The organism is Pseudomonas fluorescens HK44 (assembly GCF_000217955.3).
Taxonomy (GTDB): Bacteria; Pseudomonadota; Gammaproteobacteria; order Pseudomonadales; family Pseudomonadaceae; genus Aquipseudomonas; species Aquipseudomonas fluorescens_AQ.
Genome location: NZ_AFOY02000015.1, coordinates 172,637 through 230,307, shown reverse-complemented (window position 1 = coordinate 230,307; position 57,671 = coordinate 172,637). Strand labels below are relative to the sequence as shown.

Genomic DNA, 57,671 nt, shown 5'->3' with positions numbered 1-57,671 from the left:
CCGAACCGGCCGGCGTTATCATGTTCTGCGTGTTCAACGCACTGAAGATGTCTCGTGCAGAAATGCCCAGTGTTGCCAGACGCTCGTAGGACAGCTCGACAAAAATGCGCTCGGCCTGTTCACCGATGATGTTGACCTTCTTCACACCCGCTACATGCAGCAAACGCTGGCGCAAGCTCTCGGCTTCGCGCACCACCAAACGCTGCGGCTCGCCCTTGGCCTTGAGCGCATAGAGCGCGAAGGTGACATCGGAATACTCATCATTGACCATCGGGCCGATCACCCCAGGCGGCAACCCCTTCTGCTCATCCAGGACTTTCTTGCGCGCCTGGTAAAACTCCTCCTGGACGGCTGAGGGTGGCGTGCTATCGAGCAGATAAACCGTGGTGAATGCCAAGCCGGGCCGGGTAAAGGTTTCGGTCCTATCGTACCAACGCAGTTCCTGCATGCGTTTTTCCAGCTTTTCTACCACCTGGTCTTGCATCTCCTGGGCCGTCGCCCCAGGCCAGGTAGTGACCACCGTCATTTGTTTAATGGTGAATGCGGGGTCTTCCGCACGCCCCAGTTTGAAGAAGGCGTACAACCCACCCACAGAAATCAGCAGGATCAAAAACAGGGTGATTGAGCGCTCGCGTACGGCCAGCGCCGAAAGATTGAAGCCGCTCATCGACTCACCTCAACCACCGTTTTTTGCGTGGCACCGGCAAGTTCAGTCCTGACTTTCTCTCCCTCATTCAATAGGTGCGCACCCAATGCGACGACACGATCACCCACCTGGAGATCACCCGTCACGCGCACGCTGGCCTCGTTATTCAAGCTGCGAACATTGACCGGGCGCCATACCACATGCTCCGGTTCTCCCCCAACCACCCAGACACCCGGGCCTTTACCCGCGTCGTAGAGGGCCCCCATGGGCACCTGTAGTTCCTTGGCATCAGCAACATCCGTGTCAGCGATAATCACTGAGATCGTCGAACCCAGGGTGGCGTTGGAGAGCGCCCCCTCCAGCACATAACGCGCTTCAAACGTTCGGGTCTGTCGGTCCGCAGAGTCGGACAGCTGACGTAAACGGGCGCTGCCTGCACGCTGGTTCTGCCCGTAGAGCTCAACCGTCGCCACCGAGCCCAGCGCAGGACGTAGCGTCTCGGGTAACTGGATCACGGCCTCACGCTGCCCTGAACGGGCAACGCGTACCACCACCTGCCCTGCGCCAACCACCTGCCCCGGCTCCGCCAAGGTATCCACTACCACCCCGTCAGCATCCGCCAGCAACGTCGAATAACCGGTCGCGTTTTTCGCCACATCAGCCTGAGCCTGGGCAGCGTTTAGCTGAGCTTTCGCCGAGTCGGCCGCCGCTTTGATCCCTGCGTAAGCTGAGGCCGATACCGCACCGACGGACACCAAATCACGATAGCGAAGCTCGTCATCAGAGGTCTGCCGGGCTCGCGCCATGGCGGCCAGCACCGCTTCCTGCTGCGCCCGCGCGGTCAGCGTCAGGTCGTTGGCATCGATGCGCATGAGTGGCTGCCCACGTTTGACACTCTGCCCGGAGTCCACCAAGCGCTCCAAGACTTTCCCTGGCACCCGAAAACCGAGATCGCTCTGAACTCGAGCCGCGACGATACCAGTGAATACCCGTTCCGCAGGCGCGGAGGGTTGAACCACGCCGATGCGCACCAAGGGCACTTGAAGGCGAGGATCGGCAGGCGTGGCCTCGTTGCAGGCCGCTAGGGCAAACGGCAACAAGACAATGAAAATGAGTGACATGCGGTGGCGGTGGATCATAAAGACCTCTCGGTAGCGGATACACCATGCTTATTCAAGTGACTATTTCTGTCAATAGTCACTAGCTAGACGAATGAACATCGCCCACTTGATCAGAGCAAAGCAGAGAGGCTTGATATCTGGTTTTTTCAGGCGCACACGCTGATACGGATGCGCAGCGCATCCGTCAGCAGAGGTTTAAGGCATCAGGCTGCGCAGAACAAGATTGGAGATGAGAGAAGGGGCTTCTTCAACAAAATCGAGGTTGTACTGCAATAGCAGAGGATTGATGAAGGGCCGCAGAGCGAGATGAATCGCCTCTACCGTCTCGTCCAGCGGTGTCTTGCGTTCAAACTCGCCGAGCTCTCGCCCCGCACGCACGATTTGCAACACGAAGCTCTTGATCTGAGCGTCATAGACTTGTGAGCTGGGCCAGCGCTCCGACGCGGCGAACGCTGCGATGTCGTAGAGTTTACGGTCGTTAAAGAACAGGCTCACACCTGTAGCGATTAAGGTTTTGACCAGGCGCCGAAAACGTTCAGTCGGCGAGATGCCCTCTACATTGATGGCCTGCTCCACAGCCGCAACGATTTCCGACAGGCAGTTGGTACAGATGGCTTCACCAATTGCCTGCTTGGAATCAAAGAACTTGTAGATGTAAGCCTTGGAAAAGCCGATGGCCTTGGCTAGGTCAGAAACCGTTGTTTTGCCATAACCGTACTGACTGAAATGTTCGTTGGCCGCCGCAACAATCTGGTCTCGAATGTCGTGATCGGCTGGGCCACGGGCGCTGGGCGAAGAAACTGATGGCTGATTCATGCGAGCAGCTTACTCATCCCAAAGGTGGTTGACAACTTGTGACCAAATTGTAATATCGTCACAAACCGACCCTTTCGCAGGTACCGCATGCACCCTCCTCCTCGTTTCGCCGTCTTACTGTGTTTGGGTATGGTTGCAGGTTGCGCAGTGGGCCCCGACTACTCAGAACCCAGTGTGGAATTGCCCGAGCATTTCTCGGCGCAAACGTCCAAGGCACGACAAGTGGGCGCCGCAAATGCCGATCTCGCCGCTTGGTGGAACGCATTTAATGACCCGATACTCAGTCAGCTGATAAATCGAGCACTTGAACAGAACCTCGATTTAGCCCAGGCAAGCGCAAGGATCGAGCAGGCTCGCGCCGGTTTGGGCGCAGCTAACGCAGCCCTCCTGCCGTCGGCTACCGTCAATGGTCAGGCGGCCCGAGCCCGTCAGTCATTGGAGACGCCGTTGGGCCAAGTGCTGAATTCAGACCCTTCCTATAATCGCTACGGCAGTGCCTATGAGGCGAACTTGAATGCCGGCTGGGAGCTGGATGTGTTTGGCGGGCTACGCCGCAGCAAAGAGGCGGCCTCCGCCGATTATCAGGCCTCACAAGCCGGGGCGATTGCCACACGCCTGGCAGTGGTCGCGCAGACAGCCGATCTTTACATCAGCATCCGTGGCCTTCAAGCACGTCTGGAAATTGCCCGGCATCAAGTAGACACGCGACAACAACTGCTCACCACCATCGAACACCTCTATGCAAAAGGACTGGCAGCTGAACTGCAGTTGAACCAGACCCAAGGCGCGCTGAATCAAGCGCAGGCTAACGTTCCGGTACTGCAAGCCGGCCTTGACGCGTCAATGAATGCGCTGGATGTCATGTTGGGCAAGGCGCCCGGCACTTACAGCGCGCAGTTGACTAAGCCGGCGCCCATCCCTGATGTGCCAGGCCTCTCGGACATGGGCGCTCCGGCCGACCTGCTGCGTCGGCGTCCAGACTTGATCGTCGCGGAGCGCCGGCTTGCGGCATCCAGCGCGCGCATCGGCGAAGCCATTTCCGAGTACTACCCCAAACTGTCTGTGGGAGCGCTGCTCGGCAGTGCTACCTCGGTATCCAGCGCAAACCTGTTCAGCAACGGCGCCAGTCAGGCTTCGGCGGCACTGGGATTACGCTGGAGGCTGTTCGATTTTGGCCGCATCAATGCCCAGATTGATTTGGCAAAGGGCCAGGAAGCCGAAGCCTTGGCCGCTTACCGCCAGTCCGTTCTGCGGGCCTGCGAAGATGTGGAAAACGCTGTTTCGGCACGGATCAACCGCGAGCAACAATCGACCCAGCTCGCCCAAGGCGAGTCGGCGTATGCGAAAGCCAGAGCGGCGTCGTTTTCCGCCTATGAAAAAGGCGTGGTCAGCTTGATCGAAGTGCTGGATGCTGATGAACATCTCCTAGCGGCATCTGATGGCAGAGCCCAGGCACAAACTGAATCGGCTCGCGCTGCAGTGGCCACGTTCAAAGCATTGGGCGGCGGTTGGCAGCGAGACGACGCAGGGGCGCATGTTGCCTCAAAGGCACTATAAGGCCTTGGTTCCGACCCGCTTTGCATCGTGCACGCGACGCAGTTCGGCCCAGTCGATAAGCGAGGTCATCGTAGGGGTCAGCGCATGACACAACTCTTGTGAGGGCGCATTCCACACGCGGATCAACTAGCCCGACGTCCCAGGGGCTAGAACCCCTTTTAGGCATTTGCACATGCAGATCAGGCACCAGCACGCGCTGTTTGGCGCGGCGGATGAACCCGTGCAACCCAGTTCGTCAGATGCGACGTGATCGAGGTCGTCCGACTCCCTCATGACGCCATGGAAGTGCAACTGCACCTGCCCAACGACTGATCACCGACCTGCCCCAACAGCTTAACGGGCCATGAACAGCGAAGGTAAGGCGCCCCCCTCTACATCTCAACCTGAGCGCCCTCGCTGTCAGCCGACTCGGCGGCCAATTGAAGCGGGAGATTCTGGGTCCGACCGGACTATCGAGTCCCACGACCAGAAACACGATGTTCAACTTTGCGTGCCACTTTCAATGTTGAACAACCGGTTCTTAGGCGTTTTCCGAGGCCAGGCGCCTAGCATTACGCTCCAACTGCCGATGGACACGCGGGGTGAGAGCCATCGTACACGCCACGAGAAAACCGATCTGTCGAGCACCGGATTGATGTACTGGAAAATGTGCTCATTGGGGCTGGATCTGAGTGTTTTCAGGGGGGCGGGCACGGCAAAAGCCAAAGAAAGACTTTTCTTTGGACGAAAAAAATGGACCTCTTTTCAGAGATCCATTTTTTAATGCTTGGAGCGGGAAACGAGACTCGAACTCGCGACCCCGACCTTGGCAAGGTCGTGCTCTACCAACTGAGCTATTCCCGCGTCTTGGTGTTGCGCATTTTATAGAATTTAGAAGTCTCGTCAACCCCTTGATTCAAAAAAGTTTTATTTTTTTCTACATCGGTTTTCAGATGCGGCCAGGCAGCACGCAGATACTGCACCATCGACCACAACGTCAGGCCTGCGGAGACCATCAGCAAGGTATAACCCACCAGAACCCAAAAGCTGAAGTCCGACGGATTGGCCAGCAGGATCACCAGCGCCAGCATCTGCGCAGCGGTTTTCCATTTGCCCAGGTTCGAGACGGCAACATGCGCACGCGCGCCCAGTTCGGCCATCCACTCCCGGAGAGCGGAAACAACGATTTCACGACCGATGATGACCGCTGCCGGCAATGTCAGCCACACGTTACCGTGCTCTTGCACCAGCAGCACCAGCGCCACTGCGACCATCAGCTTGTCGGCTACCGGATCGAGAAATGCCCCGAACGGTGTGCTTTGTTCCAGGCGGCGGGCCAAATAGCCATCCAGCCAGTCCGTAGCCGCAGCGAACGCGAAGACCGAGGCGGACGCCAGGTAACTCCATTGGTACGGCAGGTAAAACAGCAAAATGAAGATCGGGATAAGTAGAACGCGTAGAACGGTGATCAGATTAGGGATATTCATCGGCACAACTGGCTACGAGGTGAGTTGGGCATTCTACTCGCTGTGCAGGTTTGCATAAATCAACTCAGCGAGCTTTTTACTGATCCCCGGTGCTTTGGCGATCTCTTCGATGCTTGCACGAGACAGCTCCTGCAATCCACCAAAATGTTTCAACAGGTCACGCCGCCGCGTCGGCCCTACCCCGGCAACGCCTTCAAGCGTTGAAGTGCGGCGGGTTTTGCCACGTCGTGCGCGGTGACCGGTAATGGCAAAACGGTGGGCTTCATCGCGGATCTGCTGGATCAAATGCAGCGCCGGAGAATCCCCGCGCAAGGTGAACTCATGGGCGGCGTCATTGAGATACAGCGTTTCAAACCCGGCCTTGCGCGTTGCACCCTTGGCCACGCCCAGAAGAATCAGGTCAGGCACGGCCAACTCGTTAAGCACATCACGCGCCATGGACAACTGCCCCTTGCCACCGTCCACCAGCAAGATGTCCGGCAACTTGCCCTCGCCGTCCTTCAGCTTGCTGAAGCGTCGGGTCAGCGCCTGATGCATCGCCGCGTAGTCATCGCCCGGCGTGACACCTTCAATATTGTAGCGGCGGTAGTCGGACTTCAGCGGCCCTTCCGGGCCAAACACCACGCAAGACGCCACCGTCGCTTCGCCGCTCGAGTGACTGATGTCATAGCATTCCAGCCGTTGCGGCGGCTCATCCAGGTCAAGCACTTGCGCCAAGGCTTCAAACCGCGCTGCAACGTGCTGACGGTTAGCCAGACGCGCCCCGAGCGCCTGCTCGGCATTGGTCACGGCCAGTTGCTGCCAGCGTGCTCGCGTACCGCGTACCCGATGGCTGATGGTCAACTCGCGACCGCGTAGTTCTTCAATGGCCGCGATCAGGGTCGGAAAGTCTTCGTGGACCACATTGACGATCAACTCGCTCGGCAAGTCGCGTTCGGGACTGCTGATGAAGTACTGGCCAAGAAACGCTGCCATCACCTCGGCAACATCCTCTTCAATACCCACCTGCGGGAAAAAGTTCTTGCTGCCCAGCACCCGTCCGCCGCGCACACTGATCAAATGAACACAGGCACCACCCGGGTTGATGAACGCCGCGATGACATCGACATCCCCCGTTCCGCCTTCCATGCTCTGTTGATCCTGCACCCGACGCAGCAGGGAAATCTGATCCCGTAGCTCGGCCGCCCGCTCGAAATCGAGGGTGCTCGCCGCCTGCTCCATGCCTGCTGACAACTCGTCTGTCAGCGCATTGCTGCGACCTTCGAGGAACATCACCGAGTGACGCACATCCTCGGCGTACACCTGCGCTTCAACCAGGCCGACGCAGGGTGCCTTGCACCGTTTGATCTGGTACTGCAAGCAAGGTCGCGTGCGGTTCTTGTAGTAGCTGTCTTCGCACTGACGAACAAAAAAAGTCTTTTGCAGCAGGCTCAGGCTTTCACGAATCGCCCCGGCACTCGGGTAAGGACCGAAGTACTTGCCCTTCAGCTTTTTCGCACCGCGATGGATGCTCAGGCGTGGAAAATCGCCATCCGAAAGAAACACGTACGGATAGGACTTGTCGTCTCGCAGGAGGATATTGTAGGGCGGCCGCCATTCCTTGATCAGCGTCTGCTCAAGCAGCAGCGCTTCGGTTTCGTTGGCGGTGATGGTGGTTTCAATTTGAGCGATTCGGCCAACCAATGCAGCCGTTTTGGGTGCCAGGCCGGTCTTGCGGAAATAACTCGCCAGACGTTTCTTCAGGTTCTTGGCTTTGCCCACGTACAGTAGGCGCGCATCGCTGTCGAACATGCGATACACACCGGGGCGCCCACTGACGGTCGAAAGAAAGGCGCTTGGATCAAACGGGTCGGTCATTGTCAGAGACTGGCATCGACCATGCCGTGACGAACCGCCAACAGCGTCAACTCAACATCGCTGCTGATCGAAAGCTTCTCGAAAATGCGGTAACGGTAGGTGTTCACGGTTTTTGGCGACAGGCATAGTTTGTCGGAAATGATCTGGACCTTCTGGCAGCCGACAATCATCAGGGCAATCTGGATCTCTCGCTCGGACAGTGCGTCGAAAGGCGAATCATTGCTCGGCTGGAACGACTTTATCGCCAACTGCTGGGCAATTTGCGGACTGATATAACGCTGTCCGGCAAATACCTGGCGAATCGCCTGGACCATTTCATTAAGCCCTGCGCCCTTGGTCAGATAGCCCGCGGCACCTGCCTGCAACAGTCGGGTAGGAAACGGATCTTCCTCGCACACGGTTACAGCGACGACTTTGATGTCCGGGTGGCTGCGCAACAATTTGCGCGTGGCTTCAAGACCGCCGATCCCGGGCATCTTGACGTCCATCAGCACCACATCCGGTTTCAACTCACGCGCTTTAAGCAGGGACTCCTCCCCCGACTCAGCCTGGCCGACTACTTGCAGACCATCGATGTCAGCCAACATTCGTGTAATACCTGTACGAACGAGATCATGGTCATCGACTACTAGCACCCTAATCAAGCAGACACCTCGCGATAATGGTCTTATTGGTTGGCGAACACCTTAGCAAAAAGCATCCGGCAGACCTAGCAGCAAGCGCTATATAAAAAGTTTCAATTCGTCTTGAATGGCTTGAGTTACACGCGTTGCAGACGCTTCAGCGCAGACATTTACGCTCCATCCTCAGGAAACAGTCGTCCTGCCCGACAATCCGCAAGCCCATGCGCTGATAAAGCGCTTGCGCGGGATTGTCCTTGAACACCGTCAAACGCAACGCCGGACGTCGCTCTGCGCAGGCTATCGAAAACACCTGCTCAAGGGCCCAGGTGCCAACGCCCTGACCGCGAAAAGCCTCGACCACATGCAGCTCGCGAATGTACAGGGCCTTCGAATCGCGGCTCAGGCTGGTAAAACCCAGTACCGATGCATGTTGGCAAATCAGCCGGTTTTCCCGACCCGCCCAGGCAACATCGAAAGCCTCGTCGATCCACGGCAGGTCATGCCGAATGTAATAGCCCAGCATCGTCTGGCACGTCAGTGCTCGCGCAAATGACAGATGTTCCGCCGAGGCCGGCCGCAGTTCAAGATTCACTTGCCCTCCTTAAGCACTCACCACCGGCACGACCTCCCCGCCCCACTCGCCGGCATTTCGATGGGCGATAACCAGTAAATTCCCGGTTCCCGGGGCCGCAGCTATCAGCGAGCCGTCCGACGCCCAGATTGCGCTGCGCCCTGCCGACTCCCAGCCGCCCGTCGCACCGCCATGATTGGCCATCAGCACCACCATCGAGTGCTCGCCGGCATAACCCTGCAGCAATGCGGTGTCCGGAGCATAGCCACCTTCGGTAATCAGCACGCCTGCGGCGTAGAGGTTTGCCCCCTTGTCAGCGGCCGCGGCGGCATGACTGGCGTGTGAAAAATCAGCGCACACCGCCAACGCGATCGTATCGTCACCCAGTGTCAGCAGCGAACCGCCCGAACCCGGTGCAAACGCCACCTCCTCGCCCGAATGCAGATGCTGCTTGCTGTAGACCCCCAGCGAACCATCGGCAGCCAGTACCAGCGCGCCAATCAGTACCGGCGAATCGGCCGACAGACGAATCGGCATTCCGACGACGGTGGTGATACCCAGCTCTCGAGCCAGCTCTCGCAGTGGCTGCAAAACCGCTGCATCCGGCGCGATCGCCAATTGCGCCGCCAATCCACGCTCATACCCTGTGAGAGACAACTCGGGAAACACCAACAGTTGCACGCCGTGCTCGGCAGCGACCCGGATGAAGTGCTGGTGCCGGGCGATATTGGCGCGAAGATCCCCGGCAATCGAGATCGATTGTGCGGCGGCGATGGTCAGTGTCGTCATCTGCGTTGTCCTTGATCAGTGTCCGCAAGCAATCACGAAGTGTGGCACAAAGCTACGCCGTGCTTAAGTCATAGAAATTGACCTGCGAGCCGATAGCATTTACTGATTGAATCTGCACACCCGCCTCTAGTAAGCTCGGCGCATTCATCGGAGATAGACCATGTCGCATACCCCTTCACAGCTTCGCATCGCCAGCGCCCCGCGCTCGGTAGCGGCTGCACGGGTAAATGGCGTCTGCGCACCGGTAAACTTTTATTTTGGGTATTGGTTTAGCCACTGGCGCGCCTGATACCCACACGGCGCCCACTACTCAAGGGGTCGCCTACCAGAGAATTCTCAACCCCCGGTCGGCTTCCCGACCGGGGGTTTTGTTTTTTCAGCCCCAAACATTTTTAGCGACATCACGGACTTCAAGGAATCACGACATGAACTACGCCACTTATTACCGTTACGACAGTTTTTCCGCCTGGCGATTTACCAGCCTCCGCTCGGGACAGCCTGCCGCCTCCGATCGGTCACCCAAAGGTGGCATGCACACACTCGAAGCCAACCCGGCCAATTGTCGAACACCCCAGTAGGGCCGAGCGCGCGGGACTGAACCCGCCGCCAGCCCAGGAAGCCCGAATATGAACTCGTCCATCTCTGCTCTGCCGCTGTCCACCTTGAGCCCGGCCAATGAAACGCTGACCCGGCGTTTGCCCAGCTCGCTGCAACTCAAGCACCAATTGCCACTCACCCACACGCTGACCCAACAGGTCGCTGCCCACCGTGAAGCGGTCCGCGCGATTCTCAACGGTAAAGACTCCCGCCTGCTGGTCGTCGTCGGCCCTTGTTCGATACACGATCCGCAATCCGCCCTCGACTACGCTGGCAAGCTCGCCCGGCTTGCGGCCGACGTCAGCGATGAAATGCTGGTGGTGATGCGCGCCTACATCGAAAAACCTCGTACCACGGTGGGCTGGAAAGGCCTGGCCTACGACCCGCACCTGGATGGCAGCGACGACATGGTCGGTGGCTTGACCCTCTCCCGTGAATTGATGCGCGAAATGCTTCGCCTCGGTTTGCCGATCGCCACTGAACTGCTGCAACCCATGGCCGCCAGCTACTTCGATGACCTGTTGAGCTGGGTCGCCATCGGCGCGCGCACCACCGAATCGCAGATTCACCGTGAGATGGCCAGCGGCCTGAGCATGCCGGTCGGTTTCAAGAACGGCACCGATGGCGGTGTCGGCGTCGCCACTGATGCCATGCGCTCGGCAGCGCATCCGCATCGCCACTTCGGTGTCGACAGCCAGGGGCACCCGGCAATCATTCAGACTCAAGGCAACCCGGATACGCATCTGGTACTGCGCGGCGGGCATCGCGGGCCAAACTATGATGTCCAAAGCGTCGCGCACATACAGGCTGACTTGCAGAAACTGAAGATTGCCTCGCGGATCATGGTCGATTGCAGTCACGCTAACAGCGGTAAAGACCCGCTACGCCAGCCGGCCGTGTTCAACGAAGTGCTTGAGCAACGCCTGAGCGGCAATCGCTCGCTGATCGGCATGATGCTTGAAAGCCATCTGTTCGAAGGCTGCCAACCGTTAAGCACGTCGCTGCGCTATGGCGTTTCGGTGACTGACGGCTGCCTGGGGTGGGAGGCGACCGAGCAATTGTTGCGCAACGCCAGCCTGAAACTGCGCGGACCTGAAGCGGGCATCTGAACAAACCCGCATACACGTACTCAGCGATAAATTGCCCGGCACTGCCGTTCCAGTTGCACCTCTGGAACGGTAGTGCCAGACAATCACTGACGAAAAGATCTCAAAATGTTCCGAGCAACGCCTCGAAAAAATCTGATCTTTCCCGCTATTTCTATTCCGCTTTCAACAGTTTCTAGCGGTTTTTTCCCACACCGCTCGCCTGCCGCCCTGCATTAGAGTGAGGACGTGAACCCCACTCGAACTTACGGAATAAAGGTACGCACATGCAACGGAATGCAATCACGCAACACCCTATCCTGCTGGTCCACGGTCTCTTCGGATTCGAAAGCATCGGCAAACTGGAACTCTTCCACGGCGTGAAACAGGCACTGAGGAACACTGGCGCTCAAGTGTTCATACCCCACCTCTCGGCCGCTCACTGCAATGAGGTCCGTGGCGAGCAACTGCTGGCACAAATCGACCTGGTGCTGGCTGGCACCGGCGCGAGCAAAGTCAATCTAATCGGCCATAGCCAAGGTGCACTGACCGCTCGTTATGCCGCAGCGATGGCCCCCCAAAACATCGCTTCGGTGACCTCGGTCAGCGGACCGAACCATGGCTCCGAGCTCGCCGACTGCTTGCGCAAAGCGTTGACCCCCGGCCACCTGCCAGAACACGTCGCAGTGGCGGTCTCGACGTTGTTTGTCGAATTCCTGTCGTTTATCAGTGGCAACCCGAATATCCCGCAGAACGCCGTCGCCGCCCTCAACGCCTTAACCACCGACGGTGTCGCTGAGTTCAACGCCAAATACCCCCAAGGCCTGCCGAAGACCTGGGGTGGCAGCGGCGAAGAACTGGTCAACGGCGTTCGTTACTACTCCTGGAGTGGCACATTGCAGGGCAACCTGCTGGATGCAGGGCTGCATGCGCTCGATCCGCTGCACGCTTTTTGTCGAGGGTTTTCCAGGTTTTTCACTCGCGAGACCGAGCAAAACGACGGGATGGTCGGCCGCTACAGCTCGCACCTGGGCACCGTCCTGCGCTCCGATTACCCAATGGACCACCTGGATGCGATCAATCAAACGGCAGGTCTGATACGCAAAGGCATCGACCCCGTCGAATTGTACTTGCTGCATGCCGAACGCTTGAAAGGCGTCGGTCTCTAGGGTTTGTTGACGTTGGGTGACGGCGGCGACGGCAAGTCGTCGCGACAGCAGACAATGGTTTGACGGAACTTTGACGAGAAATAGGTCACTGAATCCGGTAGGCTCAGCACCTTACTTGAACATTGAATGGAGATTTCTCTCATGGCCAAAGCCACTGCCCGCCACATCCTGGTTGCCACCGAAGCCAAGTGCAACGAACTGAAAGCCCAAATCGAAGCCGGTGCCGATTTCGCTGCCATCGCCAAAGCCAACTCCACTTGCCCGTCGAGCCGCGACGGTGGCAACCTCGGTTCGTTCGGTCCAGGCCAGATGGTCAAGGAATTCGACACCGTGGTCTTCAGCGCTCCGGTCAACACCGTACAAGGTCCGGTCAAGACCCAGTTCGGTTACCACCTGCTGGAAGTGACCAGCCGCCAGGACTGATTATTCCGCGATTTGCTCAAACAACGGCCCACCTTCTGGTGGGCCGTTGCGTTTGGATCGAATGATTATGGCTGGCGAGTCACGCGCTGCTAGCGTACAAATTGTGCTTATCGATCATCCGGCTCTTAAGGCTGACAATGCGACTGGCTTTCCCCTCATTGATTTTCACGGCCCTGGCCTTGCTGCTGAGCACCGCAGGCGTGAATGCTGCGCCACAACACGCCTTGACCGTGTATGGCGAACCGGCCAAGTACCCTGCCGGTTTCAGTCACTTTGCCTACACCAACCTGCAAGCCCCCAAGGGCGGCAGCATGCGCCGCTCGGCGATTGAAATCGGCCACTTTGACCACGTGCTGCCGTACATCGACAAGGGCATTGGCGTGACTCAGGTCGACGGGATGATTTACTCGCCGCTGGCCCAGCGTTCACTGGATGAGCCTTACACGGTGTACGGGCTGGTGGCCGAGAAAATGGAGCGCGCCGACGATGGCCTGTGGCTGCGTTTCTACCTGAACCCCAAGGCTTGCTTCGCCGATGGCACCCCCATCACCGCCGAAGACGTGCGCTACACCTACGACCTGCTGATGACCCAGGGCAGCCTGCGCTATCGCACCCAATTCGCCGACGTCAAAGGCGTCGAAGTCGAGTCGCCGCGCACCATTCGTTTTGACTTCAAGAACAACGAGAACCGCACCCTGGCGCTGGACATCGCGACCTTGCCGGTGTTTCCCGAGCACTGGTGGAAGACCCGCGACTTCGCCAAAGGCGGCGGTTATGAAGCACCGCTGGGCAGCGGCCCGTACCGCGTCGGCAAGGTTGATTCGGGGCGCAGCATTACCTTCGAGCGCAACGCCGACTGGTGGGGCAAGGACTTGCCTGTCAGCCGTGGCCTGTACAACTTCGACCATTTCAGCATCGAGTACTTCGGCGACACCGATGTCGCTCGTCAAGTCTTGCGCGGCGGCGCCTATGACTACAACCGCGAGTTCTCGGCCACCGCGTATTCCATCGGTTACGAAGGTCCGGCGTTGAACGACGGCCGCCTGCAAAAAGCTCATCTGGCCAAAGAAGCACCACAACCTTCCCAGGGTTTTGTGTTCAATCTGCAAAAGCCGATGTTCCAGGACCGCCGCGTACGTCAGGCCCTGGCGATGCTCTGGGATTTCGAGTGGAGTAACCGGCAGATGATGCGCGATATGTACATTCGCCAGCAAAGTTACTTTTCCAATAGCCTGTTGGCGGCCAGGCAACTGCCCGATGCCGGCGAACTGGCGATTCTCGAACCCTTGCGCGGGCAGGTTCCGGACGAGGTCTTTACCCAGGTCTTCGAAGCACCGAAGACCGACGGCAGCGGCCTGATCCGCGACAAGCAATTGCAGGCACTGGCGCTGCTCGAACAAGCCGGCTGGAAACCCGATGGCGATCGACTGGTCAACGCCGAGGGCGAGCCACTGGCGTTTACTTTCCTGATCAGCCAGAACGGCATGGACCGTCTGCTACTGCCGTACAAGCGCAACCTGGCGCAAATCGGGATCAATCTGGATATCCGTCGGATCGACTCGTCGCAGTACGTCAACCGCTTGATGAGTCGTGACTACGACATGATCGTCACCGGCTATCCGGTGACCACCTCGCCTGGGAGCGAACTGTACAACTACTTCGGCTCGGCCGCCGCCACCGACCCCGGCGCCAACAATTACATGGTGCTGAAAAATCCGGCCGTCGACACGCTGATTACCGGCCTGGTCAAAGCCACCACCCAGGCCGATATGCTGCGTTATGCCCACGCACTGGACCGGGTACTGCAATGGAACTACTACTGGATTCCCAACTATTACCCGCCAGGCTCCTCGACCGTATGGTGGAATCGCTTCGGCACTCCGGCGATACAAGCGAGCAATGACGAAGCCATCGAGAGCTGGTGGGAAATGAGCCCGACGCCGCTGACCAACGAACAGATGGCCGTCGAACGCATCAGCCGTGGCAAACCCGGAGGGCCGCATTGATGCTGGCTTATATATTTCGACGTTTGCTGCTGATCATTCCGACGCTGGTGATCATTCTGCTGGTCAACTTCGTGATCGTGCAGGCCGCACCGGGTGGCCCGGTCGAGCAGGCCATCGCTCACCTGCAAGGCATCGGCGGCGCAAGCATCGGCTCTTCCGGTGACGCCATCAGCCACGGCTCGCGGGCCAGTCGCGGCCTTGATCCGCAACTGATCAAGGACATCGAAAAACAGTATGGCTTCGACAAACCGGCACCGGAACGCCTGTGGCTGATGATCACCAGCTATGCCCGGCTGGACTTCGGCAAAAGCTTCTTTCGCGGTGCCACGGTCACCGACCTGATCCTTGAAAAGATGCCGGTGACCATCTCCCTCGGGCTTTGGGCGACACTGATCACATACCTGGTATCGATCCCGCTGGGCATTCGCAAAGCCGTGCATCACGGTAGCCATTTCGATATCTGGAGCAGCACTGCAATCATCATCGGGTACGCAATGCCGGCGTTCCTGTTTGCGATGTTTCTGATCGTGGTGTTTGCCGGCGGTACGTCGTTGAACTGGTTTCCGGTGCGTGGGCTGGTCTCGGAGAATTTCGAGCAGTTGTCGACACTGGGAAAAGTGGCCGACTACTTCTGGCACCTGGTGCTGCCGGTGACGGCGCTGGTGGTCGGCGGTTTCGCCACCCTGACCATCCTGACCAAGAACTCGTTCCTCAACGAGATCACCCGCCAGTACGTGGTCACCGCCCGCGCCAAAGGCCTGAGCGAGCGTCGGGTGCTGTACGGCCATGTGTTTCGCAATGCGATGCTGCTGGTGGTTTCTGGCATTCCTCAAGCATTCATCAGCGTGTTTTTCGCCGGATCGCTGTTGATCGAGGTGATCTTTTCCCTCGATGGATTGGGACGGATGAGTTACGAGGCAGCGGTGTCCCGGGACTACCCGGTGGTGTTCGGCTCGCTGTTCATTTTCACCCTGTTCGGTCTTTTGATAAAACTCATCGGTGACCTTTGCTACACCCTGGTCGACCCGCGCATCGACTTCGCCGCGAGGAACGCCTGATGCTCAATCTCTCGCCCCTGTCGCGCCGACGCCTGGAACGTTTCAAGAAAAACCGCCGTGGCTGGTGGTCGCTGTGGCTGTTCATCGGGCTGTTCATCCTGACCCTCGGCGGCGAACTGATCGCCAACGACAAGCCACTGGTACTGGGTTATCAGGGCTCGTTGTACTTCCCGGCGTTCAAACGCTACACCGAGCAAGAGTTCGGCGGTCAACTGCCATTCCAGGCCGATTACCGCAGTGATTACGTGCAAAAGCTGATCCACAAGGACGGCGGCTGGATACTCTTCCCGCCGATTCCGTTCAGCGACGACACGCCGAACTACGACCTCAATCAGCCGGCGCCGAGCCCGCCGTCGAAGGTCAACTGGCTGGGCACCGATGATCAGGCGCGCGATGTGTTGGCAAGGGTGATTTTCGGAGCCCGGGTGTCGATATTGTTTGCGCTGGCGTTGACCTTCATCAGCACGCTGATCGGCATCGCCGCCGGCGCCTTGCAGGGCTACTACGGCGGCTGGGTCGACCTGCTCGGTCAGCGTTTGCAGGAAGTCTGGTCGGGGTTGCCGGTGCTTTACCTGCTGATCATCCTGTCGGGTTTCGTCGAACCGAACTTCTGGTGGCTGCTGGGGATCATGGCGCTGTTTTCCTGGCTGGCACTGGTGGACGTGGTGCGCGCCGAGTTCCTTCGCGGGCGCAATCTGGAATACGTCAAAGCGGCGCGCGCACTAGGCCTGACCGACCGCAAAGTGATCGTGCGGCACATCCTGCCAAACGCGATGAACGCGACCTTGAGCTACCTGCCGTTCATTCTCACCGGGGCGATCTCGACCCTCACCGCCCTCGACTTCCTCGGCTTCGGCATGCCCGCCGGCAGCGCCTCGCTGGGCGAGTTGATCGGTCAGGGCAAGCAGAATCTGCAAGCGCCGTGGCTCGGGCTGACGGCGTTTTTCACCCTGGCGCTGATTCTTTCCTTACTGGTGTTTATTGGTGAAGCATTGCGTGATGCGTTTGATCCTCGATCTTGAAGCGGACAGTTGAAATGAGTGACAACCTGATCGAAATCCGTGACCTCAACGTGAGCTTCAGTGGCCAGGCCGCGGTGCGTAACCTGTGCCTGGACATCCGCCCCGGCGAATGCCTGGCGCTGGTCGGCGAATCCGGCTCGGGCAAGTCGGTGACCGCCCATTCGATCCTGCAACTGGTGCCCGATAGCGGCACCGAAACCCGGGGCAGTATTCGCTACCGGGGCCAAGAGCTGGTCGGCGCGGACGTCGGGACGTTGCGAGCCTTGCGCGGCAATCGCATCGCGATGATTTTCCAGGAGCCGATGACCTCCCTCAATCCGTTGCACAGCGTCGAAAAACAGATTGGCGAAACCCTGCTGGTGCACAAGGGACTCGGTGGCAAGGCGGCGCAAAAGCGCACCCTTGAACTGCTCGAACTGGTGGGTATCCAGAAACCCGAAGAGCGCCTGAAAGCCTATCCGCACCAGCTCTCCGGCGGCCAGCGGCAACGGGTGATGATCGCCATGGCACTGGCCTGCGAACCCGAGTTGTTGATCGCCGATGAGCCAACCACCGCACTCGATGTGACGGTACAGCGCAAGATCCTGCTGCTGCTCAAATCACTGCAACAACGCTTGGGCATGTCGCTGCTGTTGATCAGCCACGACCTCAATCTGGTGCGCAGTATCGCCCAGCGTGTCTGCGTCATGCGCGGCGGCGAGATCGTCGAGCAAGCCGCTTGCGAGACGTTGTTCAACCAACCGCAACATCCCTACAGTCGCCTGCTGCTGAACGCCGAGCCGGAAGGCGAAGCCTTGCCTCGCGACGAGCGCGAAGCCGTGCTGGAGGTCAACGACCTCAACGTGCGTTTTCCACTGGGTGGCGGATTGTTCCAGCGCAAAACCTGGTTGCATGCGGTCGACGGCATCAGCCTGAGCATTCAACGCGGCAAGACGCTGGGCATCGTCGGCGAATCCGGTTCCGGCAAGTCTACCCTCGGCCAGGCGATCCTGCGCCTGCTCGATTCCAACGGCAGCATCCGCTTTCAGGGTGAGGCGCTCGACAGCCTGAACCAGAAACAGCTGCGGCCCTGGCGCAAGCAGATGCAGGTGGTGTTCCAGGACCCGTTTGGCAGCCTCAGCCCGCGAATGTCGGTGGCTCAGATCATCAGCGAAGGGCTGGAAGTCCACAGCCAGTCGAGTGCTGCCGAATGCGAGGCCCAGGTCATTCAGGTGCTGAAAGAAGTCGGCCTTGACCCGCAAAGCCGTCACCGCTACCCGCACGAATTCTCCGGTGGCCAGCGCCAACGGATCGCCATCGCCCGCGCTCTGGTACTCAAGCCGGCGCTGATCCTGCTCGACGAACCGACCTCGGCGCTTGATCGCACGGTGCAAAAACAGGTGGTCGCCCTGCTCCGCCAGCTTCAGGAAAAATACGGCCTGACCTACCTGTTCATCAGCCATGACCTGGCAGTGATCCGCGCCCTGGCCCATGACATGATCGTGATCAAGGACGGCAAAGTCGTGGAACGCGGCGCCAGCCATGAAGTGTTCGCCGCACCGCAGCACCCCTATACCAAAGAGCTGTTGGCCGCGGCGCTTCCGGGCTGGGCATAATCGCGTCGGACCGCGTTGCAGCCATCGCGAGCAGGCTCGCTCCCACAGGGTCTTGTTAACACCACAGATCCAATGTGGGAGCGAGCCTGCTCGCGAGGGGCCAGCACAGGTAATACACATTCTGGAAGTGAAACCATGAACACCACCGAGAGCCTCAAGGACTACCAACGTGTGCGCATGCTGGCGATCCGCTCGTTGTTCGAGATCATCGAGCAGTCCAGCGAAGGCACGGTGATCGTCGACCGCGACGCGAATATCGTCTGGATGAACGAACGCTATGCCAAGCGCTTCGGTCTGGCGTCAGCCGAAGTGGCAATCGGCAGGCCTTGCGAAAATGTGATCCCCGGCAGCCTGCTGCGCGAAGTGGTGCGTACCGGTCGGCCAATCCTGCTGGACATGCAGGACACACCCAAAGAACCGTTGGTGGTGATGCGCCTGCCGATTCACGACGACGCCGGCGCGGTGATTGGTGCTATCGGGTTCGCGCTGTTCGATGAGTTGCGCAGCCTGTCGCCAATGCTCAAGCGTTACCTGAGCATGCAGGAAGAGCTCGCGTCCACGCGTTCGCTGCTGCGGGCCCGGCAAGCCAAGTACACCTTCGCCCACTTCATCGGCACCAGTGCCGCGAGCCTGGAAGTCAAGCGCCGCGCCCGGCGTAGCGCCAGCACCGAGTCCCCGGTCTTGTTACTGGGTGAGACCGGCACTGGCAAAGAATTGCTGGCCCAGGCGATTCACGGTGCCTCGCCACGGGCACACAAAGCCTTCGTCAGTATCAACAGCGCGGCGATCCCCGAAGCGCTGCTCGAAGCCGAATTTTTTGGAACAGCCCCCGGCGCCTTCACCGGCGCAGACCGCAAGGGTCGCTCGGGCAAGCTGCAGATCGCTCAGGGCGGGACCTTGTTTCTCGACGAGATCGGCGACATGCCACTGCCGCTGCAAAGCAAACTGCTGCGGGTATTGCAGGAAAAAGAGTTCGAACCGGTCGGCTCCAACGAAGTGATCCAGAGCGATGTGCGGGTGATCGCCGCGACCTCTACCGACCTCGAAGCGGCGATCAAACGCGGCGAGTTTCGTGCCGACCTGTATTACCGCCTCAACGTGCTGCCCATCCAGGTGCCGCCCCTGCGCGAACGCCTCGACGACCTGCCGGCCCTGAGCGAAGCAATCCTGGAAGAACTGCGCAGTCAGCATGAGCTCGACAACCAGGCGCTGGAATTGCTCGGCCAACACGCCTGGCCGGGGAACATTCGCGAACTGCGCAACGTGCTGGAACGGGCCGCACTGCTCAGCGATGACCTGATCCTCAATGCTGTGGAAATTCGCGCGGCGATTGGCAGTTTTGTGCCGGTACAGCGCTCCGCGCCACCGGCCATTGAAACGCATGCCAATGAGACCTTCAGTGCTGCACGCGAACGCTTCGACCGGCAATTGATTGAAAGCACGCTCGCGCACTGTGGTGGCAAGGTTATTGAAGCGGCGACACGGCTGGGGCTTGGGCGCTCGACGTTGTACAAGAAGATGGTGGCGTTGGGGATTGCCGAGTCTCTATAAAGAGACATTGTTCTCTCTTTATAGATATGACGTGAAATCGCGTCGCGGCCATCGCGGGCAAGCCTTGCTCCTACAGGTTTCGGGTGTACGCATCATCCGCGTTCGGCACAAAATCTGTAGGAGCAAGGCTTGCCCGCGATGGCGCCAGTTCGAACAGAACAATCTCAAAACAGAGACAAATATTTCAAGATTCACCGCCATAGATAAAAATATCATTATTTTTCAATTACTTAATAATTTGGCACAAAACTCGCTATAGCCCCTCCCACACCCGCTCCACCCCCAAAAAAAATAACAATCCAGGAGACACACCATGAGTGTGATCATTGCCTTGGCAGCGCTCGCGCTGCTGATGTTGGCTGCTTACCGTGGCTATAGCGTCATTCTCTTCGCTCCGATTGCCGCCCTTGGCGCGGTCCTGCTCACTGACCCTTCTGCCGTTGCGCCTGCCTTCACTGGCGTGTTCATGGAGAAGATGGTCGGGTTCGTCAAACTGTACTTCCCGGTGTTCCTGCTCGGCGCAGTGTTCGGCAAGCTGATCGAGTTGTCGGGCTTTTCACGTTCGATTGTCGCCGCAGCGATTCGCCTGCTCGGCACGCGCCAGGCGATGCTGGTGATCGTGCTGGTCTGCGCCCTGCTCACCTATGGCGGCGTGTCGCTGTTCGTCGTGGTATTCGCGGTGTATCCGTTTGCCGCAGAGATGTTCCGTCAGAGCAATATCCCGAAACGGCTGATCCCGGCGACCATCGCCCTCGGCGCGTTTTCCTTTACCATGGACGCCCTGCCCGGCACTCCGCAAATCCAGAACATCATCCCCAGCACCTTCTTCAACACCACCGCCTGGGCTGCGCCGTGGCTGGGTTTGATTGGCACGATTTTCGTGTTTTGCGCCGGCATGCTGTTCCTCCAGCGTCAGCGCAACAAAGCCCAGCGCAACGGTGAAGGCTACGGCACAGAGCTGCGCAACGAGCCGGAAACCGCCAAAGACGTGAAGCTGCCCAATCCATGGATCGCGCTCTCGCCATTGCTGCTGGTGGGCATCATGAACCTGCTGTTCACCCACTGGATTCCGCTGTGGTACGGCAAGACCCACAGCCTGAGCCTGCCAGGCATGGCCGCGCCGGTCACCACCGAAATCGCCAAGCTCACCGCCATCTGGGCGGTCCAGGCCGCGTTGCTGGTCGGCATCGTCATGGTGCTGGTGTTCGGCTTCCAGGCGATCCGCGGCAAGCTCGCCGAAGGCAGCAGAAGCGCGGTCAGTGGCGCCTTGCTGGCGGCGATGAACACCGCGGCGGAATACGGTTTTGGCGCGGTCATTGCGTCCCTGCCTGGCTTCCTGGTACTGGCCGACTGGCTCAAAAGCATCCCTAACCCGCTGGTCAATGAAGCGATCACCGTGACCCTGCTGGCGGGTATCACCGGTTCGGCCTCGGGTGGCATGAGCATCGCCCTGGCGGCGATGGCCAACGACTTCATCGCGGCGGCCCATGCGGCGAACATTCCGCTGGAAGTGCTGCACCGGGTCGCGGCCATGGCCAGTGGCGGCATGGACACCCTGCCGCACAACGGCGCCGTCATTACCTTGCTCGCGGTGACCGGTTTGACCCACCGCGAAGCCTATAAAGACATTTTCTGTATTACGCTGATCAAGACCCTGGCGGTCTTCGTAGTCATCGGTACTTTCTACGCCACCGGCATTGTGTGAGGCATTCATGACAACTCTTACAGGCAAAACTGCACTGGTCACCGGCTCCACCAGCGGCATCGGTCTGGGCATCGCGTTGAGCCTGGCCAAGGCCGGCGCCAACCTGATCCTCAATGGTTTCGGCGATGCCTCCACCGTCATCGCACAGGTCCAACAGTTCGGCGGCAAGGTCGGCCATCACCCCGCCGACGTCAGCGACCCGGCGCAAATTGCCGAGATGATCGCCTACGCCGAGCGCGAGTTCGGCGGCGTCGATATTCTGGTGAACAACGCGGGCATCCAGCACGTGTCTGCGGTGGAAGACTTCCCCGTGGAGCGTTGGGATTCGATCATTGCGATCAACCTATCGTCGGTCTTCCACAGCACCCGTCTCAGCCTGCCAGGCATGCGTGCCAAGGGCTGGGGACGGATCGTCAACATCGCCTCGGTGCATGGCCAGGTCGGCTCGGTGGGCAAGGCCGCCTACGTCGCCGCCAAGCACGGGGTGATCGGCCTGACCAAAGTGGTCGGCCTGGAAACCGCCACCAGCAACGTCACCTGCAACGCCATTTGCCCGGGCTGGGTGCTGACCCCGCTGGTGCAAAAGCAGATCGACGACCGTGCCGCAGCAGGGATTGACCCACAGCAGGCGCAACATGATTTGCTGGCCGAGAAACAACCGTCGCTGGCATTCGTGACCCCGTCACAACTGGGTGAACTGGTGTTGTTCCTGTGCAGTGAAGCCGGCAGCCAGGTGCGTGGCGCGGCGTGGAATATTGATGGTGGGTGGCTGGCGCAGTAAAAGGCTAGTCAGCCGCTGTGGCGAGGGAGCTTGCTCGCGTCGGCCGGTCCGCGTTCGGGCGCAGCAGTCGTACAATGATGAACGCGTTGCCATTGGAAGAACGCGCCAGCCAGTTTGGGCTCGCTTCGCGACCCAGCGGGAGCAAGCTCCCTCGCCACAAGAGCCAGTGAGCGGGTATTAAGAAAAAAGAGGCCATCATGTCAGAAGTTCTTTGGCAACCCAGCGCCGAACGCATCGGCAAGACCCGCATGGATGCCTTCCGGCGCTTCAGCAATCAGCGGTACAACCTGACACTCGCGGACTACCCCGCTCTGCATCAATGGAGCATCGATCAGCGCGAAGACTTCTGGCAGGCCATCATCGACTTTTTCGAGATCAACTTTCACCAGCCACCGAGCACGGTGCTGCGTGAAGGCCCGCAGATGCCCAGCGCCGAGTGGTTTCCCGGCGCCACGCTGAACTTCGCCGAACACCTGCTGCGTCGTCGCGACGACGCAACTGCGGTGATTGCCATCGCCGAGAATGGCCAGCGCGAAACCTTGAGTTACTGTGAGCTGGCCGAGCACGTCGCCGGTCTGCAAAAAAGCCTGAGTGCCGCAGGCGTCGGCCTCGGTGATCGGGTGGCAGCATGCATGCCGAACACCTGGCAGACCCTGGTGGGCATGCTCGCGACCACCAGCCTGGGCGCGATCTGGTCATGTTCGTCACCGGACTTCGGCACGCATGGAGTGGTCGACCGCTTCGGCCAGATCGAACCGAAAGTGCTGATCACCTGCGCCGGTTATCGCTACGCCGGCAAAGAGTTCGATCAGACGACCAAGGTCAACGAAATCCTCGAACGTCTGCCATCACTGCAACAACTGATCATCGTGCCTTACGCCCGGCCACAGGCCCGCGTTGACGAATACAAAACCCAGGCCAATGTTGCGTTGTGGGACAGCTTCTATCGTCCGGGCGGCGAGCCCGGGTTCGTCGCGGTGCCCTTCGCTCACCCGCTGTATATTCTCTACTCCAGCGGCACCACCGGCGTGCCGAAATGCATCATCCACAGCGTCGGCGGTGTACTGCTGCAACACGTCAAGGAACACGGTTTGCACGTCGACCTCGGGCCGGACGACCGACTGTTCTACTACACCACCTGTGGCTGGATGATGTGGAACTGGCTGGTCTCGGCATTGGCGGTCGGCAGCAGCGTGGTGCTGTACGACGGCTCGCCTTTGCACCCCGGCCCGCAACGCTTGATCGACCTGATCGACAGCGAAGCCATCAGCGTCTTCGGCACCAGCCCAAAATACCTCGCGACTCTTGAAAGCAATGAGATCCAGCCGCGCCTCAGCCATGACCTGAGCAGCCTGAAAGCCCTGCTCTCGACCGGTTCGGCACTGTCGCCGCAAAGCTACGAGTACGTTTATCGCGAGATCAAAAGCGATCTTTGCCTGTCGTCGATGTCCGGCGGTACCGACATCATTTCCTGCTTTCTTGCCGGCAATCCGGTCCTGCCGGTCCGCCGTGGCGAGATGCAGTGCAAGGGCCTGGGCATGGCGGTTGAAGTCTGGAATGAGGCCGGTCAGCCGGTGATCGGTGAAAAAGGCGAGCTGGTCTGTACCCGGCACTTCCCGGCGATGCCGATCGGCCTGTGGAACGACCCGCAGCAGGAAAAACTCCGGGCGTCGTATTTCAGCCAGTTTCCGGGCGTCTGGGCCCAGGGCGACTACGCCGAACAACGGCCCAATGGCAGCTGGCTGATCCACGGGCGCTCTGACGCAGTACTCAACCCCGGCGGCGTACGCATCGGCACCGCGGAAATCTACCGTCAGGTGGAAAAAGTCCATCAGGTACTGGATTCGGTCGCCATCGGCCAGCAATGGCAGGATGACGTGCGGGTGGTGTTGTTCGTGCGCCTGCGTGACGGCGTAACGCTGGACGACAACCTTGAGCAGCAGATTCGCCAGGTCATCCGCGCCAACACCACGCCTCGGCATGTGCCGGCGAAGATTGTCGCGGTGACGGATATACCGCGAACCATCAGCGGCAAGGTAGTCGAGCTGGCCGTGAGAAATGTCGTGCATGGCCAGCCGGTGAAAAACACCGATGCGCTGGCCAACCCTGAAGCGCTGGAGCAGTTTCGGGATCGACCGGAATTGCAGAGGTAACGCCTACGCAGGATGGGTCAATCCATCAACCCCCATTCACCGGTTTCGGTGGATGGGGGGTCGGCATTCGGCACACTGTCCGCGTGCAACTTCAGACGCAAGCGCAAGTTATTCACCGAATCGGCGTATTTCAACGCCTCTTCTTCATCGATCGCACCCTCGACAACCAAATCGAACAACGCCGTATCAAACGTCTTCATTCCCGATTCTGCCGACTTCTCCATGATCTCCTTGAGCTGGTGTAGCTCATTGCGCCGTATCAGATCGCCAATGGTCGGTGTGCCCAGCATCACCTCCACCGCCGCCCGGCGCTGCCCATCGCGGGTGCGTACCAGACGTTGGGAAACGAAGGCCTTGAGGTTGTTACCCAGATCATTGAGCAACTGCCCACGGCGTTCTGCCGGGAACAAGTTGATGATCCGGTCCAGCGCCTGATTGGCGTTGTGGGCGTGCAAGGTGGAGAGCACCAGGTGCCCGGTATCGGCGAATGCCAGTGCATGCTCCATGGTTTCGCGGTCGCGGATTTCGCCGATCAGCACCACATCCGGGGCCTGGCGCAGGGTGTTCTTCAAGGCGGCGTGAAAGCTGCGTGTATCGACGCCCACTTCACGCTGGTTGATGATCGACTGTTGATGGCTATGGATATACTCCACCGGGTCTTCGATGGTGATGATGTGCCCGCTGCTGTGGCGATTGCGGTAATCGATCAACGCCGCCAGCGATGTCGACTTGCCCGAATCCGTGGCGCCGACAAACACCATCAGCCCCTGCTTGAGCATCACCGTCTCAAGCAGCACGGCCGGTAGTTTAAGGTCTTCAAAGCGCGGGATATCGAGTTTGATGTTGCGCGCCACGATCGACACGTCATTGCGCTGCTTGAAGATGTTGACGCGAAAACGCCCGACTCCGACCAGAGAAACTGCCAGGTTCATTTCCAGCTCGCGGTCGAACTCTGCACGCTGCTCGACGTCCATAAGAGCCTCGGCAATCCGGGCGATCTCGCCGGGTTTGAACGCTTCATGGGCCAGTGTTCGGAGCGCACCCTTGAAGCGCCCGGCAGGCGGTGCGCCAGTCGACAGGTAAAGATCGGAGCCATCCTGGCTGGCCAGCATTCTTAGCAGCGAGTGAATGTCCATGGCAAAAAAATATCCATTGAGCCTTCCATTGAACGAAAATTGCCAAGGCACGCCACTTTTCACGCGTCCGAGCGTCTACTCCTTCGAAGGATAGTAGATGCCCCAGTACCGATATGTAGCACGGACATGATGCAGGAACCCTTGATGAACGGATCCCCTACCGGCGGCGACGCCCAGGCCTTGATTGCCCGACTCGACTGGGCACAAAGCCCGCTGGGCTCTGCCAGCCACTGGCCGCAGAGCCTGCGCACCGCCGTGGACATCGTGATTCACTCGCCCATGCCCATGCTGTTGTTATGGGGGCCAGAGCTGTCGCAGATCTACAACGACGGCTTTGCGCTGTTGGCCGGCAACAAGCATCCGCAGGCTTTCGGACAACCCACGCACCAGATATGGCCAGAACTTGAAGACTTCACGGCGCCCATTTATAGCGCTGTCCTACAAGGCCAAGTGCGTTCCTACAGCGAGCAGCGTTTCAGCCTGCAACGCGATGGCAGTGAATCGGACGTCTGGCTGGACCTGACCTACAGCCCGATTCGTGACGAACGCGGGCAGGTCGCCGGGATCCTGGTCACTGCTATCGAAACCAATGAGCGCCGACGCATCGCCCTGGAGCTCAAACAACGCTCGGAAGCCAGCCTCAAGGCCCAGCACGAAACCGAAGAGCGTCTGCAACTGGCCCTCGCCGCCACCGACGCGGTGGGCACCTGGGACTGGGATATCGGCGAAGATCGCTTTATTGCCGACGCCCACTTCGCCCAGTTGCACAGTGTTGATCCGGCACTGGCCAGCCGACTGCCCATCACCGAATACCTCAACGGTGTGCACCCGCAAGACCGGGGCATGATCGCCCGCAGCATCAAGCACTGCATCAGCCATGGCAGCGAATACGCCGAGGAATACCGGCTGCTGCAAGCCAGCGGCGAAGTACGCTGGGTCTTTGCCCGAGGCCGTTGCTATAAGGATCATCACGGTCGGCCCCTGCGTTTTCTCGGTGCCGCCCTGGACCTGACCGAGCGCAAGCACACCGAACAAGCGTTACGGCAGAGCCAGACCGAGCTGCAACTGATCATCAACGCCATGCCGGTGCTGATCGGTTATGTCGATCATGAACAGCGCTTTCGCCTGAACAACAGCGCGTACCTGGACTGGTATGGCATGACCCCGCAGGAGCTGTACGGCAAAACCATTCGCGAAATTCTCGGTGATGAACTCTATGCCACCCGCGTCGAACACATCAGCGCGGCGCTGGCTGGCAAAGCCTGCAGCTTCGAGGCTTATTCGCCGCACCGCGACGGCCGACCGCGTTATGCGTTGATGAAGTACCTGCCGCGCTTTGGCCCCGACGGCGTGGTCAATGGCTTCTACATTTTCGTGATCGACGAAACCGAGCGTAAACAGACCGAGGAAGCCTTGCGCAACCTCAACGAGACGCTGGAAGAACGGGTCGACACACGCACCAAGGCACTGGCTGAAGCCAACCATCGCCTGCAAAACGAAATGTTCGAGCGGGAGCGCGCCGAGGATGCGTTGCGCCATGCACAAAAAATGGAAGCTGTCGGCCAACTCACTGGCGGTATCGCCCACGACTTCAACAACATGCTGACCGGGATTATTGGCAGCCTGGACCTGATGCAGCGCTACATTGCCGATGGGCGTAGCGATGAGATCGGCCGCTTTGCCGATGCGGCCGTGTCGTCAGCCAATCGGGCTGCCGCCCTGACTCACCGGCTGCTGGCATTCTCCCGCCGGCAATCGCTGGACCGTCGACCACTTGAGCCCAACACGCTGGTGAGTTCGCTCGAAGAGCTGTTGCGCCGCACCAAGGGCGAGCATATCGAGCTGAAGTTTCAGCTGGCACCTGAAGTCTGGCCGGTCAACACCGATGCCAACCAACTGGAAAACGCCCTGCTCAACCTGGTGATCAACGCCCGCGATGCGATGCCTGAAGGCGGCGAGCTGGTGATTGAAACCGCCAATAGTTACCTCGATGGCAGCGATATCAGTACCCTTGAGCCGGTCAAGGCCGGTGACTATGTGATGCTCGGCGTTCGCGATAACGGGGCGGGCATGACCCCACGCGTATTGGCCAAGGCCTTCGATCCGTTCTTCACCACCAAACCCATCGGCCAAGGCACCGGGCTGGGGTTGTCGATGATTTATGGCTTCGCCCAGCAATCCGGCGGTCATGTGACCCTCAGCAGTGAACCGGGACAAGGCACGACGGTGCGCCTGTATTTGCCGCGCCTGCACAACGCGCCTCAGCACACCTCGTCGGCGGCCGTCAGCCTGGGCAGCCCCTATGCGACGGCGGGTGAGTCAGTGGTGCTGGTCGAAGACGACCCAGCGGTGCGTATGCTGGTGCTCAACGTGCTGAACGAACTGGGCTACATCGCCCATGAGGCGCAAGATGCAAAAAACGCCTTGCCGCTGCTGGAGTCAGACCTGCGCATCGATCTGCTGGTGACGGATGTCGGCCTGCCCGGCATGAATGGCCGGCAACTGGCGGAAATCGCCCGTCAGCATCGGCCTGGGCTCAACGTGCTGTTCATGACCGGTTACGCGGAAAAAGCCGCCGAACGTCAGGGTTTTCTCGACGAGGGCATGGACCTGCTGGCCAAGCCCTTCACCCTTGAACAACTGGCCGGCAAGATTCGCCACATGATCCGTCGAACCGGATGATTTGAGGCATAATTGCGCCCCGCCGCCGCCACCGCTCCAAGGTAACTGCCCCAATGAAAGCTCAAGCCCGCCATATTCTGGTGAAAACGGCCGAAGAAGCCGAACAGCTCAAACAACGCATCGCCAAGGGCGAAGCCTTTGATGTGTTGGCCAAGAAGTATTCCACTTGCCCGTCCGGCAAACGCGGGGGTGACCTGGGCGAAGTCCGGCCTGGGCAGATGGTCGGCGCCATCGACGCGGTGATCTTCAAGAAACCGCTGCGTGTCGTGCACGGACCGATCAAGAGCAAGTTTGGTTATCACCTGGTGCAGGTGTTTTACCGCGATTGAGAACACAGAGGGGGCCCTGTGGTGAGGGGGCTTGCCCCCTCGCCACATTGAGCGTATTTCAATCTTTGGGGATCAACGCCCCCGGCACCTGAATCACCCGACTCGCCAACCGATGTCCGGCCTCTGCGGCTTCTGCCGGGCTTGCGCCACGGAGCCGACTGGCCAAGCTCTATCGGGCCTGGGCTGATGGCGAAGCCGGTTTGCTGCTGACCGGCAACGTCATGATCGATCGTCGGGCCATGACCGGCCCCGGCGGCGTAGTGCTGGAGGATGAGCGGCACCTTGAACGTTTCCGCCAGTGGGCTGCGATGGGGCGGGCCAAGGGCGCGCAGTTCTGGATGCAGCTCAATCATCCCGGGCGCCAGACCATGGCCAATCTCGGTCAACCCGCCTGGGCGCCGTCTGCCGTGGCGCTGGAAATGGGCCAGTTCTCGAAGATGTTCGCCCAGCCCACGCCGATGACCGAAGACGACATCCAGGACGTCATCCAACGCTTCGCTACCAGCGCCGCCCTGGCCGAAAAAGCCGGTTTTACCGGTGTAGAAATTCACGCGGCCCATGGCTACCTGATCAGTCAATTCCTGTCGCCCTTGAGCAATCGACGGACCGACCGCTGGGGCGGTTCGCTGGAAAATCGCGCACGGTTGCTGATCGAAGTGGTGAATGCGGTTCGTGCAGCCGTCACGGCAGACTTCTGCATCGCGGTGAAACTCAATTCCGCCGATTTCCAACGCGGCGGCTTCGATGCCGACGATGCGCGGCAGGTCATCGACATGCTCAACCCGCTCGCTATCGATCTGCTGGAATTGTCGGGTGGCAGCTATGAAGCCCCGGCAATGCAAGGCGAAGCCCGCGACGGTCGGACACTGGCGCGCGAGGCCTACTTCCTCGAAATGGCCGGTGAACTGGCGAGCCGGGCGAAGATGCCGGTGATGGTGACCGGCGGTATCCGACGCCTGCCCGTTGTCGAACAGGTGCTGGCCAGCGGCATTGCCATGGCCGGAATCGGCACCGCGCTGGCGGTCGAGCCGTTGCTGGTCAAGCTGTGGCGCGAGGGCCACGACAGCCACCCACAATTGCCGCCGATCACCTGGAAGCGCAAGCCCTTGGCGGCACTGGCCAACATGGCCGTCGTGCGCTTTCAGATCCAGCGCCTGAGCCGCGGTCGCCGGCCAAAACCTGCGGTGTCGGCGCTCTGGGCCTTGATCCTCGACCAACTGTACATCGCCAAGCGCACGCGCCAGTACCGGGCAGCAATGAGCAAATAGCCGGAGCCCGTTCTACCGGGCTCACGGAATGACATGCAGCAGGTAATTTACCGCCCGGAAAAACGCAACCGCGAGAGCATTCGCAGGTCGCCGTCCAGGTAATAGGCGTTGCTCCAGCTGTCATCCACCGCCAGGGGTGGAACCTGCTTGAGGTCCTCTTGTTTGGCGGCATAGCGGAATCGGTAATGCTCGTAGAAGCGCAGCAATTCCAGGCCATAGCGGTCGGCCAGATCGGTGTCGCCGCGAATGATCAGGAAGTTTTCGTCGTTACCTTCACTGGCATTGATGCTCAGGTTGTGACTGCCACTGATGATGATCGGCGCGTCGGAGGTGAAGTCGACGACGATGGCTTTAAGGTGCACCAACAAATCGCCCTTCTGGCCCTTCATGCTTTCCTTGAGCCAGCCTTCGATACCGGTGTTGAGCAACGCGGTGGCGGCGAAATCGGCCGTGCGGTCGGCGTGATAACCGGTGATGCGGCTGGCGGTGTTTTGCAGGCCATAGCGCAGTACATCGTCGTGGGGCTGGCCGAGCAAGGCATTGAGGATTTCATCGGGCAGCGCGAACGCGGTGACAAACAGAACGTCTTTCTTCGCCGCATTGATGATCTCGACGAACTGTTGCAAATCGGCCTGGCCGGTACGCGGTGAAAAGCCGACAAACAACGGTTGCGACGGGTCCATCGGGTTGTTCTTGGTCAACCAGGTACGCGTAGCGCCCACATCGGTCGGCGCGGCCCAGATCTGCTCGAATACCTGCAAATAACGGCTGCCCACGGCGGTATTGTCCAGCACATGCACCACGTTGGCCTGGCGGTAGACGCCGTTGTCGGTGAAATTGGTACTGCCGCACAGCACCGATTGCGGCCGATATTCACCACCATCGATCTTGCTCAGCACGATGAATTTGTCGTGGAAGATCGCATGGGTTACCCGCCCCCGCTTGCTCTCGTCGGGAAGCTTCGCCAGGCTCTCTTCATTCATCGTAGTGTCAGCATCACCGGGCTTGGCGTGATACAGCACCCGAACCTTGGCCCCGCGCCCAAACGCCGCGTTGACCGCATCGATAATGGTCGGCAGTTGATACTCGTAAATCGCAATGTCCAGTGCCCACTGGCCATCCACGGCGCGCTCGATGAAACCGGTGATCTCCTCCAGCAAGCCGTTCTCCAGCCATTGCCGTGGCGCAGCGGGCCAGTCGTCGAGGGACAGGTTCTTGTTGGCGCTCAGCTGTGCATCGAGCTCGGGAAACTCCCGGGAGAAGGCCTGGCTGGCCGCCACTGCGCGATTGAAAATGACATGCTGGCCTGCCGGCAAGCCGTTGTCGGTGGTGACCGTCACCGCCAGGGCCTCGCCCAATTGCGGCGCATCTGGCGTGCCATAAGCCAGGTGAACCCGGTAATTGATCGTTACCCCGGGTTTGACGGTGTAATCGGCCCAGCGAAATTTCTGCAACGGCGCGCTGTCGCTGGGCGTGGCGTTGTACTGGGGAAAGGTGTGCGCCTTGCCGGGGAAGGTCAGGCTGTTGAACAGGAACTCCCAGGGCCCGCTGCCCTGCTGTTTTTCGATGGCAAAACCGAGCAGGCCTTTGCGTCGGGGTTCGGCCAGGTCCATGGCCAGTAGCACGCCGTTGGTTCCGGCATAGGCTTTGACCCGGAAATCGTCCTGACTGTTAGCGGCTAGAACACGCATGGTTCACTCCTGTGGTGGGCTGAACCCACAGCATAGGTGCTGTTGGCAGTTCGGCAGATTAAAGCGTGTCGATATGTCGATAGTCAGCGTTCAACTCGTGCGCCAGGGCCTTCGCCCGCCCCAATCGAATCGGCCCGCGCTCGATGTCCACCAGCAACGCCGGGCAATTGAGCGCCACCTGCATTGGCGTGGCTTTTAGGCGGCCATCGGTCAACAGCAACACGCGTTGTTGCTCTGCCGGAAAACGTTTTTGCCGCAACGCCAGCCAATGCGTCGCCTCATCCAGCGCGGCGAACAGCGGCGTGCCTCCGCCCGCACCGAGTGCGTCGAGCCAGTCGCGCAGGCTGGTCGAGGCTTTCAGCCCTTGCACTTGCCACTTCGGCGCAGCGCCACTGGCGGTCAACAGCGCAAGGCGCGCACGTTGGCGATAAGCGTCGTCGAACAGTTGCGCCAGCAGGCCTTTGGCGTCGCTCAGCGCCTGATGACGCCGGGTCGAGGCCGAGGCATCGACAATCACCAGCCACAGCTCATGGGGTGAACGACTGCGCAGATGAAACAGCAGATCTTCGCGTTGACGCGGGCGGCCGTTGAGCAGCGTGCCAGGCCAATTGACCGAGCCGTTTTGGCTGACTCGACGCTGGCCCTGCCTGCCGTTTTTCAGCCGTCCTGCGCGGGGTTTGGCATTCGCCCCCGCATCAGATCGAGGGCGAATGCCTAGGGCTTTTTTGGCCAGCTCGGCACTTCACGTCGGGCGCCGGTGGGCAATACCTGAGCCGGCATTTCCCCCCACTGGCCCTGGCCTTCGCCGGGATTCGGTAGTTGGGCGCCGGACGAATCTGGCGCGGGGTTCTGGCGCGGCGCAGACGGCGGCGTATCGCGACGACGATGGCGCAAGGCAAACTCGGCTACAGCATCGATGTCTTCCTCGCTGATCGCCCCGGCCCCACGCCACGCCGCATGGGCGCGAGCCGCACGCAACCAGACCAAGTCGGCGCGCAAGCCATCGACCCCGGCGGCAAAACAACGCTCGGTGATCTGTGCCAGTGCCTGATCGTCCAGAGGAATGCTCGCCAGTGCCGCACGCGCACCTTGGCAGCGTTCACGCAATGCCTGCTGCCGAGTTTCCCATTCGGCGCAAAAAGCTTGGGGGTCGCTGTCGAAATCCAGCCGGCGGCGGATGATCTGACCGCGTTCAAGCGGCGCGGTGTGGCCGCTGAGGGCGACGTTCAGGCCGAAACGGTCCAGTAGTTGCGGACGCAGCTCGCCCTCTTCCGGGTTCATGGTGCCGATCAGCACAAAGCGCGCCGAATGCCGATGGGAAATACCGTCGCGTTCGATCAGGTTGGTGCCGCTGGCAGCGACGTCGAGCAATAGATCCACCAGATGATCGGGTAGCAGATTCACTTCATCGACGTACAGCACGCCACCATCGGCCTTGGCCATCACACCGGGGGAAAACTGCGCACGGCCTTCGCCCAGCGCGGCGTCCAGATCCAGAGTGCCGACCAGCCGCTCTTCAGTCGCGCCCAAGGGCAAGGTAACGAATTGCCCGCTGGCAAGCAGGTCCGCCAGGCCACGGGCCAGCGTGGACTTGGCCATGCCCCGCGGGCCCTCGATCAGCACACCGCCGATTTTCGGGTCGATGGCCGTCAGGCACAGCGCCAGTTTCAGGGCATCGGCGCCGACCACGGCGGAGAGCGGGAAATGCGGGGTGTCGGTCATCGGGTTTTCTCGTTCGTGATCGGTAATTGCAGTGTGACGAGGGAGCTTGCTCCCGTCGGCCGGTCCGCGTTCGGGCAAAGCAGTCGTAAAACCAACCAATGCGGTATCCCTGACAGAATGCAATTGCAGGTTTTAGGGCCGCTGCGCAGCCCAGCGGGAGCAAGCTCCCTCGCCACAGGTGTAGGCAGGTATCCGGTCAACTGTCTTCTTCTATATCCAGCAGCAAATTCTCCAGCGCCTCGCGGTACTCGCCCGGCTCCTGCCACATCCCGCGTTGCTGGGCTTCGAGCAGGCGTTCGGTCATGTCGCGCAAGGCGTGCGGATTATGCTGCTGGACGAACTCGCGGGTCGACGGGTCAAGCAAATAGGCGTCGGCCAGCAAGGCATACTGATGATCGTCGATCAATTGCGTAGTGGCGTCGAAGGCGAACAGGTTATCGACGGTGGCCGCCAGTTCAAAAGCGCCCTTATAGCCGTGCCGCTTGACCCCGTCGATCCACTTCGGGTTGGCCGCCCGGGAGCGGATCACCCGGTTCAGCTCTTCCTTGAGGGTGCGGATCTTCGGCAAGTCCGGCTGGCTGTGGTCGCCATGGTAGCTCGCCGCCGCTTCGCCACTGAGGCTTTCGACGGCCGCGAGCATGCCGCCCTGGAACTGGTAATAATCGTTGGAGTCGAGCAAGTCGTGCTCGCGATTGTCCTGGTTTTGCAGCACCGCCTGGACCTGGCTCAAGCGCTGGGCGAACTGTTCGCGAGCCGCCGTACCCTCATCGGAACCGCCGTAGGCGTAGCCGCCCCAGTTCAGGTAAACCTCGGCCAGATCCTCGCGGCTCTGCCACAAACGACCATCGATAGCGCCCTGCACACCCGCGCCATAGGCACCGGGCTTGGCGCCGAAAATCCGCCAGCCGGCCTGGCGTGCGGCGGCGTCTTCGTCCAGACCGGACTGGATCAGCGCTTCGCGTTCGCCGCGGACCTTGGCCGCCAACGGGTTCATGTCGTCGGGCTCGTCCAGCGCAGCAACCGCTTGCACGGCGGCATCGAACAACCGAATCAGGTTGGCGAAGGCATCGCGGAAGAACCCCGAGACGCGCAACGTCACGTCCACTCGTGGCCGGTCGAGCAGGCTCAGCGGCAGAATCTCGAAGTCGTCGACCCGCTGACTGCCTGTCGCCCAGACCGGACGCACGCCCATCAGCGCCATGGCCTGGGCAATATCGTCACCGCCGGTGCGCATGGTCGCCGTGCCCCAGACCGACAAACCCAACTGGCGCAAATGATCGCCGTGGTCCTGCAGGTGCCGCTCAAGAATCAGGTTCGCCGACTGGAAACCAATGCGCCAGGCGGTGGTGGTCGGCAGGTTGCGCACGTCCACCGAGTAGAAATTGCGCCCGGTGGGCAGCACATCAAGGCGTCCGCGACTCGGTGCGCCACTCGGCCCTGCCGGAACAAAGCGACCGCTGAGTGCATCCAGCAGACCGCGCATTTCTGCCGGACCGCAGGCGTCCAGTCTTGGAGCAACCACTTCACACAGGTTGTCGATGATTGCTTTCACGTCAGACCAACCTGCCTCCTGAGGGAGCGAGCCTGCTCGCGAAAGCGCTGGGTCAATCGACATCAATGTTGAATGATCAACCGCTTCGCGAGCAGGCTCGCTCCCACAGGGACCGGGTTTGGCTTGAGACGGGGTCAGTAGCTCGACCTCGGTATTCACAGTCTGCGAGATCAGTTGAGTGGCGAACAATTCCAGACGTTCACGGGTATCGCCCGCCGTACGCCAGGCCTCATCGCTAAGCGATTGCAGCTCCGCCGGTCTTGGCCCGACCCACGGGTCCGCCAAAGAACAATCCAGTGGATCGAAGCCCAGCGCGAACGCCTTGGCCAAGGCCCGCAACAGACTCGATTGCGCGCCACGGCCGTCACCGCGCGGAATCCGCAGCAACGCCAACAAGGTGTCGATCCGCAGACGCCCGCGTGGCGATTCGCCGAACACATGCAGGCCGTCGCGAATCTGCGACTCTTTGAGGTCGCACAAATAGGTGTCCAGACGCGGCAACCAGATCGCGGCATCGGCGTCGCTGTCGAGCTTCTCGTCCAGCTGCAATTCACGGTCGATGTGGGTTTCACGCACCAGATTGAGGATGTCGCGCTGCAACTCACGTGCACGGCGCGGGTCGAGCAACTGCGCCTCGTAATACTCGTCGGCCAACAGTTCCAGATTGCGCAACGGACCGTAGGTTTCGGCGCGGGTCAGCGGCGGCATCAGGTGATCGATGATCACCGCCTGCGTCCGACGTTTGGCCTGCGCACCCTCGCCCGGATCGTTGACGATAAACGGATAGATGTTCGGCAGCGGCCCGAGCAACGCGTCCGGCCAGCAGCTTTCGGACAGACCAACGCCCTTGCCCGGCAACCATTCGAGGTTGCCGTGCTTGCCGACGTGAATCACCGCATGGGCGCCGTATGCCTGACGCAACCAGAAATAGAACGCCAGGTAACCATGAGGCGGCACCAGGTCCGGGTCGTGATAGACCGCGCTCGGATCGACCTGATAACCGCGCGCCGGCTGAATACCGACAAAGGTCAGGCCAAACCTGAGCCCCGCGACCATCATTCGTCCGTTGCGGAACATCGGGTCGTTTTCAGGCGATCCCCAACGCTCCAGCACCGCTGCACGGTTGGCTTCGGGCAAGGCGTTGAACATCGAATAATAGTCGTCCAGTGCCAGGCTTTGCTGGCACGGACGCAGGTCGATGTTCTCCAGGTCATTGCTGACCCCACCGAGCAATTGCTGAATCAGTGCGGTGCCGCTTTCCGGCAAATCGGCGGGCAATGGATAACCTTCGGCGTGCAGCGCCCGCAGGATATTCAGCGCCGCGGCCGGTGTGTCGAGGCCAACGCCGTTGCCAATCCGCCCGTCGCGGGTCGGGTAGTTGGCAAGGATCAGCGCAATGCGTTTTTCAGCATGGGGCACCCGCGCCAGCTCGACCCAGCGTCGCGCCAGTTCGGCGACAAAGTCCATGCGTTCGGGTTGCGGTCGATAGCAGACCACGTCGGACTGACTGCGTTCACTGCGCCAGGCCAGGTCCTTGAAGCTGATCGGTCGGCTGATGATCCGCCCATCGAGCTCTGGCAAAGCGATGTGCATCGCCAGATCCCGCGGGCCGAGCCCTTGCTCGCTGGCGCGCCAACCGGGTTCGTTGTCCTGGGCGCAGATCGCCTGGATCACCGGGATATTGCGCCGGAAGGGCCGTAGGTGCGGGGCTTCTGGGCTCGATTGAGCAAACCCGGTGGTGTTCAGAATCACCGAGGCCTGCACTTCATCCAGCCAATCTTCGACCACCGTCAGGCAGCCGGGCTCTTTCAAACTGGCCAGCGCTATCGGCAGCGGATTCAGTCCCGCGGCCTGCAAGCGTTGGCAAAAAACATCGATGAAAGCGGTATTCGCCGCCTGCAAGTGCGAACGGTAAAACAGCACCGCCGCCACCGGCTGATCAACCTGCCAGTCGGCTTGCCAATCGCCCAGCGTTGCGTTGCTTTTGTGTGGGTGGTAAATCGCGGTACGCGGCAAGGTGTGCGGTTCGGACCAGTTGTAATCGCGGCCCAGCCAACGACTGGCCAGGCAGCGATACAAATCCAGCGCATTGCCCATGCCACCCTGACGCAAAAAGTGCCAAAGCCGCTCGCGGTCTTCGACAGGCACGGTGCTGAGGTCGCTGAGTTCCGGATCGGGACGGTCATCGCCCGGCACCAGAATCAGTTGCACACCGCGTTGCGACAGCTCCACCAGGCGTTCGATGCCGTAGCGCCAATAGGCGATCCCGCCGTGCAGCGAGATCAGAATCACCTTGGCGTGGCGCAGCACTTCGTCGACGTACAAGTCGACCGAGGCGTGATTCTGCACCTGCATCGGGTTGGCCAGGCGCAGGCTCGGATAGTCCTCGGGCAACTGCTGCGCCGCTTCGGCGAGCAGCGCCAGGCTGGAGTCGCCGCTGCACAGAATCACCAGCTCGGCGGGGGTTTGGCCAAGGTCGGCAATGTTGTCATCCGAGACGAAACCGCCGGGCTGGGTCCTGAGCAGGTGCATGGGTTAAACGCTGAGCGCGGCGCGCAATTGCGCTTCGAGCAAGGCGGCGTCCAGTTGCTGGCCGATCAGCACCAGACGGGTGCTGCGCGCTTCGTCTGCGGCCCATTGGCGGTCGAAGTGTTTGTCGAAACGCGTGCCCACGCCCTGGATCAGCAAGCGCATCGGCTTGTTCGGGATCGCGGCGAAACCCTTGACCCGCAGGATGCCGTGCTGGACCACCAATTGAGTCAGGGCATCGAGCAACAGGCTTTCATCGGCTTGCGGCAGTTCGATGGAAATCGAATCGAAGGCGTCGTGATCATGATCATCGTGGTCGTCGCCATCGTGGTGATGGTCGTGGTGGCTGTGACGGCTGTCGATGTGTTCTTCGGAGCCGGCACCCAGGCCGATCAACACGTCCAGCGGCAAGCGACCGCTGCTGGCTTCAATGATTTTCACCGCTGGCGGCAGTTCTTCGGCGACTTCCAGGCGCACTTTGGCCAGATCCGCAGGGCTGATCAGGTCGGCCTTGTTGAGGATCACCAGGTCGGCGCTGGCCAATTGGTCGGCGAACAGCTCGTGCAGCGGCGATTCGTGGTCCAGGTTCGGGTCGAGTTTGCGCTGGGCGTCGACCTGATCCGGGAATGCGGCGAAGGTGCCGGCGGCCACGGCCGGGCTGTCGACCACAGTGATCACTGCGTCCACGGTGCAGGCGCTGCGGATTTCCGGCCACTGGAAGGCTTGAACCAGCGGTTTTGGCAGGGCCAGGCCGGAGGTTTCGATGAGGATGTGATCCAGGTCACCGCGACGGGCAACCAGTTCGCGCATCACCGGGAAGAACTCTTCCTGAACGGTGCAGCACAGGCAGCCGTTGGCCAGCTCATACACGCGGCCGTTGGCTTCCTCGATGGTACAGCCGATGGAGCATTGCTTGAGGATTTCGCCGTCGATACCCAACTCGCCAAACTCGTTGACGATCACCGCGATGCGCCGGCCCTGGGCGTTATCGAGCATGTGTCGCAGCAAGGTGGTTTTGCCCGAACCGAGGAAACCGGTAACGATGGTGACGGGAAGTTTGGCCAGTGTTTTCATCGGATGCCCTTTGGCAAGGTGGCGGGCATACGGGACGACAACCGGCGGCGCTTGAGCGCGCGGAAGAGTTCGCCACCGGATCACCCCGCCCGGTTGTAGTGAGAATCTGTATCGAGGCAGGTCTCCTGGCTGACGGTGGGCCGGTCTTTCGACTGGCGGTTCCTGCACCTTCCCGCGCCTGAAAACAAAAAAGCGCAGTGGTATGGCAGAAACGAAACCGTTCACAGTTGCGGGGGCAGCCGCGGCATCGACCGCGTTCCCTTCTTAGCTTCGGCGCACGCGCCGAAGAACCTCGAAAGCGCAAGGCTACGCATCGCATCGGAGCGGGTCAATGATCGCAGGGGGATTGCGATGATCCTATTGTGGCGAGGGAGCTTGCTCCCGCTGGGTCGCGAAGCGGCCCCCTCATTCCCTCAAGTACACCGCGTGCACACGATTTACGACGGCTGCGCCGCCGAGCGGGAGCAAGCTCCCTCGCCACAGCGTTCTGCGTAGACCTCAACTGAGAACACTTGCCAATTGACGCCCCGCCCTCGCCCATGCTCTCCTACACGCCTTGTTACGGGTGCCCTTCACAGGGTGAAACGGGAAACCGGTGAATCATGTGCTTTACTCAAAAGCCATGTCAGTCCGGTGCTGCCCCCGCAACGGTAAGCGAGCGAAGAATCAGATCCACTGTGCCAGAAGTTCGGCATGGGAAGGCGATTCTTGCAGGTTCGGCGAATGCCAGCCCCTCGTGAGCCCGGAGACCGGCCCGCAACACATAGTGCCTTGCTACACAGGGCAACGAATAACAAACCCGCGGTGGGCGGGCGCTGTTTTAGCCTCTGCGTGCCTGGCTCGCGGGGGGTTTCATGCGCTCGATTCACCCACTGACTGACCAGAGGGAAGCGCCATGTCGATCATCAGCAGCACTCGCCACACTACCGCCACCACCACCTCCACCCTGAGCCAACGCCTCGTGGCCGCTATCGGCGCATCGATCCTGGGCGCATGCCTTGTGTATTTTGCCGGTTTCTCGCATATCGACGCGGTGCACAACGCCGCCCACGATACCCGTCACAGTTCCGCCTTCCCGTGCCACTGAGACCTGCCGAGATGATCAAGCGTATTGCGCAAACCGCAGGTTTCACCGGCTTGCTGGCCGCCCTGCTGCTGACCCTGCTGCAAAGCTTCTGGGTCGCACCGCTGATTCTTCAGGCTGAGACCTACGAAAAAGCCCCGGCGGCTGAAGTCCATGAACATGCCGAAGGCGCCATGGCTGGCCACACCCACGATGCAGAAGCTTGGGAACCGGAAGACGGCTGGCAGCGCGTGCTGTCGACCACTGGCGGCAATCTGGTGGTTGCTGTCGGTTTTGCGCTGATGCTCGCCGGTCTCTACACCCTGCGCGCCCCGACTCGCACCTCTCAAGGTCTGCTCTGGGGACTGGCCGGTTACGCGACCTTCGTCCTCGCACCGACCCTGGGCTTGCCGCCGGAATTGCCGGGGACTGCTGCCGCAGACCTGGCACAACGGCAGATCTGGTGGATCAGCACGGCAGCGTCCACCGCTGTCGGTATCGCGCTGATCGTGTTCGCCCGGCATTGGCTGCTGAAAGTGCTCGGTGCCGCCATTCTGGCCGTGCCGCACATCATCGGCGCGCCGCAGCCTGAAGTGCATTCGATGCTGGCCCCCGAAGCCCTCGAAGCGCAATTCAAGATCGCCTCGCAGCTGACCAACGCCGCGTTCTGGCTGGCCATGGGCCTGATCAGCGCCTGGTTGTTCCGCCGCAAAAGCGATGATCAATACCAGGCATGAGTGAAACGGGCGCGGCGCCGACCCTGGTGGTCGGCCTGGGCTGCCAGCGCGGCTGCCCGGCCAGCACGCTGCGCGCGTTGCTCGATCAGGCGTTGCAGGCTCATCACATCGAATTACAGGCGATCAAGGCCCTGGCCAGTATCGACCTCAAACGTGATGAACCTGGCCTGATCGAGTTGGCCGCACAACTGGCGCTGCCATTGCTGTACTTCAGCAGCGAACAATTGGCCGGCTATCAACCGCAACTCAGCCATCGCTCGCAAATTGCCTTTGAGCGCACTGGTTGCTATGGCATAGCGGAAAGCGCTGCACTGGCCCTCGCCGAACAACTGGCGCAGGCACCGGCAAAATTGCTGATCCCGCGACAAAAATATGCCCAGGCGACGTTTGCGTTGGCCGGTGCCGCGTAAAATCCTCGATAATCCCCGCCTTCGATCATGAGCAATCTTCATCTGAAGCCTTGCTTTGACAATTTTTCACAGGAGCCGGCCATGACCGTCTACTTCATTGGCGCAGGTCCCGGCGACCCGGAACTGATCACGGTCAAGGGCCAGCGACTGATTCGCTGCTGCCCGGTGATCATCTATGCCGGCTCGCTGGTGCCTGAAGCCGTACTGCAAGGCCATCAGGCGCAGCAGGTGGTCAACAGCGCCGAATTGCACCTGGAACAGATCATCGAACTGATCAGGATCGCCCACGACAAAGGCCAGGATGTGGCGCGCGTGCATTCCGGCGATCCGAGCCTGTATGGGGCGATCGGCGAGCAGATCCGTCACTTGCGCGAGCTGAATATCCCGTTTGAAATCATCCCCGGCGTCACCGCCACGGCCGCTTGCGCAGCGTTGTTGGGCGCCGAACTGACGCTGCCGGACATCTCGCAAAGCGTCATCCTGACCCGCTACGCCGACAAGACCGCGATGCCGCCGGGCGAAGAATTCAGCAGCCTGGCCCGGCATGGCGCGACCATGGCGATTCATCTGGGGGTCAATCACCTGGAGAAAATCGTCGCCGAACTGCTGCCGCATTACGGCGCGGATTGTCCGATTGCGGTGGTGCATCGGGCCAGTTGGCCGGATCAGGATTGGGTACTGGGAACGCTGGCAGACATCGCCGAAAAGGTTCAGGCCAAGGGATTTCGGCGTACGGCGCTGATTCTGGTGGGTCGGGTGTTGGGCAGTGACACTTTCAGCGAATCGTCGCTGTACCGTGCAGGGCATGCACATCTTTACCGCCCCTGAAGCACATGTGGCGAGGGAGCTTGCTCCCGCTGGACCGCAAAGCGGTCCCAAAATCAGCCAACGCATTCATTACGGGTAAATGCATCGACTGGCTTGCGATTGCTTCGCAATCGAGCGGGAGCAAGCTCCCTCGCCACAGCGCCGTTTTTTCATGTCGCAGCGAACACCTTAGTAGTAGGCGTTTTCTTTCTGCGTGTGGTCAGTCACGTCACGCACACCTTTGAGCTCGGGAATACGCTCAAGCAGCGTGCGCTCGATGCCTTCCTTCAAGGTCACGTCAGCCTGGCCGCAGCCCTGGCAGCCACCACCGAACTTCAGCACGGCGATGCCGTCTTCAACCACATCGATCAGGCTGACCTGACCGCCGTGGCTGGCCAGCCCCGGGTTGATTTCGGTTTGCAGGTAGTAGTTGATGCGCTCGTTGACCGGGCTGTCGGCGTTGACCATCGGTACTTTGGCGTTTGGCGCCTTGATGGTCAGTTGGCCGCCCATGCGGTCAGTGGCGTAGTCGACCACCGCATCGTCCAGGAATGCTTCGCTGAACGAGTCGATGTAAGCGGTGAAGCTTTTGAGCCCCAGCGCCGTGTCTTCAGGTTTTTCTTCGCCCGGCTTGCAATAGGCAATGCAGGTTTCGGCGTATTGAGTGCCAGGCTGGGTGATAAAGACCCGAATGCCGATTCCCGGGGTGTTCTGCTTGGAGAGCAGATCAGCCAGATAATCGTGGGCGGCGTCGGTAATGGTAATGGCGGTCATGGAAGTTCCTCGCAGGCTTGCGCGCAGTTTACGCCAATCATCGCGCCGGACAAAGTCCCAGTATTTTTGTCGGGAAAGATCCGGTCGCCGCCAGGGCGAACGGCAGCTCGATCACAGGTTTTCATAGCGATTCATGTCCAGTACACCCTCTTCCACCGGATCGGTCTCGTGGATATACCGGCTTAAATCGTGGAAATACTGCCAGAACTGCGGATGGCTGCGACGAATGCCCCAGTGTTCGACGATTTTCTCGAAGCCCTGGGCATCCTTGGCATTCTCCATCTCAGCGACAAACGCCGGCACTTGTTCAGCGGGAATGTTGAATATGAAGTTCGGGTAGCTGCTCAGCACGCCGGGATAAATGGTCAAGGTGTCCAGCCCCGGCTGATAGCGCAACGCCTCGCCGAGCAGGAACGCCACGTTGCTGTGGGCACGGTTGCGCAGCAGGCTGTACACCTCGCGATGGCCGCTGCGACTTTCGATGCGCAGCATCGTCGCTTCCGGCAACTGATCGATCACCTTGAGCCCGGCCGCCGGGCGTGCGGTCAGACGACTCAACGCCTGCTCGGCATTCTGCAAGGCCGGATCAATGTTGGGCCGTGAGCAATAAGCACCGTCGCAACGATTGATCGGATCAGGCCTGGCGTTCAGGTCACCGTAACGGATCAGCAATTGCTGGACGAAGTCGCGCTTGGGGTCCGTCTCGTCGAGTTTCAGCGCGGTCGGTTTGTCGTTGTCGATGCTTTCGTAATCCAGCCACATCTTGAATTTGCCGCTGCTCTGATACCAGTCGTCCAGATACCCGTCGCGTGAATCGGCCGGCATCAGGCGCAGGAAGTTCTGCTCGGCGCCGTTACGGATCAAGTCGAAATACAGCCGGGTCTGCGCCTGGTGGGAAACGTTGCCGAAGACGTCGAAGTTGACCGCCAGCTGATAATAGGTGCGCTCCAGCAACGGGAAGTCGAACAGCCACATGGTCTGCGGCACTTCACCGATCAGGCCCTTGTTCACCGAGGCACTGTCAAAATGCCGGAAGATGCTCAGCAAGGCGTTGTCGTTACCGGCCCACAAGGTCGACCAACTCGGCGCGTGTGCTTTGGCGTAGGTGTCACGGCGCAAGGCTTCGTACTCGTTACGCTTGTCGCGGTAGGCGTGCCACAGGCTCAACACGCTGCCGACATCGTCATTCTGGCCGGGCATGGCCAGCAACGGCGTGGCCTTGCCGCGATAACTCGGATCGGTGATGTACAGGTCATGTTCCGGCGCCTGGAAGAACGCCCAGAAGTTGTCGCGAATCACGTCGGTGGCAATCTGCCCGCGACAGACCGGGCCGCGGATAAAGGTGCGCACGAAGTATTCGGCGTTATCGAGCATGAACTGATACCGCGCCTGGGCCGGAATCGCCTGGAAGGTCTCGAACGGATTGGCCCGACGTTCCGGGCCATAACCGGGCAAGGCGTGGACCTGCCAGTTGCCGTTGTAGAACAGGGTTTTGACCCGGGCCATTTTCGCCGGGCTCAGCGCATAGGTGATGTGTGTCTTGTGCACGATCACCCCTTGCACCGGCCACAAGCGGTAATACACCTGGGTGCCCGGATCATCGTTCGGGCGACGGCTGTTGATCAGGTCGATCGGCTGGCCCGTTGGCGTGCGTGAACGCACCCACTGGAAGAAGTGCCCCGGCTCGCCGTCCTTGAAGTGGACATGAGCCAGAAACCAGTGCTCGAACAACCAGCGTGCCACCAGACTTTCACGGGCGCCCGGCGCGTTCAGCAGGTTTTCCCACTGCACGACCTGCAAGCCTTCCCTGGCGCTGGGGACCAGACCCTGCTGGTCGATTGGCGCACCGGAGGCCAGCCAGCGTTGCAGCGTCTGGTACTGCTGATCGGTCAGCCCGGTCACCGCCAGCGGCATGCCCTCTTTCGGATGGGCGCTGGCATAGGCCTCGAACTCCCCTGGCATCGGGCACATGGTCTCGCGATTGAGCCCGAGCACAATCTCTTCCGGCAATCTGGCGTTGGGTTGCAGCGGCGTCCGGTGGCCGAGCTCGAGCATGCGCGCCATCAGCGCCGCCTGACTGCCCTGAGCATCGAGTACCGAACTAAAGCCCTTGGACTGCCAGGCCGACTTGCCAAACGCATCATAAAACAGCCGGGTCGGTTGAGCCGCCTGGCTGCGCTGGCCATCATAGACCAGACTCTTGGTGGCTCCACGCGCCGCACCTTCGCCACTGCCCAGATTGAGCTGACAGGCGGCGTCATAGCAGGCATGGCAAGCCACGCATTTTTCAGTGAAGATCGGCTGAATGTCGCGGGTATAGGAGATCGCTGGCGCCGTGCCTTGTGCTGTGGCGGCACTGCTGACAAGCAGCACAAAGAGGCTGATGAAAACGCGATACGACATATCCCTGGTCCCGATCATGAAAAAACGTCGCGATTCTACCGTCCTGGCCCGACCATCAACATGAGCGATATTCATGCAAAAGCAGCTCATGCTCTAAAAGCACACAGGTTTGCTATTATTCCGACCCTTCGTAATGGCCTTACCAGGTAGTCCTAATGTCCGATCGCAGTGCTCGCCTACACGTCCTCAAGCAAGCCCTCAAAGAGCGCATCCTGATTCTCGATGGTGGCATGGGCACAATGATCCAGAGCTTCAAGCTCGAGGAGCAGGACTACCGTGGCAAACGCTTTGCCGATTGGCCAAGCGACGTCAAGGGTAACAACGACTTGCTGGTACTGAGCCGCCCGGACGTGATCGGGGCGATCGAGAAGCAATACCTGGATGCCGGCGCCGACATTCTGGAAACCAACACCTTCAACGCCACCCAGGTGTCCCAGGCCGACTACGGCATGCAGGGCCTGGCGTACGAGTTAAACGTAGAAGGCGCACGCCTGGCACGCAAGGTGGCAGACGCCAAGACCCTCGAAACCCCGGACAAACCACGTTTTGTCGCCGGTGTCCTGGGCCCGACCAGCCGCACCTGCTCGCTGTCGCCGGACGTGAACAACCCCGGCTACCGCAACGTGACCTTCGATGAACTGGTGGAGAACTACACCGAGGCCACCAAAGGCCTGATCGAAGGCGGCGCCGACCTGATCCTGATCGAAACCATTTTCGACACCCTGAACGCCAAAGCCGCGATCTTCGCCGTGCAGGGCGTGTTCGAAGAAGTCGGTTTCGAACTGCCGATCATGATATCCGGGACCATCACCGATGCCTCCGGCCGCACCCTGTCCGGCCAGACCACCGAAGCGTTCTGGAACTCCATTGCCCACGCCAAGCCGATTTCCGTCGGCCTGAACTGCGCCCTTGGCGCCCGCGAGCTGCGTCCGTACCTGGAAGAACTGTCGAACAAGGCCAGCACCTACGTGTCGGCGCACCCGAACGCTGGCCTGCCGAATGAATTCGGTGAATACGATGAACTGCCGGTGGAAACCGCCAAGGTTATCGAAGAATTCGCCCAAAGCGGTTTCCTGAACATCGTCGGCGGTTGCTGCGGCACCACGCCGGGGCACATCGAGGCCATCGCCAAAGCGGTCGCCGGCTATGCGCCACGACCGATTCCGGACATCCCCAAGGCCTGCCGCCTGTCGGGCCTGGAGCCGTTCACCATTGATCGCAGCTCGTTGTTCGTCAACGTCGGCGAGCGGACCAACATCACCGGTTCCGCCAAGTTCGCCCGGCTGATCCGTGAAGACAACTACACCGAAGCGCTGGAAGTCGCCCTGCAACAGGTCGAAGCCGGTGCACAGGTGATCGACATCAACATGGACGAGGGCATGCTCGATTCGAAGAAGGCCATGGTGACCTTCCTCAATCTGATCGCTGGCGAGCCGGACATCTCCCGCGTGCCGATCATGATCGACTCGTCGAAATGGGAAGTGATCGAAGCCGGCCTCAAGTGCATCCAGGGCAAGGGCATCGTCAACTCCATCAGCATGAAGGAAGGCGTCGAGCAGTTCATTCACCACGCCAAACTGTGCAAGCGCTACGGCGCTGCCGTGGTGGTGATGGCCTTCGACGAAGCCGGCCAGGCCGACACCGAAGCGCGCAAGAAGGAAATCTGCAAGCGCTCCTACGACATTCTGGTCAACGAAGTCGACTTCCCGCCGGAAGACATCATCTTCGACCCGAACATCTTTGCCGTCGCCACCGGTATCGAAGAGCACAACAACTACGCGGTCGACTTCATCAACGCCTGCGCCTATATCCGTGACGAACTGCCGTATGCGCTGACCTCGGGTGGCGTGTCCAACGTGTCGTTCTCGTTCCGTGGCAACAACCCGGTGCGTGAAGCGATCCACTCGGTGTTCCTGCTGTATGCGATCCGCAACGGCCTGACCATGGGTATCGTCAACGCCGGTCAACTGGAGATCTACGACCAGATCCCGGCTGAACTGCGCGATGCCGTCGAGGACGTGATCCTCAACCGCACCCCGGACGGCACCGACGCCCTGCTGGCGATTGCCGACAAGTACAAGGGCGATGGCAGCGTCAAGGAAGCCGAGACCGAAGAATGGCGCAGCTGGGACGTCAACAAGCGTCTGGAGCACGCGCTGGTCAAAGGCATCACCACGCACATTGTGGAAGACACCGAAGAATCCCGGCAGTCCTTTGCCCGGCCGATCGAGGTCATCGAAGGCCCGCTGATGTCCGGCATGAACATCGTTGGCGACCTGTTTGGCGCCGGCAAGATGTTCCTGCCGCAGGTGGTGAAATCCGCCCGCGTGATGAAGCAGGCGGTGGCGCACCTGATCCCGTTCATCGAACTGGAAAAAGGCGACAAGCCGCAAGCCAAGGGCAAGATCCTGATGGCCACGGTCAAGGGCGACGTGCACGACATCGGCAAGAACATCGTCGGCGTGGTACTCGGCTGTAACGGCTACGACATCGTCGACCTCGGCGTGATGGTCCCGGCCGAGAAAATCCTGCAAGTGGCCAAAGAGCAGAAGTGCGACATCATCGGCCTGTCCGGCTTGATCACGCCTTCGCTGGACGAGATGGTCCACGTGGCCCGCGAGATGCAGCGTCAGGATTTCCATCTGCCGCTGATGATCGGTGGCGCGACCACCTCCAAGGCGCACACGGCGGTGAAGATCGAACCCAAGTACAGCAACGATGCGGTGGTCTACGTCACCGACGCTTCACGCGCTGTCGGCGTGGCGACGCAGTTGCTGTCCAAGGAACTGAAGGCCGGTTTCGTCGAGAGAACCCGCGAGGAATACATCGAAGTCCGCGAGCGTACGGCTAACCGCAGCGCCCGCACCGAGCGCTTGAGCTACCCGGCGGCGATCGCCAAGAAGCCGCAGTTCGACTGGAGTTCTTACGAACCGGTCAAACCGACTTTCACTGGCGCCAAGGTGCTGGACAACATTGATTTGAAGGTGCTGGCCGAGTACATCGACTGGACGCCGTTCTTCATTTCCTGGGATCTGGCCGGTAAATTCCCGCGCATCCTCCAGGACGAAGTGGTCGGCGAAGCCGCCACCGCGCTGTACGCCGACGCTCAGGAAATGCTCGCCAAACTGATCGACGAGAAGCTCATCAGCGCCCGTGCGGTGTTTGGCTTCTGGCCGGCCAATCAGGTGCACGACGATGACCTGGAAGTCTATGGCGACGACGGCAAGCCGCTGGCCCGCTTGCATCACCTGCGCCAGCAGATCATCAAGACCGACGGCAAGCCGAACTTCTCCCTGGCCGACTTCGTCGCGCCGAAAGACAGCGGCATTACCGATTATGTCGGTGGTTTCATCACCACCGCCGGGATCGGCGCCGAAGAAGTCGCCAAGGCTTATCAGGATGCTGGCGACGACTACAACTCGATCATGGTCAAGGCGCTGGCCGACCGTCTGGCCGAGGCCTGTGCCGAATGGCTGCACCAGCAGGTTCGTAAAAACTACTGGGGTTATGCCAAGGACGAGACCCTCGACAACGAGGCGCTGATCAAGGAGCAATACACCGGCATCCGCCCTGCCCCGGGCTATCCGGCCTGCCCTGACCACACCGAGAAAGGCACGCTGTTCGCGCTGCTGGATCCCGAGGCCAGCGAAATGCACGCCGGTCGCAGTGGAGTGTTCCTCACCGAACACTACGCGATGTTCCCAGCGGCTGCCGTCAGCGGCTGGTACTTCGCCCACCCACAGGCGCAGTACTTTGCCGTCGGCAAAATCGACAAGGATCAAGTGCAAAGCTACACCGCTCGCAAAGGCCAGGAGCTGAGCGTGAGTGAACGCTGGCTAGCACCGAACCTCGGTTACGACAACTAAGGATCAACAGATCGCAGCCTGCAGCAGCTACGCAATCCCCCACCACTCAACAGGCCGAGCGTTAGCTCGCCTGCCGCCGTTGATCTTGATCCACCCGCCCCTTCGGGAGGCCGAGTGGAGGTGTTCATCAGGGGGTGGGCGCGCAGCGCCGTACGGCGCAGCCGGACACATCGAGAGGAGGTCGTCGCGAAGCAGACCGTAGGCGATGCCCCCTGATGGACACCGGAGCGAGGAACGCCGAGCCTAGGCGAGGTGCCGTACGCTTGGGGCGAAGCGTTTTGCTTACTTTTGGGCGTCTGCAAAAGTGAGTCGCCGTCAGGGCGAAACCCTAAGCGGCCGTTACCGCAGCAATGGATATGTACACCTGCAAGAGATCGGTCGGCTGTCCGGCCGCCATCGCGAGCAGGCTCGCTCCCACAGTTGAACTGTGTACAGTTGATCAGCCGCCAAACGCATCCTTCAGGAAACCCGGCGCGATATAGCGCTGGTAATGCGCTTCCGACAGCAGGAAAAATTCCCGATCAATGGCATCACGCAACTCCGGCAGGTTCCAGTCGCGGAACTCCGGCAGCAACACCATCCCGTAGGCTTCCAGATTGTTGATGACCCGCGCCCCCCGGGCGATCAACTGGTACGCCCAGCAATATTGCGACTGATGCGGCACAAAGCGGATCTTCCGCTGCTCCAGCTGCTCACGCAGGCGCCAGGGATCGAAAATCTCGATTTTCCCGGCCATCACTTGCACCAACAGCTGCTCAAGACGCAGCCAGACGGCGCGCTTTTCTTCCTCGTTGTAACCGTTCCAGTGAATCACTTCATGGTGGAAACGCTTGCAGCCGCGGCACACCAGATCACCGTAAACAGTGGAACAGAGGCCGACGCAGGGCGTCTTGATGGTTTGATTGGGCATAAGTAGGCAAAAACGCGAAAAGCAAAACAGGTCGGCATGTTAGCCCTTTGTCTAACATTCATCACCCCTCAAAGTTCAGGGCCTAACTTACCTTTAATTTTTTTTTGCCGTAGAATCAGCCAGCCTTTTAAGGCGCCAATGTCCGTTAGAAGCTGTTTTCAAAGCGTCACGAGCACAGTCGTTCCTTCAGAGCGGTGTTGGCGAAGGGTTTTTCCAGCGGGGAAAAGCCCAACGCCAACCCTCATCAGCTCCCCGTTCTGCAGGCGTAAAACTTTGAAAGCAGCTTCTGTAAGGAATTGTCGGTAATTCTGGCTAAGCGGCCCACAACGCCACGCAGCGCATGAGTACGGCAATTTCGGGATGAGCGTCCCGGACACCCATTTGGGACCACTGATGAGGGTAATAACTGTGCTTGAAGCCTACCGCAAACATATCGAAGAGCGTGCAGCACTGGGTATCGTTCCCCAGCCGCTAAACGCCGAACAAACTGCAGGCCTGGTTGAGCTGCTGAAGAATCCTCCTGCTGGCGAAGAAGCTTTCCTCGTTGACCTGATCACCAATCGCGTTCCGCCTGGCGTGGACGAAGCAGCCTATGTAAAGGCCGGCTTCCTGTCTGCGTTGGCCAAAGGCGAAGCCACTTCCCCTCTGATCGACAAAAAGCGCGCGGTTGAACTGCTTGGCACCATGCAAGGCGGCTACAACATCGTGACCCTGGTTGACCTGCTCGACTCCGCCGAACTGGCTGCAGTCGCTGCCGCGCAACTCAAGCACACCCTGCTGATGTTCGATGCTTTCCACGACGTCGCGGAAAAAGCCAAGAACGGCAACGTTCACGCTCAAGGCGTACTGCAATCCTGGGCTGACGGCGAGTGGTTCAAGAACCGCCCGGTTCTGGCCGACAAGATCAGCCTGCGCGTATTCAAGGTCACCGGCGAAACCAACACCGACGACCTGTCCCCTGCGCCTGATGCCTGGTCGCGTCCAGACATCCCGCTGCACGCCCTGGCCATGCTGAAAATGGCCCGTGACGGCATCGTACCGGACGAGCAAGGCGTCACCGGTCCGATGAAACAGATCGAAACCATGCGCGGCGAAGGTTTCCCGATCGCCTACGTCGGCGACGTAGTGGGTACCGGCTCTTCGCGTAAATCGGCAACCAACTCGGTGCTGTGGTTCTTCGGCGACGACGTTCCTTACGTGCCGAACAAGCGCGCTGGCGGTTTCTGCTTCGGCAGCAAAATCGCTCCGATCTTCTACAACACCATGGAAGATGCCGGCGCATTGCCAATCGAATTCGACGTCACCAACATGAACATGGGCGACGTGATCGACCTGTACCCTCATGCCGGTAAAGTCACCAAGCACAACAGCGACGAAATCCTGACCACCTTCGAAATGAAGACCCCGGTCCTGCTCGACGAAGTCCGTGCTGGCGGTCGTATCCCGCTGATCATCGGCCGTGGCCTGACCGAGAAGGCGCGTGCCGAACTGGGTCTGCCACCGTCCGACCTGTTCAAGAAGCCGGAAGCTCCGGCTGAAAGCACCAAGGGTTTCACCCTGGCGCAGAAAATGGTCGGCAAGGCGTGCGGCGTAGCCGGCGTTCGCCCAGGTACCTACTGCGAACCGAAAATGACCACCGTCGGTTCCCAGGACACCACTGGCCCGATGACCCGTGACGAACTGAAAGACCTGGCGTGCCTGGGCTTCTCGACCGATCTGGTGATGCAGTCCTTCTGCCACACCGCGGCCTATCCAAAGCCGATCGACGTCACCACTCACCACACCCTGCCAGACTTCATCATGACCCGCGGCGGCGTTTCCCTGCGTCCGGGCGACGGCATCATCCACAGCTGGCTGAACCGCATGCTGCTGCCGGACACCGTCGGCACCGGTGGTGACTCGCACACCCGTTTCCCGATGGGCATCTCGTTCCCGGCCGGTTCCGGTCTGGTCGCGTTCGCCGCAGCCACTGGCGTGATGCCACTGGACATGCCGGAATCGATCCTGGTGCGCTTCAAAGGCAAAATGCAACCGGGCGTCACCCTGCGTGACCTGGTTCACGCCATTCCTTACTACGCGATCCAGGCTGGCCTGCTGACCGTAGAGAAGAAAGGCAAGAAGAACGCCTTCTCCGGCCGCATCCTGGAAATCGAAGGCCTGGACAACCTGAGCATCGAACAAGCCTTTGAGCTGTCCGACGCTTCGGCTGAACGTTCGGCTGCCGGTTGCACCATCAAGCTGTCGAAAGAGTCGATCACCGAGTACCTGAGCTCCAACATCACCCTGCTGCGCTGGATGATCGGCGAAGGCTACGGCGATGCGCGGACCCTGGAACGTCGTGCTCAAGCGATGGAAGCCTGGATCGCCAACCCTGAGCTGATGGTTGCCGATGCTGACGCCGAATACGCTGAAGTCATCGAAATCGACCTGGCCGACATCAAAGAGCCTGTGCTCTGCGCGCCGAACGATCCGGACGACGCCCGTCTGCTGTCCAGCGTTGCTGGCGAGAAGATCGACGAAGTGTTCATCGGTTCGTGCATGACCAACATCGGTCACTTCCGCGCTGCCGGTAAACTGCTGGATCAGGTCAAGGGTCAGCTGCCAACCCGTCTGTGGCTGTCGCCGCCGACCAAGATGGACGCTCACCAACTGACCGAAGAAGGCTACTACGGCATCTACGGCAAAGCTGGCGCGCGCATGGAAATGCCGGGCTGCTCGCTGTGCATGGGTAACCAGGCTCGCGTTGAGCCGAACTCCACCGTGGTCTCGACCTCGACCCGTAACTTCCCGAACCGTCTGGGCGATGGCGCCAACGTCTACCTGGCTTCGGCCGAGCTGGCGTCGGTGGCTTCGATCCTGGGTCGCCTGCCGACCGTCGAGGAGTACATGGCCTACGCGAAAGAAATCGACACCATGGCCAGCGATGTCTATCGCTACCTGAGTTTCGACCAGATCGCCGAGTTCCGTGAAGCTGCAGCGAACGCCAACATCCCGGTCGTTCAAGCTCCCTCGCCACAAAAAACGCCGCGCATCGTAAGGTGCGCGGCGTTTTTTTATGCCCTAAGGTTTTACCCTTACGCTTTAAGCGCCTCCTGCACCGCACCGTCAACGCTCAAGTCACAGAGAGTGACCTGCAAACGCTTGACTTCCGGTAGCGCCGAAAGTGCCGCTTGCGCCTCGAGCTTGAGACGCGCCAGCACCAGGCGCTTGCCTTCGTTGCGTACCCGCAAGAAAAACTCCTGCAACGCCTCGATGCTGGTGCCGTCCAGGTCAGGCGACTCTTCCAGACTGAGAATCACCGTGTGAATCGGCGTTTCAGAGTGCCGAATCAAGTGCAATGCACCGCCGAGAATCCGCTCCGCGTTAGCAAAAAACAGCGCTTCACCCGGTCGGACAATCAGCATACCCGGCACAGCCTTGGCCAAGGGGTGACGTTGCACGTCGACAAAGTCGTGCCCGGTGCCGATGTGCCCGAGAACCTGAATATCCGCCGCTGACATTTGCTTGAGCATCAACAGCACACTGATCGCCACCGCCACCAGCAAACCGTCCAGCACCCCCAACACCAACACCGCGGCCACCGCACAGATCACCAGCAGACGATCACGTCGCCAGACGAAATAGCGCCCCAACGGTTGCAGGCTCAAGCCACGGCCCAGCGCATGCATGACGATCGCAGCCAGTATCGGCTCAGGGGTCAAGGCAATATAGGGCAGCACCGTCAGGACAATGATCAGCACTACCAGCGCTGCCACGCCCCCGGAAAATCGCGACGTCGCACCGGCAGCCTCATTCGCGGAAGTTGCGGAATAGCCCGCCCCTGCCGGCATCCCGTGGAACAACCCGGACAGCAGGTTCGACGCCCCCAGCGCCAGCAAATCCCGGTTCGAGGACACCCGATCACCGTGCTTGAGGGCGAACGAGCTGATCGAGCCGTAGGACTCCGCATACAGGATCATCACCATGGCAAAGCCCAGTTCCCCGAGGCGTAACCAGTCGGCAAAAGGCAGCACCGGCAGCTTCGGAATCTCCAGGCCAAGGTCGATAACCCCGATCATCCTGACCCCGTAGGCCGGCAAATTCAGCCATTGTCCCGCCGCGATGCCGATCACCACCACCAGCAAGCCACCCGGCAAGCGCCGAAACCGCCCGAACACCCACAACAAGGCCAGCGCCACCGCCGCCACACCGGCGCCGGCCCAGTTCCACTGAGGCAGTTGCTCCAGCAACTCCGGCAAAAAGTGAATCGGATTGCCATTGTGCAAGTGCACGCCGACCACACTGGCGAGCTGTTTAAGAATGATCGTCAGTGCCAGCCCAAAGGCAAAGCCGCGCAGTACCGGCTTGGCGATGAACGACGTCACACTGCCAAGCTTGAACAACCCGGCCAGTAGAAAAAATGCGCCGGTCACCAGGACCAGCCCGAAGGCCAGGCTTGCACGAAGTTGCGGGTCGCCATTGGCCAGTGTCGCAGTGGCGGCCGCCAGCACGGCGGCTGACGAAGAGGTTGCGGAAACGATGGCAAACCGGCTGGTACCAAACAGTCCATAGCAGAGTAACCCCGCGAACAGGGCAATCACCCCGGCCTGCGGCGCCAGGGCTGCAATACTTGAATACGCGACAGCCTCGGGCAGCAGCAGACCAGCAATCGATAAGCCGGCCAACAGGTCCTGCAAACGGTTGGGACGCTCGGTGGTGGTTTGGGGCGATACAGTCGGCGGATCAGTCGGCAATCAGGTGTCTCCAGACAATCAATTCCAAGCCGGCCAGATCGACAACGGCATAAAACAGCACATCGATCACGCTGCCTTGCAGGCACAAGCGTAGCCTCAAATCCGCAATGGTACGTGAGCTGGATCAGCTTGCCCCGGATAACCCGCGCAGAGGGTCGCGCCGGGTTTTTCGAGCGGGCAAAAAAAACGGCCGCTGCGCGTATAAAGCGCAGCGGCCGTTGCCTCACTGAATCAGGCGGTCAGCGAATAAATCAGCGCCGAAATCGCCACCAGGCCCACCAGCGTCACGAAGACGTTGGAGGCCTGGCCGCGATAACGGGCCATGGCCGGTACCTTGCGGATCGCGTACATCGGCATCAGGAACAGAATCGCGGCGATGACCGGGCCACCGAGGGTTTCGATCATCCCCAGGATGCTCGGGTTCAGCGTGGCGACGATCCAGCAGACCACCAGCATGAATGCTGCGGTCATACGGTCCAGGGTCTTCGGTGCCGGACGGCGACCGCTCTTGACGATCAGCCCCTTGAGGCCTTCGCTGGCGCCGATGTAGTGGCCCAGGAACGACTTGGAAATCGCCACGAACGCAATCAACGGCGCGGCGAACGCGATCGTCGGGTTGCTGAAGTGGTTGGCCAGGTACGACAGGATCGACAGGTTCTGTGCCTTGGCCTCGGCCAGTTGTGCTGGCGACAGGGTCAGCACGCAACTGAAGACGAAGAACAGCACCATCACCACCATCAAGGCGTGAGCGCGAGAGAGGATTTGCGAGCTGCGTTCTTCGGCATGCACGCTATAACGACGCTTTTGGTCCACTGCAAAGGCCGAGATGATCGGCGAGTGGTTAAACGAGAACACCATCACCGGAATCGCCAGCCACAGCGTGTGCAGCAACGCCGAAGGCTCGGGCAAGGTGCTCGCGGTGGCGAGAATGCCGCCGTTCCAGTGCGGAATCAGGAACACCGCCAGAAACAGCAGCGCAACGATGAACGGGTACACCATCAGGCTCATCGCCTTGACGATCATCTGCTCGCCGCAGCGCACCACAGCCAGTAGACCGAGGATCAGCACGAACGACAGAACCGCCCGCGGAGGCGGCATGATGTGCAACTGGTGCTCAAGGAAACTGCCCACGGTGTTGGTCAGGGCAACGCTGTAGATCAGCAGGATCGGGAAGATCGCGAAGAAGTACAGCAAGGTGATCAGGGCACCGGCCTTGATCCCGAAATGCTCTTCGACGACTTCGGTGATGTCTGCCCCCGCACGACCGGATAGCACGAAGCGGGTCAGGCCACGGTGCGCGTAAAAGGTCATGGGAAACGCCAGCAACGCCAGGATCAACAGCGGCCAGAAACCGCCAAGACCTGCGTTGATCGGCAAAAACAGGGTACCCGCACCAATCGCCGTGCCAAACAGGCCCAGCATCCAGGTGGTGTCATGGCGATTCCAGTTGCTGAGGCTTGCTGGTGCCGCCGCTTCATAGCGTTCATCAACGCTATTGGCCTGATCATTCATCCGGTCGGATCTCCGCATTCCGGTCATTTGCCACTCGGTCAGGACGAGTCAGAAAAAGCTGACAGGCAGCGCCCTGGCCGAAACAGGGGCGCGATTCTCCGGGATTAATGAGCAGAAGCAAAGACTTAGCTGAGGAGTGGTTGTGCGGATCAGATGAAAATATGGGCTCCGTCATTGATTGACCGCGTTCACCGTAACGATTGCGATCCCGAGACAAAGCCTGCGTTCAGACATTTTTTTGATCCTGCTTCTATTACTTTCGTCAGCTCCTACACTGAGTTCTACGACTTATGGTGATTGCCAAACCGATCCGGAGTCAGCAACCTGACGCGACATTCGAGCCCTGATATTCCGTGCCTACAGGAGCCCAGCATGCCTGCAACCGTACTGGTACTGGTTGAAACCATTAACGACTACCTGCCGATTCTCGAACATCAAGGCTTCCACCTGATTCTCGCCCCCACCCCCGCCGAGCGTGACCAGGCCATCGCCAGTCATCGCGGGCAGATCGATGCCGTACTGACGCGCGGCCCGTTGGGGCTGTACGCCGACGAAATCGCCGCGCTGCCAAACCTGAGAATCATCTGCGTGATCGGTGCCGGTTACGAGCAGGTCGATCTGCAAGCCGCCAGCGACCGGGGCATTACCGTCACCAATGGCGCCGGTGTAAACGCCTCGTCGGTGGCCGATCATGCGATGGCCTTGTTGCTGTCGTTGGTGCGTGACATCCCTCGGTGCGACGCGGCGGTGCGACGCGGTGAATGGCCGAAGATCATGCGCCCGTCCCTGGCCGGCAAGCGCCTGGGCGTTCTGGGGCTGGGCGCCGTCGGCATGGCCGTCGCCAAACGCGCCGCCAACGGCTTCGACATGACGGTGAGTTACCACAGCCGCCAGTTACTCAGCGACGTTCCCTACGACTTTTGCTTGACGCCCACCGATCTGGCTCGGGCCTCTGACTTTCTGATCGTGTGCACGCCCGGCGGCATCGGCACGCAGCATCTGGTCAACAAGCAGGTACTGGATGCCTTGGGCCCCCAGGGTTTTATCGTCAACATTGCCCGCGCCAGCGTGGTTGCCACCAGCGACCTGATTGCCGCGCTCGAACAACGGCGGATAGCCGGTGCCGCACTCGATGTATTCGATGAAGAGCCTCAGGTGCCGGATGCGCTCAAGGCATTGAGCAACGTGATCCTCACACCTCACGTGGCCGGCCTGTCGCCGGAAGCAACCAAGGGAACCGTTGAACTGGTCGGGCAGAACCTGACGGCGTTTTTCTCCGATTGTCCGGTGTTGACGCCCGTCAAGTTACCCAAGCCGCTCTGAGAGAACCGTGCGACGTTTAGAGCACACCCAATAATGTCCAGAGTCGACGCGACTCCGCGTCAGCCGAGATCAACTCGCCCAGCAGTTCACTCAGCGGTTTATTGCCCCACTCCACGCCACGCCTGATCAAGTAAGGCACCGGGCTATGGGGCTCGGTTCGCGCCAGGTACTCGGCAATCAGCAGCAGTTGCCGATAAGCCTCTTCGCGACTCACCGGCTCGCGCAGTGCCTGCTGGGTTGACGCAGTCTCCGGTTCCAGAGTGTTTTGCAGCGCCTGGACCTGTGGTGGCTCGACCGGGGCCTGAGTGGGTTGACGTGGATGCATCGCGATGAACTCCTGAACGAGCGTCAACAGCGCCTCGATGACGCCCTGCAACGATGTGTAGCCTGGCGCCTGGCTGCCCAGGTAGGCATCACTCCAGTCCTCCAGCCGTTGCAGATGCTGCAAGCTCAGCAACAGGCTGCCTTGGCTGCGCAACCAGAAGGACAGCGGTGTCGCGCGAATCTGTTCGGTGAGTTTTTTCTGCTCGTTGCGCGCAGCTTCCGCTGAGGTTTTTGC

40 protein-coding genes, 1 tRNA gene, 2 pseudogenes and 2 riboswitches (2 of these 45 running past the window's edge) are annotated in these 57,671 nt (G+C 60.3%); of the genes and pseudogenes, 22 read left to right on the top strand and 21 right to left on the bottom strand.

Going from position 1 to position 57,671, the window contains the following annotated elements:
* From HK44_RS13770 to HK44_RS13760, 3 genes are all read right to left on the bottom strand, one after another.
* Positions 1-667, bottom strand: the start of a protein-coding gene (locus HK44_RS13770) for an efflux RND transporter permease subunit (RefSeq protein WP_019690931.1). It extends 2,420 nt beyond the left edge of the window; the window shows 667 of its 3,087 coding nt (coding positions 1-667); the start codon lies at positions 665-667; the stop codon falls past the left edge of the window.
* Entirely contained in the window at positions 664-1,785 is a 1,122-nt protein-coding gene (locus HK44_RS13765) for an efflux RND transporter periplasmic adaptor subunit (RefSeq protein WP_019690932.1), read from the bottom strand. Before HK44_RS13765 ends, HK44_RS13770 begins: the two co-directional genes overlap by 4 nt.
* Positions 1,786-1,962: 177 nt before the next feature.
* Positions 1,963-2,583: a TetR/AcrR family transcriptional regulator gene (locus HK44_RS13760; RefSeq protein ID WP_019690933.1), complete on the bottom strand. Its 621-nt coding sequence runs from the start codon at positions 2,581-2,583 to the stop codon at positions 1,963-1,965.
* An 87-nt stretch (positions 2,584-2,670) separates the two neighbouring features.
* Here HK44_RS13760 and HK44_RS13755 point away from each other — a divergent pair, with 87 nt between their 5' ends.
* Positions 2,671-4,140: an efflux transporter outer membrane subunit gene (locus tag HK44_RS13755; protein ID WP_024264928.1), complete on the top strand. Its 1,470-nt coding sequence runs from the start codon at positions 2,671-2,673 to the stop codon at positions 4,138-4,140.
* 767 nt (positions 4,141-4,907) lie between these two features.
* Here the strand turns inward: HK44_RS13755 and HK44_RS13750 are convergent.
* The 6 genes and pseudogenes from HK44_RS13750 to HK44_RS13725 all read right to left on the bottom strand — a co-directional run bounded on the left by HK44_RS13750 (position 4,908) and on the right by HK44_RS13725 (position 9,446).
* Positions 4,908-4,983 (bottom strand) — tRNA-Gly (locus tag HK44_RS13750).
* An 80-nt stretch (positions 4,984-5,063) separates the two neighbouring features.
* Positions 5,064-5,606 (bottom strand): annotated as a pseudogene (gene pgsA, locus HK44_RS13745) (CDP-diacylglycerol--glycerol-3-phosphate 3-phosphatidyltransferase); the annotation flags it as partial.
* A gap of 33 nt (positions 5,607-5,639) precedes the next feature.
* The gene (uvrC, locus tag HK44_RS13740; protein WP_019690935.1) at positions 5,640-7,463 is read right to left on the bottom strand and encodes an excinuclease ABC subunit UvrC; all 1,824 of its coding nucleotides are present in this window, start codon (positions 7,461-7,463) and stop codon (positions 5,640-5,642) included.
* Positions 7,464-7,465: 2 nt separating this feature from the next.
* Complete coding sequence (gacA, locus tag HK44_RS13735) at positions 7,466-8,107, bottom strand: response regulator transcription factor GacA (RefSeq protein WP_019690936.1); 642 nt, start codon at positions 8,105-8,107, stop codon at positions 7,466-7,468.
* Between the two features lie 136 nt (positions 8,108-8,243).
* Positions 8,244-8,678, bottom strand: a complete 435-nt coding sequence (locus HK44_RS13730) for a GNAT family N-acetyltransferase (protein ID WP_019690937.1) — start codon at positions 8,676-8,678, stop codon at positions 8,244-8,246.
* Positions 8,679-8,687: 9 nt separating this feature from the next.
* A complete protein-coding gene (locus HK44_RS13725; RefSeq protein WP_019690938.1) occupies positions 8,688-9,446 on the bottom strand; it encodes a carbon-nitrogen hydrolase family protein in 759 nt (252 codons plus the stop codon).
* Positions 9,447-10,072: 626 nt separating this feature from the next.
* Between HK44_RS13725 and HK44_RS13720 the strand changes: the two genes are divergently transcribed.
* From HK44_RS13720 to HK44_RS13670, 11 genes are all read left to right on the top strand, one after another.
* Complete coding sequence (locus tag HK44_RS13720; protein ID WP_019690939.1) at positions 10,073-11,152, top strand: 3-deoxy-7-phosphoheptulonate synthase; 1,080 nt, start codon at positions 10,073-10,075, stop codon at positions 11,150-11,152.
* Between the two features lie 263 nt (positions 11,153-11,415).
* Complete coding sequence (locus tag HK44_RS13715) at positions 11,416-12,297, top strand: esterase/lipase family protein (protein ID WP_019690940.1); 882 nt, start codon at positions 11,416-11,418, stop codon at positions 12,295-12,297.
* Positions 12,298-12,438: 141 nt separating this feature from the next.
* Entirely contained in the window at positions 12,439-12,720 is a 282-nt protein-coding gene (locus HK44_RS13710; protein WP_019690941.1) for a peptidylprolyl isomerase, read from the top strand.
* 137 nt (positions 12,721-12,857) lie between these two features.
* Positions 12,858-14,726, top strand: a complete 1,869-nt coding sequence (locus HK44_RS13705; protein WP_019690942.1) for an extracellular solute-binding protein — start codon at positions 12,858-12,860, stop codon at positions 14,724-14,726.
* Entirely contained in the window at positions 14,726-15,784 is a 1,059-nt protein-coding gene (locus HK44_RS13700) for a microcin C ABC transporter permease YejB (protein ID WP_019690943.1), read from the top strand. The genes HK44_RS13705 and HK44_RS13700 overlap by 1 nt, the downstream gene beginning before the upstream one ends.
* The gene (locus HK44_RS13695) at positions 15,784-16,806 is read left to right on the top strand and encodes an ABC transporter permease (RefSeq protein WP_019690944.1); all 1,023 of its coding nucleotides are present in this window, start codon (positions 15,784-15,786) and stop codon (positions 16,804-16,806) included. Before HK44_RS13700 ends, HK44_RS13695 begins: the two co-directional genes overlap by 1 nt.
* A gap of 14 nt (positions 16,807-16,820) precedes the next feature.
* Positions 16,821-18,401 (top strand): ABC transporter ATP-binding protein, encoded by a 1,581-nt coding sequence (locus tag HK44_RS13690; protein ID WP_019690945.1) that lies wholly within the window; start codon positions 16,821-16,823, stop codon positions 18,399-18,401.
* 135 nt (positions 18,402-18,536) lie between these two features.
* Positions 18,537-19,952 (top strand): sigma-54 interaction domain-containing protein, encoded by a 1,416-nt coding sequence (locus tag HK44_RS13685; RefSeq protein WP_019690946.1) that lies wholly within the window; start codon positions 18,537-18,539, stop codon positions 19,950-19,952.
* A 313-nt stretch (positions 19,953-20,265) separates the two neighbouring features.
* On the top strand, positions 20,266-21,657 hold the full coding sequence (locus HK44_RS13680) for a GntP family permease (RefSeq protein WP_019690947.1): 1,392 nt from the start codon (positions 20,266-20,268) through the stop codon (positions 21,655-21,657).
* A 7-nt stretch (positions 21,658-21,664) separates the two neighbouring features.
* Positions 21,665-22,438, top strand: coding sequence for a 3-hydroxybutyrate dehydrogenase (gene hbdH / locus HK44_RS13675; protein ID WP_019690948.1), 774 nt, complete (start codon positions 21,665-21,667; stop codon positions 22,436-22,438).
* 197 nt (positions 22,439-22,635) lie between these two features.
* Positions 22,636-24,591 (top strand): acetoacetate--CoA ligase, encoded by a 1,956-nt coding sequence (locus HK44_RS13670; RefSeq protein WP_019690949.1) that lies wholly within the window; start codon positions 22,636-22,638, stop codon positions 24,589-24,591.
* 17 nt (positions 24,592-24,608) lie between these two features.
* Here the strand turns inward: HK44_RS13670 and HK44_RS13665 are convergent, their stop codons facing one another.
* A complete protein-coding gene (locus HK44_RS13665) occupies positions 24,609-25,727 on the bottom strand; it encodes a PilT/PilU family type 4a pilus ATPase (protein WP_019690950.1) in 1,119 nt (372 codons plus the stop codon).
* Positions 25,728-25,871: 144 nt separating this feature from the next.
* Here HK44_RS13665 and HK44_RS13660 point away from each other — a divergent pair, with 144 nt between their 5' ends.
* From HK44_RS13660 to HK44_RS13650, 3 genes are all read left to right on the top strand, one after another.
* Positions 25,872-28,409 (top strand): PAS domain-containing protein, encoded by a 2,538-nt coding sequence (locus HK44_RS13660; protein WP_024264924.1) that lies wholly within the window; start codon positions 25,872-25,874, stop codon positions 28,407-28,409.
* Positions 28,410-28,462: 53 nt separating this feature from the next.
* Complete coding sequence (locus HK44_RS13655; protein WP_019690952.1) at positions 28,463-28,738, top strand: peptidylprolyl isomerase; 276 nt, start codon at positions 28,463-28,465, stop codon at positions 28,736-28,738.
* A 92-nt stretch (positions 28,739-28,830) separates the two neighbouring features.
* Positions 28,831-30,006, top strand: a complete 1,176-nt coding sequence (locus HK44_RS13650) for an NADH:flavin oxidoreductase/NADH oxidase family protein (RefSeq protein ID WP_052014752.1) — start codon at positions 28,831-28,833, stop codon at positions 30,004-30,006.
* 47 nt (positions 30,007-30,053) lie between these two features.
* Here HK44_RS13650 and HK44_RS13645 read toward each other — a convergent pair whose 3' ends face one another.
* From HK44_RS13645 to cobW, 5 genes are all read right to left on the bottom strand, one after another.
* The gene (locus tag HK44_RS13645; protein WP_019690954.1) at positions 30,054-31,697 is read right to left on the bottom strand and encodes a phospholipase D-like domain-containing protein; all 1,644 of its coding nucleotides are present in this window, start codon (positions 31,695-31,697) and stop codon (positions 30,054-30,056) included.
* A 58-nt stretch (positions 31,698-31,755) separates the two neighbouring features.
* On the bottom strand, positions 31,756-32,430 hold the full coding sequence (locus tag HK44_RS13640) for a VWA domain-containing protein (protein WP_080690622.1): 675 nt from the start codon (positions 32,428-32,430) through the stop codon (positions 31,756-31,758).
* On the bottom strand, positions 32,412-33,419 hold the full coding sequence (locus HK44_RS13635; protein WP_019690957.1) for an ATP-binding protein: 1,008 nt from the start codon (positions 33,417-33,419) through the stop codon (positions 32,412-32,414). Before HK44_RS13635 ends, HK44_RS13640 begins: the two co-directional genes overlap by 19 nt.
* Positions 33,420-33,615: 196 nt before the next feature.
* Entirely contained in the window at positions 33,616-37,503 is a 3,888-nt protein-coding gene (cobN, locus tag HK44_RS13630; RefSeq protein ID WP_019690958.1) for a cobaltochelatase subunit CobN, read from the bottom strand.
* Positions 37,504-37,506: 3 nt separating this feature from the next.
* Complete coding sequence (cobW, locus tag HK44_RS13625; protein WP_019690959.1) at positions 37,507-38,574, bottom strand: cobalamin biosynthesis protein CobW; 1,068 nt, start codon at positions 38,572-38,574, stop codon at positions 37,507-37,509.
* A gap of 98 nt (positions 38,575-38,672) precedes the next feature.
* Positions 38,673-38,884: riboswitch (cobalamin riboswitch) on the bottom strand.
* 236 nt (positions 38,885-39,120) lie between these two features.
* Positions 39,121-39,346, top strand: a riboswitch (cobalamin riboswitch).
* A 123-nt stretch (positions 39,347-39,469) separates the two neighbouring features.
* On the opposite strand from cobW, the gene HK44_RS13620 reads away from it, so the two are divergent.
* From HK44_RS13620 to cobM, 4 genes are all read left to right on the top strand, one after another.
* Positions 39,470-39,661 carry a CbtB domain-containing protein gene (locus tag HK44_RS13620; protein ID WP_019690960.1) on the top strand — a complete coding sequence of 64 codons (192 nt, stop codon included), beginning with the start codon at positions 39,470-39,472 and terminating at the stop codon, positions 39,659-39,661.
* An 11-nt stretch (positions 39,662-39,672) separates the two neighbouring features.
* Positions 39,673-40,374 (top strand): CbtA family protein, encoded by a 702-nt coding sequence (locus tag HK44_RS13615; protein WP_019690961.1) that lies wholly within the window; start codon positions 39,673-39,675, stop codon positions 40,372-40,374.
* On the top strand, positions 40,371-40,784 hold the full coding sequence (locus tag HK44_RS13610; RefSeq protein ID WP_019690962.1) for a cobalamin biosynthesis protein: 414 nt from the start codon (positions 40,371-40,373) through the stop codon (positions 40,782-40,784). Before HK44_RS13615 ends, HK44_RS13610 begins: the two co-directional genes overlap by 4 nt.
* An 81-nt stretch (positions 40,785-40,865) precedes the next feature.
* Positions 40,866-41,612, top strand: coding sequence for a precorrin-4 C(11)-methyltransferase (cobM, locus tag HK44_RS13605; protein WP_019690963.1), 747 nt, complete (start codon positions 40,866-40,868; stop codon positions 41,610-41,612).
* A 168-nt stretch (positions 41,613-41,780) separates the two neighbouring features.
* On the opposite strand, the gene nfuA is transcribed toward cobM, so the two are convergent.
* Both nfuA and HK44_RS13595 read right to left on the bottom strand, forming a co-directional pair.
* On the bottom strand, positions 41,781-42,365 hold the full coding sequence (gene nfuA, locus HK44_RS13600; protein ID WP_007946504.1) for a Fe-S biogenesis protein NfuA: 585 nt from the start codon (positions 42,363-42,365) through the stop codon (positions 41,781-41,783).
* 111 nt (positions 42,366-42,476) lie between these two features.
* Positions 42,477-44,768, bottom strand: coding sequence for a fatty acid cis/trans isomerase (locus HK44_RS13595; RefSeq protein ID WP_019690964.1), 2,292 nt, complete (start codon positions 44,766-44,768; stop codon positions 42,477-42,479).
* Between the two features lie 155 nt (positions 44,769-44,923).
* Between HK44_RS13595 and metH the strand changes: the two genes are divergently transcribed.
* On the top strand, positions 44,924-48,634 hold the full coding sequence (metH, locus tag HK44_RS13590) for a methionine synthase (protein WP_019690965.1): 3,711 nt from the start codon (positions 44,924-44,926) through the stop codon (positions 48,632-48,634).
* A 439-nt stretch (positions 48,635-49,073) separates the two neighbouring features.
* On the opposite strand, the gene HK44_RS13585 is transcribed toward metH, so the two are convergent.
* Positions 49,074-49,544: a DUF1289 domain-containing protein gene (locus HK44_RS13585; RefSeq protein WP_019690966.1), complete on the bottom strand. Its 471-nt coding sequence runs from the start codon at positions 49,542-49,544 to the stop codon at positions 49,074-49,076.
* A 408-nt stretch (positions 49,545-49,952) separates the two neighbouring features.
* On the opposite strand from HK44_RS13585, the pseudogene acnB reads away from it, so the two are divergent.
* Positions 49,953-52,550, top strand: a pseudogene (acnB, locus tag HK44_RS13580) (bifunctional aconitate hydratase 2/2-methylisocitrate dehydratase); the annotation flags it as partial.
* A 68-nt stretch (positions 52,551-52,618) separates the two neighbouring features.
* On the opposite strand, the gene HK44_RS13575 reads toward acnB, so the two are convergent.
* Positions 52,619-54,277, bottom strand: a complete 1,659-nt coding sequence (locus tag HK44_RS13575; RefSeq protein WP_019690968.1) for a SulP family inorganic anion transporter — start codon at positions 54,275-54,277, stop codon at positions 52,619-52,621.
* 231 nt (positions 54,278-54,508) lie between these two features.
* Entirely contained in the window at positions 54,509-55,789 is a 1,281-nt protein-coding gene (locus HK44_RS13570; protein WP_019690970.1) for a serine/threonine transporter, read from the bottom strand.
* A 372-nt stretch (positions 55,790-56,161) separates the two neighbouring features.
* On the opposite strand from HK44_RS13570, the gene HK44_RS13565 reads away from it, so the two are divergent.
* Positions 56,162-57,112 carry a 2-hydroxyacid dehydrogenase gene (locus tag HK44_RS13565; RefSeq protein WP_019690971.1) on the top strand — a complete coding sequence of 317 codons (951 nt, stop codon included), beginning with the start codon at positions 56,162-56,164 and terminating at the stop codon, positions 57,110-57,112.
* A 16-nt stretch (positions 57,113-57,128) separates the two neighbouring features.
* Here the strand turns inward: HK44_RS13565 and tssA are convergent, their stop codons facing one another.
* Positions 57,129-57,671: the end of a type VI secretion system protein TssA gene (gene tssA / locus HK44_RS13560; protein ID WP_019690972.1), read on the bottom strand. It continues 558 nt past the right edge of the window; 543 of the gene's 1,101 nt are visible here — the last part of the coding sequence; its start codon lies off the right edge, out of view — the gene reads right to left on this strand; its stop codon occupies positions 57,129-57,131.

Bases quoted from the DNA above. Each gene is read 5' to 3' on its own strand.
- uvrC (WP_019690935.1), bottom strand. From the start codon at position 7,463: ATGACCGACCCGTTTGATCCAAGCGCCTTTCTTTCGACCGTCAGTGGG.
- HK44_RS13760 (WP_019690933.1), bottom strand. From the start codon at position 2,583: ATGAATCAGCCATCAGTTTCTTCGCCCAGCGCCCGTGGCCCAGCCGAT.
- HK44_RS13620 (WP_019690960.1), top strand. From the start codon at position 39,470: ATGTCGATCATCAGCAGCACTCGCCACACTACCGCCACCACCACCTCC.
- HK44_RS13635 (WP_019690957.1), bottom strand. From the start codon at position 33,419: ATGACCGACACCCCGCATTTCCCGCTCTCCGCCGTGGTCGGCGCCGAT.
- HK44_RS13765 (WP_019690932.1), bottom strand. From the start codon at position 1,785: ATGATCCACCGCCACCGCATGTCACTCATTTTCATTGTCTTGTTGCCG.
- HK44_RS13610 (WP_019690962.1), top strand. From the start codon at position 40,371: ATGAGTGAAACGGGCGCGGCGCCGACCCTGGTGGTCGGCCTGGGCTGC.
- HK44_RS13670 (WP_019690949.1), top strand. From the start codon at position 22,636: ATGTCAGAAGTTCTTTGGCAACCCAGCGCCGAACGCATCGGCAAGACC.
- HK44_RS13720 (WP_019690939.1), top strand. From the start codon at position 10,073: ATGAACTCGTCCATCTCTGCTCTGCCGCTGTCCACCTTGAGCCCGGCC.
- HK44_RS13645 (WP_019690954.1), bottom strand. From the start codon at position 31,697: ATGCGTGTTCTAGCCGCTAACAGTCAGGACGATTTCCGGGTCAAAGCC.
- HK44_RS13680 (WP_019690947.1), top strand. From the start codon at position 20,266: ATGAGTGTGATCATTGCCTTGGCAGCGCTCGCGCTGCTGATGTTGGCT.
- HK44_RS13725 (WP_019690938.1), bottom strand. From the start codon at position 9,446: ATGACGACACTGACCATCGCCGCCGCACAATCGATCTCGATTGCCGGG.
- HK44_RS13565 (WP_019690971.1), top strand. From the start codon at position 56,162: ATGCCTGCAACCGTACTGGTACTGGTTGAAACCATTAACGACTACCTG.
- HK44_RS13715 (WP_019690940.1), top strand. From the start codon at position 11,416: ATGCAACGGAATGCAATCACGCAACACCCTATCCTGCTGGTCCACGGT.
- HK44_RS13685 (WP_019690946.1), top strand. From the start codon at position 18,537: ATGAACACCACCGAGAGCCTCAAGGACTACCAACGTGTGCGCATGCTG.
- HK44_RS13660 (WP_024264924.1), top strand. From the start codon at position 25,872: ATGAACGGATCCCCTACCGGCGGCGACGCCCAGGCCTTGATTGCCCGA.
- HK44_RS13755 (WP_024264928.1), top strand. From the start codon at position 2,671: ATGCACCCTCCTCCTCGTTTCGCCGTCTTACTGTGTTTGGGTATGGTT.
- hbdH (WP_019690948.1), top strand. From the start codon at position 21,665: ATGACAACTCTTACAGGCAAAACTGCACTGGTCACCGGCTCCACCAGC.
- cobN (WP_019690958.1), bottom strand. From the start codon at position 37,503: ATGCACCTGCTCAGGACCCAGCCCGGCGGTTTCGTCTCGGATGACAAC.
- HK44_RS13665 (WP_019690950.1), bottom strand. From the start codon at position 25,727: ATGGACATTCACTCGCTGCTAAGAATGCTGGCCAGCCAGGATGGCTCC.
- HK44_RS13570 (WP_019690970.1), bottom strand. From the start codon at position 55,789: ATGAATGATCAGGCCAATAGCGTTGATGAACGCTATGAAGCGGCGGCA.
- HK44_RS13690 (WP_019690945.1), top strand. From the start codon at position 16,821: ATGAGTGACAACCTGATCGAAATCCGTGACCTCAACGTGAGCTTCAGT.
- HK44_RS13705 (WP_019690942.1), top strand. From the start codon at position 12,858: ATGCGACTGGCTTTCCCCTCATTGATTTTCACGGCCCTGGCCTTGCTG.
- cobW (WP_019690959.1), bottom strand. From the start codon at position 38,574: ATGAAAACACTGGCCAAACTTCCCGTCACCATCGTTACCGGTTTCCTC.
- cobM (WP_019690963.1), top strand. From the start codon at position 40,866: ATGACCGTCTACTTCATTGGCGCAGGTCCCGGCGACCCGGAACTGATC.
- HK44_RS13695 (WP_019690944.1), top strand. From the start codon at position 15,784: ATGCTCAATCTCTCGCCCCTGTCGCGCCGACGCCTGGAACGTTTCAAG.
- HK44_RS13615 (WP_019690961.1), top strand. From the start codon at position 39,673: ATGATCAAGCGTATTGCGCAAACCGCAGGTTTCACCGGCTTGCTGGCC.
- metH (WP_019690965.1), top strand. From the start codon at position 44,924: ATGTCCGATCGCAGTGCTCGCCTACACGTCCTCAAGCAAGCCCTCAAA.
- HK44_RS13655 (WP_019690952.1), top strand. From the start codon at position 28,463: ATGAAAGCTCAAGCCCGCCATATTCTGGTGAAAACGGCCGAAGAAGCC.
- HK44_RS13710 (WP_019690941.1), top strand. From the start codon at position 12,439: ATGGCCAAAGCCACTGCCCGCCACATCCTGGTTGCCACCGAAGCCAAG.
- HK44_RS13700 (WP_019690943.1), top strand. From the start codon at position 14,726: ATGCTGGCTTATATATTTCGACGTTTGCTGCTGATCATTCCGACGCTG.
- HK44_RS13585 (WP_019690966.1), bottom strand. From the start codon at position 49,544: ATGCCCAATCAAACCATCAAGACGCCCTGCGTCGGCCTCTGTTCCACT.
- nfuA (WP_007946504.1), bottom strand. From the start codon at position 42,365: ATGACCGCCATTACCATTACCGACGCCGCCCACGATTATCTGGCTGAT.
- HK44_RS13595 (WP_019690964.1), bottom strand. From the start codon at position 44,768: ATGTCGTATCGCGTTTTCATCAGCCTCTTTGTGCTGCTTGTCAGCAGT.